45 protein-coding genes (1 of these 45 running past the window's edge) are annotated in these 57671 nt (G+C 70.8%); 26 read left to right on the forward strand and 19 right to left on the reverse strand.

Annotated elements, in window-relative coordinates; all coding sequences use genetic code 11:
* Window positions 1-162: 162 nt before the first annotated feature.
* Window positions 163-2952 (reverse strand): M14 family zinc carboxypeptidase, encoded by a 2790-nt coding sequence (locus KBX71_RS19580; protein WP_247683775.1) that lies wholly within the window; start codon window positions 2950-2952, stop codon window positions 163-165.
* 187 nt (window positions 2953-3139) lie between these two features.
* On the opposite strand from KBX71_RS19580, the gene KBX71_RS19585 reads away from it, so the two are divergent.
* From KBX71_RS19585 to KBX71_RS19595, 3 genes are all read left to right on the forward strand, one after another.
* The gene (locus KBX71_RS19585; protein WP_247683789.1) at window positions 3140-3517 is read left to right on the forward strand and encodes a hypothetical protein; all 378 of its coding nucleotides are present in this window, start codon (window positions 3140-3142) and stop codon (window positions 3515-3517) included.
* A 128-nt stretch (window positions 3518-3645) separates the two neighbouring features.
* Window positions 3646-5730, forward strand: a complete 2085-nt coding sequence (locus KBX71_RS19590) for a hypothetical protein (protein WP_247683776.1) — start codon at window positions 3646-3648, stop codon at window positions 5728-5730.
* Window positions 5731-5740: 10 nt separating this feature from the next.
* On the forward strand, window positions 5741-8002 hold the full coding sequence (locus KBX71_RS19595) for a hypothetical protein (protein WP_210819456.1): 2262 nt from the start codon (window positions 5741-5743) through the stop codon (window positions 8000-8002).
* Between the two features lie 116 nt (window positions 8003-8118).
* Here KBX71_RS19595 and KBX71_RS19600 read toward each other — a convergent pair whose 3' ends face one another.
* On the reverse strand, window positions 8119-9462 hold the full coding sequence (locus KBX71_RS19600; protein ID WP_210819457.1) for a glycoside hydrolase family 18 protein: 1344 nt from the start codon (window positions 9460-9462) through the stop codon (window positions 8119-8121).
* 146 nt (window positions 9463-9608) lie between these two features.
* Here KBX71_RS19600 and KBX71_RS19605 point away from each other — a divergent pair, with 146 nt between their 5' ends.
* The gene (locus tag KBX71_RS19605; protein WP_210819458.1) at window positions 9609-10493 is read left to right on the forward strand and encodes a bile acid:sodium symporter family protein; all 885 of its coding nucleotides are present in this window, start codon (window positions 9609-9611) and stop codon (window positions 10491-10493) included.
* Between the two features lie 55 nt (window positions 10494-10548).
* Here the strand turns inward: KBX71_RS19605 and KBX71_RS19610 are convergent, their stop codons facing one another.
* Window positions 10549-10968, reverse strand: coding sequence for a PPOX class F420-dependent oxidoreductase (locus KBX71_RS19610; RefSeq protein ID WP_196926210.1), 420 nt, complete (start codon window positions 10966-10968; stop codon window positions 10549-10551).
* A gap of 239 nt (window positions 10969-11207) precedes the next feature.
* On the opposite strand from KBX71_RS19610, the gene KBX71_RS19615 reads away from it, so the two are divergent.
* Both KBX71_RS19615 and KBX71_RS19620 read left to right on the forward strand, forming a co-directional pair.
* Entirely contained in the window at window positions 11208-12236 is a 1029-nt protein-coding gene (locus tag KBX71_RS19615; protein ID WP_210819459.1) for a Fic family protein, read from the forward strand.
* Between the two features lie 125 nt (window positions 12237-12361).
* Window positions 12362-13255 (forward strand): NAD(P)-dependent oxidoreductase, encoded by an 894-nt coding sequence (locus KBX71_RS19620; protein WP_210819460.1) that lies wholly within the window; start codon window positions 12362-12364, stop codon window positions 13253-13255.
* A gap of 1 nt (window position 13256) precedes the next feature.
* On the opposite strand, the gene KBX71_RS19625 is transcribed toward KBX71_RS19620, so the two are convergent.
* Window positions 13257-14360, reverse strand: coding sequence for a glycoside hydrolase family protein (locus KBX71_RS19625; protein WP_247683777.1), 1104 nt, complete (start codon window positions 14358-14360; stop codon window positions 13257-13259).
* Window positions 14361-14598: 238 nt separating this feature from the next.
* Between KBX71_RS19625 and KBX71_RS19630 the strand changes: the two genes are divergently transcribed.
* Both KBX71_RS19630 and KBX71_RS19635 read left to right on the forward strand, forming a co-directional pair.
* Entirely contained in the window at window positions 14599-15087 is a 489-nt protein-coding gene (locus KBX71_RS19630; RefSeq protein ID WP_210819462.1) for a hypothetical protein, read from the forward strand.
* The gene (locus KBX71_RS19635) at window positions 15071-17452 is read left to right on the forward strand and encodes a M48 family metalloprotease (protein ID WP_210819463.1); all 2382 of its coding nucleotides are present in this window, start codon (window positions 15071-15073) and stop codon (window positions 17450-17452) included. The genes KBX71_RS19630 and KBX71_RS19635 overlap by 17 nt, the downstream gene beginning before the upstream one ends.
* A gap of 51 nt (window positions 17453-17503) precedes the next feature.
* On the opposite strand, the gene KBX71_RS19640 is transcribed toward KBX71_RS19635, so the two are convergent.
* The 5 genes from KBX71_RS19640 to KBX71_RS19660 are packed head-to-tail and all read right to left on the reverse strand — an operon-like array spanning window position 17504 to window position 23285.
* Complete coding sequence (locus KBX71_RS19640; RefSeq protein WP_210819464.1) at window positions 17504-18346, reverse strand: carbohydrate ABC transporter permease; 843 nt, start codon at window positions 18344-18346, stop codon at window positions 17504-17506.
* Window positions 18336-19301, reverse strand: coding sequence for a carbohydrate ABC transporter permease (locus tag KBX71_RS19645; protein WP_210819465.1), 966 nt, complete (start codon window positions 19299-19301; stop codon window positions 18336-18338). The genes KBX71_RS19640 and KBX71_RS19645 overlap by 11 nt, the downstream gene beginning before the upstream one ends.
* Window positions 19302-19311: 10 nt before the next feature.
* On the reverse strand, window positions 19312-20586 hold the full coding sequence (locus KBX71_RS19650; protein WP_210819466.1) for an ABC transporter substrate-binding protein: 1275 nt from the start codon (window positions 20584-20586) through the stop codon (window positions 19312-19314).
* A gap of 12 nt (window positions 20587-20598) precedes the next feature.
* Window positions 20599-22224 carry an FAD-dependent oxidoreductase gene (locus KBX71_RS19655; RefSeq protein WP_210819563.1) on the reverse strand — a complete coding sequence of 542 codons (1626 nt, stop codon included), beginning with the start codon at window positions 22222-22224 and terminating at the stop codon, window positions 20599-20601.
* A gap of 20 nt (window positions 22225-22244) precedes the next feature.
* On the reverse strand, window positions 22245-23285 hold the full coding sequence (locus tag KBX71_RS19660; RefSeq protein WP_210819467.1) for a LacI family DNA-binding transcriptional regulator: 1041 nt from the start codon (window positions 23283-23285) through the stop codon (window positions 22245-22247).
* A gap of 319 nt (window positions 23286-23604) precedes the next feature.
* Between KBX71_RS19660 and KBX71_RS19665 the strand changes: the two genes are divergently transcribed.
* The 4 genes from KBX71_RS19665 to KBX71_RS19680 all read left to right on the forward strand — a co-directional run bounded on the left by KBX71_RS19665 (window position 23605) and on the right by KBX71_RS19680 (window position 28131).
* Window positions 23605-24633, forward strand: a complete 1029-nt coding sequence (locus KBX71_RS19665; RefSeq protein ID WP_210819468.1) for a hypothetical protein — start codon at window positions 23605-23607, stop codon at window positions 24631-24633.
* Window positions 24634-24811: 178 nt separating this feature from the next.
* Window positions 24812-26011: a low temperature requirement protein A gene (locus KBX71_RS19670; protein WP_210819469.1), complete on the forward strand. Its 1200-nt coding sequence runs from the start codon at window positions 24812-24814 to the stop codon at window positions 26009-26011.
* A gap of 158 nt (window positions 26012-26169) precedes the next feature.
* Complete coding sequence (locus tag KBX71_RS19675) at window positions 26170-27066, forward strand: acetyltransferase (RefSeq protein WP_210819470.1); 897 nt, start codon at window positions 26170-26172, stop codon at window positions 27064-27066.
* Between the two features lie 75 nt (window positions 27067-27141).
* On the forward strand, window positions 27142-28131 hold the full coding sequence (locus KBX71_RS19680; RefSeq protein WP_210819471.1) for an alpha/beta fold hydrolase: 990 nt from the start codon (window positions 27142-27144) through the stop codon (window positions 28129-28131).
* Window positions 28132-28185: 54 nt separating this feature from the next.
* Here the strand turns inward: KBX71_RS19680 and KBX71_RS19685 are convergent, their stop codons facing one another.
* The gene (locus KBX71_RS19685; protein ID WP_210819472.1) at window positions 28186-28725 is read right to left on the reverse strand and encodes a DUF308 domain-containing protein; all 540 of its coding nucleotides are present in this window, start codon (window positions 28723-28725) and stop codon (window positions 28186-28188) included.
* A 251-nt stretch (window positions 28726-28976) separates the two neighbouring features.
* Between KBX71_RS19685 and KBX71_RS19690 the strand changes: the two genes are divergently transcribed.
* On the forward strand, window positions 28977-31700 hold the full coding sequence (locus KBX71_RS19690; protein WP_210819473.1) for an AAA family ATPase: 2724 nt from the start codon (window positions 28977-28979) through the stop codon (window positions 31698-31700).
* 23 nt (window positions 31701-31723) lie between these two features.
* On the opposite strand, the gene KBX71_RS19695 is transcribed toward KBX71_RS19690, so the two are convergent.
* The 3 genes from KBX71_RS19695 to KBX71_RS19705 form a co-directional block, all read right to left on the reverse strand.
* The gene (locus KBX71_RS19695) at window positions 31724-32641 is read right to left on the reverse strand and encodes an NADP-dependent oxidoreductase (protein ID WP_210819474.1); all 918 of its coding nucleotides are present in this window, start codon (window positions 32639-32641) and stop codon (window positions 31724-31726) included.
* Between the two features lie 87 nt (window positions 32642-32728).
* On the reverse strand, window positions 32729-33106 hold the full coding sequence (locus KBX71_RS19700) for a nuclear transport factor 2 family protein (RefSeq protein ID WP_210819475.1): 378 nt from the start codon (window positions 33104-33106) through the stop codon (window positions 32729-32731).
* A gap of 11 nt (window positions 33107-33117) precedes the next feature.
* A complete protein-coding gene (locus tag KBX71_RS19705; protein ID WP_210819476.1) occupies window positions 33118-34221 on the reverse strand; it encodes an aldo/keto reductase in 1104 nt (367 codons plus the stop codon).
* 108 nt (window positions 34222-34329) lie between these two features.
* Here KBX71_RS19705 and KBX71_RS19710 point away from each other — a divergent pair, with 108 nt between their 5' ends.
* Window positions 34330-34935 (forward strand): TetR/AcrR family transcriptional regulator, encoded by a 606-nt coding sequence (locus tag KBX71_RS19710; protein ID WP_210819477.1) that lies wholly within the window; start codon window positions 34330-34332, stop codon window positions 34933-34935.
* Window positions 34936-34994: 59 nt separating this feature from the next.
* Here KBX71_RS19710 and KBX71_RS19715 read toward each other — a convergent pair whose 3' ends face one another.
* Window positions 34995-36587: a tannase/feruloyl esterase family alpha/beta hydrolase gene (locus KBX71_RS19715; RefSeq protein ID WP_210819478.1), complete on the reverse strand. Its 1593-nt coding sequence runs from the start codon at window positions 36585-36587 to the stop codon at window positions 34995-34997.
* Between the two features lie 351 nt (window positions 36588-36938).
* Here KBX71_RS19715 and KBX71_RS19720 point away from each other — a divergent pair, with 351 nt between their 5' ends.
* Window positions 36939-38573, forward strand: coding sequence for an ABC-F family ATP-binding cassette domain-containing protein (locus tag KBX71_RS19720; protein ID WP_210819479.1), 1635 nt, complete (start codon window positions 36939-36941; stop codon window positions 38571-38573).
* Between the two features lie 129 nt (window positions 38574-38702).
* On the opposite strand, the gene KBX71_RS19725 is transcribed toward KBX71_RS19720, so the two are convergent.
* The 5 genes from KBX71_RS19725 to KBX71_RS19745 all read right to left on the reverse strand — a co-directional run bounded on the left by KBX71_RS19725 (window position 38703) and on the right by KBX71_RS19745 (window position 44892).
* Complete coding sequence (locus KBX71_RS19725) at window positions 38703-39317, reverse strand: DUF305 domain-containing protein (protein ID WP_210819480.1); 615 nt, start codon at window positions 39315-39317, stop codon at window positions 38703-38705.
* Between the two features lie 71 nt (window positions 39318-39388).
* Entirely contained in the window at window positions 39389-40297 is a 909-nt protein-coding gene (locus KBX71_RS19730; RefSeq protein ID WP_210819481.1) for a DUF1996 domain-containing protein, read from the reverse strand.
* A gap of 245 nt (window positions 40298-40542) precedes the next feature.
* Complete coding sequence (locus KBX71_RS19735) at window positions 40543-41202, reverse strand: C39 family peptidase (RefSeq protein WP_210819482.1); 660 nt, start codon at window positions 41200-41202, stop codon at window positions 40543-40545.
* Window positions 41203-42345: 1143 nt separating this feature from the next.
* A complete protein-coding gene (locus KBX71_RS19740) occupies window positions 42346-44229 on the reverse strand; it encodes a Xaa-Pro dipeptidyl-peptidase (protein WP_210819483.1) in 1884 nt (627 codons plus the stop codon).
* A gap of 126 nt (window positions 44230-44355) precedes the next feature.
* The gene (locus KBX71_RS19745; protein ID WP_210819484.1) at window positions 44356-44892 is read right to left on the reverse strand and encodes a helix-turn-helix domain-containing protein; all 537 of its coding nucleotides are present in this window, start codon (window positions 44890-44892) and stop codon (window positions 44356-44358) included.
* A 172-nt stretch (window positions 44893-45064) separates the two neighbouring features.
* Between KBX71_RS19745 and KBX71_RS19750 the strand changes: the two genes are divergently transcribed.
* The 11 genes from KBX71_RS19750 to KBX71_RS19800 all read left to right on the forward strand — a co-directional run.
* Complete coding sequence (locus KBX71_RS19750) at window positions 45065-46669, forward strand: ABC transporter substrate-binding protein (RefSeq protein WP_210819485.1); 1605 nt, start codon at window positions 45065-45067, stop codon at window positions 46667-46669.
* 10 nt (window positions 46670-46679) lie between these two features.
* Window positions 46680-47765: an ABC transporter permease gene (locus tag KBX71_RS19755; protein WP_210819486.1), complete on the forward strand. Its 1086-nt coding sequence runs from the start codon at window positions 46680-46682 to the stop codon at window positions 47763-47765.
* Window positions 47762-48661 carry an ABC transporter permease gene (locus KBX71_RS19760; protein ID WP_210819487.1) on the forward strand — a complete coding sequence of 300 codons (900 nt, stop codon included), beginning with the start codon at window positions 47762-47764 and terminating at the stop codon, window positions 48659-48661. The genes KBX71_RS19755 and KBX71_RS19760 overlap by 4 nt, the downstream gene beginning before the upstream one ends.
* A gap of 1 nt (window position 48662) precedes the next feature.
* The gene (locus KBX71_RS19765; RefSeq protein ID WP_196926231.1) at window positions 48663-49640 is read left to right on the forward strand and encodes an ABC transporter ATP-binding protein; all 978 of its coding nucleotides are present in this window, start codon (window positions 48663-48665) and stop codon (window positions 49638-49640) included.
* Window positions 49637-50614 carry an ABC transporter ATP-binding protein gene (locus tag KBX71_RS19770; RefSeq protein ID WP_307847184.1) on the forward strand — a complete coding sequence of 326 codons (978 nt, stop codon included), beginning with the start codon at window positions 49637-49639 and terminating at the stop codon, window positions 50612-50614. Before KBX71_RS19765 ends, KBX71_RS19770 begins: the two co-directional genes overlap by 4 nt.
* Before the next feature lie 9 nt (window positions 50615-50623).
* Window positions 50624-51862, forward strand: a complete 1239-nt coding sequence (locus KBX71_RS19775; protein ID WP_210819488.1) for an amidohydrolase family protein — start codon at window positions 50624-50626, stop codon at window positions 51860-51862.
* Window positions 51859-53502, forward strand: coding sequence for a DUF885 domain-containing protein (locus tag KBX71_RS19780; protein WP_210819489.1), 1644 nt, complete (start codon window positions 51859-51861; stop codon window positions 53500-53502). Before KBX71_RS19775 ends, KBX71_RS19780 begins: the two co-directional genes overlap by 4 nt.
* Before the next feature lie 37 nt (window positions 53503-53539).
* The gene (locus tag KBX71_RS19785; RefSeq protein WP_210819490.1) at window positions 53540-53911 is read left to right on the forward strand and encodes a nuclear transport factor 2 family protein; all 372 of its coding nucleotides are present in this window, start codon (window positions 53540-53542) and stop codon (window positions 53909-53911) included.
* Window positions 53908-54234: a TIGR04076 family protein gene (locus KBX71_RS19790; RefSeq protein WP_210819491.1), complete on the forward strand. Its 327-nt coding sequence runs from the start codon at window positions 53908-53910 to the stop codon at window positions 54232-54234. The genes KBX71_RS19785 and KBX71_RS19790 overlap by 4 nt, the downstream gene beginning before the upstream one ends.
* A complete protein-coding gene (locus KBX71_RS19795) occupies window positions 54231-55223 on the forward strand; it encodes an LLM class flavin-dependent oxidoreductase (RefSeq protein ID WP_210819492.1) in 993 nt (330 codons plus the stop codon). Before KBX71_RS19790 ends, KBX71_RS19795 begins: the two co-directional genes overlap by 4 nt.
* A 101-nt stretch (window positions 55224-55324) precedes the next feature.
* On the forward strand, window positions 55325-57671 hold the 5' portion of the coding sequence (locus KBX71_RS19800) for a S8 family peptidase (RefSeq protein ID WP_247683778.1). It continues 995 nt past the right edge of the window; 2347 of the gene's 3342 nt are visible here — the first part of the coding sequence; it begins with the start codon at window positions 55325-55327; its stop codon lies off the right edge, out of view.

Below are 57671 nucleotides of genomic sequence, written 5' to 3' on the forward strand. Positions count from 1 at the left end.
CGCTGCCGAACTAAACGCCCGCCCCAGGAAGGCACTCGGCTGGGAGAGCCCAACCGAGTGCCTGTCTAAACTCCTGGCGTCAGCCCAGAACTAGCCCACCGTGTTGCGACGATCCCTGGAACTCAAGCCGAGGGGACGGGCGCTTCGCTGTGCGGGGCTGCGTCAGCCGACAACCGACCGCAGCGGCACCTTGGCGGCGTTCAGCGCGCGTACCAGATCTCTTGCGAACGGGTGTTCGTCGACCTGGAGTCCCTGGGGGTTCGGGATCACGACATACGCCGAGCCGTTCTTCTCGGACGTCTGCGCGTCGGTGGTGAAGCGTTCGACGATCGCCCGGGTGCGGGGTAGGTCGCCGGCCGCCACCTGGATGGTGATCGGCCGCCAGCCGCCGCCCAGGTCCGGCGTCACCGGCGCGGCGGCGGCGCTGGCGCGCGCCGCGTCGGTGCCCGGGGTGCGTCGGGCGCTCGGCGGGTTCGGAGGGTAGAGCAGCGCGTTGGCGACCAGGTGCAGACCATTCTCGTTGTACGCGCGGAAGAGCGGATTGAACGCGAACAGCACCGCCCGACCGGCGCCGGTCGGCTCGTCGACGACGGCCGCGGTGCCCTTCAGTGTCTCCGCCCCGACGGTGTAACCGTTGGCCCAGAACGTGTCATCCGTCGGGTAGGTGAGCACGTTCGTCCCGGTGGTGCTCGGGGTGAGGATCGGGTCGCTGTTGTTGAACTCGAAGTCCTCCGCCGGTCGACCCAGCGCCACCGGGCTGTCCTGGTCGACGTCGACGCGCAGGTGCGAGCCGATCACCAGGTAGTCCGCCGGCTTGGTCTTCTCCGTGGTGGAGGTGAGCCCGGCGGCGCGGGCCACCCGGGTGCCCTCGTTGCGTAGCCCGAGGTAGGTGTGGCCCCGGCCGATCCAGTCGCGCAGGTTGGCCTGCCCGGCGGCGGTCAGACCGCCGGTGGCGCTGCTGCCGTCGGGCACCAGCAGCACGGTACGCCCGGTGAACGCCTCGGTGTTGTCGTTGATGTCGGCAGTGGTGACCGGTTTCAGGTCGAGCCCCCACCGCTTGCCGAGCACGTAGCGGGCCTCCCCGTGCGAGCCGGAGGTGGTGGAGATGCCGGCGCCCTGGAACAACCCCACGTCCGGCAGGTCGAGTCGGGTGCCGGCGGGCCGACCGCCCGGGGTGAGGGTGACCCCGAGGGATTCGGCCAGCCCGTCCACGCTCCGGCTCACCTTTGCGGCCGGGATGGCGACACGGCTGGTCGTGAGGTCACGGACCAGGGGGACGCCACGGCCGAGCAGAGTGAAGGTGAACTCCGCGGCGGCGGCCGAGTCGAGCGGGTACGTGTACGAGCCCCAGGGCCACGCCGCGCCGGTGCGACCGCCGGAGACCTTGCGGACCAGTTCGGCCCTCGGCCGGACGGAGTCTCCGGTGTAGATGGTGTTGATGCCCATCAACAGCGGGTTGCTCCAGGACGACACGTCGTAGAAGTACGGGAACGGGACGTACGGGTCCTCGCCCATGATCGCCTGGATCCAGTGCTTCTGCGGCTGGTCCATCGGGATCCAGTACGCGCCCTTGGGCACCGTCACGTTGGTGGCGCTGCGCCCGCCGAAGACCCGCGCGGTGGGCACCCGGGTCGCCTTCTGCACCTCGTACACCTCCACGTCCATCCGGCGCAGCCGCTCGACGAGCTGGCGGACGTCGGCGAGTTGCCGGTCGGGCAACAGGAAGTACGAGCGGATGCTGAGGTTCGGCACCGGGAACTGGACCTCGTTGGTGGGCTGCACCACCTCGTTCGGCTCCAGGGTGCCCGCCCTGCCCTGGGCGAGCGCGTCGGTCCAGATGTCGAAGTAGCCGTCCAGCACCTCGCGCTTGTTCGCGGCTGCCCAGCCGAGCGTCGACCACTGGGTGTGGAACTGCTGCTGGACCCGGTCGGCCACCGCCGACGCGCTGCCCTTCTCGTACGTCATGCCGGCCGCGCCGAAGCCGGTGGTCGGCACCGTGTCGCCGTAGCCCATGAAGAACATGTCGTACGTGTCGTAGTTGAAGTAGCACTCGGTGGTGACGGTCTCGTCGCAGGCCCCGTTGAATCCGAAGCCGGCCTTGTTGGCCTCGCCGATGCGGTTGATCCAGTCCACCGCCTCACCGGCGATCTCGTGGTGGATCGGGTCGGCGTTGGGCGGGAAGAAGTACTGCCGGCCGCCCATCTCGTGCGCGTCGACGAAGACCTGCGGCGGGTAGCGGCGCAGCAGTTCGAGTTTGCCGTCGGTCTCCTGCTGGGTGCGGGCGAACCAGTCCCGGTTCAGGTCGAAGCCGAACTCGTTCTGCCGGCGGGTCGCGTCGCGGCCGTCCGGGTTCTGGGTGGGGACGATGATGGTGACCAGGTTGTCGTTGCGCTGGGCGACCGCGCAGGACAGGCCAGCCGCCAACTCGTACAACGTCTTGAGCGCCGCGTCGGCGCCGCTCTTCTCGCCGCCGTGCACGTTAGCGGTGACCCAGACGATGGCCGGGCTGTCCTTCGCCGTCCGGGCGGCCGTCCGCGCGCTGGTGCGGCGCGGGTCGCGCAGGTCGCGGACGTCATCGGCGATCTCGCGTAGCGCGGCGGGCCGCACATGGCGTTCGTTGGACACCACCGCGTACGGCAACGGCTGGCCGAGCACGCTTGTGGTCATCACGCCGGTGACGACCCGGTTGGAGGCACGATCGACGGCTCCGAGGTAGGTCCGGACCTCGTCGTTGGTGACGACCCGTTCCTGCCCCGCGCCGAGCGGGAAGCCGAGCACGTTCTCCGGAGTGGGCACCGTGCTCAACCGGGCGGTCGGGTCGTCGCTGCACCGGGAGGGCTGGGCGGCGCTCGCGGCCGGTGTGCCGCCGAGCAGGGGAGTCATGCCGAGCAGGAGCGTGATCGTGGCGGCACTCGCCAGCCGCCTGGCGGGGGCCATCCGGAACGGACGCATCGATGGGGCCATGAGTCGTGTTTCCCCTCTCGGGAACAACCTCGCAGTGGCCGGAGCCTATGAATCGCCGATACGGCGGTCAAGGGTTGATCGATATTGTTGACTACGCGGCGTGCCGGTCCCGACGCGGAGTGGCAGGATGGTGGCGTGGGTTTGTCGTCGTCTGGGAGGAGGAGACGTGCCGGAGATGATCACGCTCTCGGTCGATCCGGATCTTCCGTCCGCCGATGCTCGGCGGTCGCTGGCGTCCTGGCTGCGCGCCGAGGAGCGGCTGCGGGAGGGGGTGACCACGACGCCCCCCGAGGGAATGGCGGCGGACCGCACGGACGTGCTGCGGGTGGCGGCCAGCGATGCGGGCACCGCCATGGTGCTGGTGCAGTCGATCGCCGGCTGGCTGACCCACCGCCGCGATGATGTGACGGTGAAGCTCACCCGGCCCGACGGATGGTCGGCCGAGGTGGACGTGCACCGGGCTCGCGACATGGATCAGGTGACCGCGCTCATCGAGGCTGCGGTGCGTGCTCTGGCCGGTCACCAACCGTCTGTCGAGACGAACGACCGCTGACCGATATCGATCGCCGCACGGACACCCGGCCGGGCGCTCCGAAGTAGATCGATGTCGGGTTCTCGACCCAGCGCTACCGCCCGAATCCCCTTGCCCGGACAGTGCACTGCGCCGGAGGAGGTGGGAAGTTGGGGCAGCCGACGGGCGACGCCGTCATGATCCGGGAGTGGTTCAGTGTGCCGCGGGTGTCCGCCGAGAACCGGGCCGCGGTCTACGGCGTACGCACCCAGGATCCGCGGGTGGAGTTCGTCGCGCTGACCGTACGGTACTGGGTGGACGCACACGCCACCCGCTCGATGACCCGCGACCGGGTGTTGCAGGCGATGACCGGCCGGATCTCCGCCGACAACGTCTGGGACCTGGTCGCGATGCTGGCGAGGCTCGGGCTGGCCGAGGCGTTCTTCGACCTGGCGGCCTCCGACGTCGACGCCGACGGCGCGTTCCGACGATTCCTGCTCGGCCTCGACCCCGCGCTGCTCGACGCGATGCGCCACTACGCGGCCTGGAACGGCATCAATCCCAAGCTGTTCCTCGACGGCTTCCTGGTGGGCGTCGGGGAGTCGTTCGCGACTGTGGTGGTCGACCTCGGCAAACTCGTGCAGCTGGTCGGTCGCCTCCAGCAGGAGCAGCTGACCACCCTGATCGTGCTCGCCGTGGACCCCCGGGCCGGTCTGCAACGTCTTGCCGAGCAGGCCACCGTCGTCCGCGAGGCGCTGGCCGGCGTCGTGGCCGCGCTGGACCCGAGCACCGTGCCCGAGCGGCTGCTGACGCTCTGGCGCGGCTGGGCGGCGGAATTCGGGCGGCACCTGGAGGAACTCGACCCGTTCGCCGCCGGCCGACTGCTCGGCAGGATTGCCGGCGACCTGTTCCAGGTGCTGACCGGCCTGGTCCACCTGGTCCGGCTGCTCGGCGGCGTGGCGGTGCGCGCCGCCGTCCGGTACGTGCCGCTGCTGATCGTGGGCGCCCGGGAGGCCGCCGCCGAGGTCCGTCTCCTGACCACCCAGATCGCCGCGCTGCTCGTCGCGATCGGCCGGGCGGCACTGCTGGCCACGCCACAGGTAGGCCTGGCCGTGCTGCGTACCCTGTTTCCCCCGAAGGTGCTCGACGCGCTGTTCCGGCAGGGCCGGACGCTGCTGGTCGACGCCGAGCTGACCCTGACCGTGTTCAACCAGGCCGCGCACGCCGAGGCGTTCGCCGGGGCGGGTGCGGGAGCCCGGCTCAGCGCGCTGATCAGCGTCGACGGCAAGCCGGTCCTGATGGCGTGCATGTCGGAGACGGTGTCGTCGGCCGGTCGCTCGGCCAGCCGAGCGGAGCTGAACCAGGCGCTCGACGAGATCATCAAGCGGGTCGAGGATCTGCGCGAACTCAAGCCGCCCAAGACCCCCCGCGACATCCGGGCCGCCGCGGTGCGGGCCGCCATCGCCCGCCAGCTCGAACAGCGCCTGACCACCGTGTCCAACCGGGCGTTGCAGACCGCCGCGTACGAGGAGTTCCGCGCGCTGCGCAAGGCCGGGCAGGCGCAGCCCTGGCGGCTCGGCCAACAGGTACACCGGCGGATGGCGGCCGAGACCGCTCAGTTGGTCGCTCGCTCACCGGGGTTGCAGCCGTTCGCGGAGAAGTCGCTCGCCACTGTCGTCGAGGCGGTCCGCGCGGCCAACCCGGAGCTGGCTGCGGCCCTGCGCGGCTCCGACGCGGTGCTACGGCAGACGGTCGCCCAGCTCCTGCTCAGCCACCCGGACCGGGACCTGCTGCTGCGCCTCGTCGGGTTCAGCCGGAGCCCGTCCGCGGCCGGCGCGGAGAAGGCGTTGGCCGGCCACCTGGCCGAGCGGTTCGGGTGGAAGGCGTCCACGACCGTCGGTGAGCTCCGCAGCGACCTGCTGTTGGTCGACTCGGAGGCGGCCCGGGTCACCAACGTGGACTGGACCGCGTCGACGAAGCTGGAGCGCTTCGAGAAGACGTGGGGCACTGTCGCCGACGACCTCGGTGAGGCGTTCGACGGTCGCTGGGAGGCGATCGCGGACGCCTACCAGCGGGCGAAGAAGGGCGGAGTGCCGGCAGAGGTCGTCGCCGGTCTGGAGGAGCTGACGGCGCACGCCGTGCGGGAGACCGTCGTCCGGCAGGCCGCCCTCAGCCAGTTGTTCCCCGGGTTCTTCGTCACCTCGCACGAGATGACGTACCAGGGCCTGCAAACCCTGTTCAAGCTGCCACTTTAGAGGAGCACCGATGGGTGAAGTCGTCGTCGCCGACGCGGACCTGGCGACGCTGAGGTTCAGCACCGCGCACTCCGACCGCTACGTCTACTCCAACTACTTCGTGCCGGTCCAGCTCACCTTCGACGACGGGGAGACGCCCCTGCTGCCGTTCTACGTCAAGCAGGCGCTCATCGAGGCGATGCGGTACGGCGGGCTCTCCCATGACCGGCTGCCGCACCTGCTCAAGGAACTCGGCCTGTCGGGGCTGTGGAAGGCCAACGACATGGACACCGCCGAGGCGGCGCTGCCGGGGCAGGACTCGGGCATGATCAACCGCGAGCCGCCGGCCCGGCGCCAAAGCCTCCTCGGTGACCAGGAGGCGGAGTTCGTCGCCGGCCTGCTCCAGTCCGATGTGGGCATCGCGTTCCTCGACCGGACCCGGATCCGGCCGGTGGGCTTCGCGCTCGGCGAGCACGTCTACGCGTTGGCGCTCGCGCCCGGCGAGGAGGCGGTGCTGGAGCAGCGCACCTACACCAAGCGTGAGCTGACCCTGGAGGAGCAGGACGAGACGGAGAAGCAGACCGACGTCGAGCTGACCAGCGCGCTCACCACGGAACTGCAGGAGGGCTTCGAGCGGCAGAAGTCGCTCACCGACACCTGGGGGCTCAACGCCAGCCACACTGGCCAGTACACCAGCCCAACCGGCATCTGGGGCACCTTCAACGCCAGCCACACGATCGGCTACACGCGCAGCGTGACGGCGGCCAGCCAGGAGACCAGCCGTCGTGCGGTCAAGGACAGTCAGACCGCCACCTCCAAGGTCGCCGCCCGCTACCGCACCCAGCACAAGACCGACTTCAAGTTGGTCAGCGAGACCGGCATGGAGTCGACCTCGAAGCGGACCGTACGCAACCCCAACCGGGCAACTCCGATCACCCTGCACTACTTCAAGGTGCTGCAACGGCTGGAGCTGGCCCACGAACGATACGGCGCCCGGGTGTGCTGGGCGCCGACGGTGAAGGACCCGGCGCTGGCGTTCGCCAAGAAGATCACCGACGGGCGCCAGCGGATCAGAGACAACGCTCTCGCCGCACTGCCCACCATGCCGGTCAAGCCGGTGCCCCCGGCGCCCGGCGTGCCGGCCGCCGTGGAGACCCGCACCATCTTCTCCCCGGTGGTCACACTCGACAAGTGGGGATTCACGGGCGACATGAGCGCCGACTACGACATCGACGTCGCCTTCGACAGCGGGTGGGAGTGGGACGGCGACATCGAGACCATTCGGCAGAACCTGACCCTGATCACCCGCCGGCCGCCGTCGGGCATCGCGGCTCGGGTGGTCGGGGTTCCGGTGGTCACCGACGCCAACGGTCAGCCGGCACTGCGGGTGCGCATCCACGTCGGCGCGGCCAGTTGGCTCGCCGGTCCCGGGGCCGACGTGCAACTCGCCGCCACGTTCCGGCGTACCCCGACGCTGGTCGCCGAGAACGCCGACGACGCCGCCTACAACGCGCTGATCGCGGGCTATCTGACGGATCTGCAGGACTGGCAGGACAAGCGCGACGCGGCGCTGGCGGCGGCGGAGGAGGCCGCTGACGAGTTCGAGGCGCGGCTGCGCGGCGGCTTCTCGCCGGTCAACGAGATGGTCTCGCAGATCGTCGAGGCGCACTTTCCGGCCAGTGTGCGGGACGAGGCGTGGGAGATCGAGTTCTGGCACCGCGTCTTCGACTGGGAGCGCGCCTCGTTCGTGTCGTACCCCGGCTGGTGGTCAGCCGGGGACGCCCGCGCTCCCGAGCGCGACCCGAGTGACTTCCTCAACGCCAGCTGGGCGAAGCTCTACCTCCCGGTGCGGGCCGGTATGGAGCTGGCCGCGCTGCGGTGGATCTTCGGCAAGGCCGTCGCGACCCGGCTCGCGCCGGCCGTGGAGCAGCAACTGGCCGCGTTCGTCGACGAACTGGGCGCGTTCCGCACCAGCCACCTCGGCACCGGCGACGAGATGCCGGACCTGACCAGCGAGTGCCAGGAGGTGCCGGAGCGGGTCTACTGCCTGGCCAAGTGGGCCGAGCTGATGCCGACCGACGGCACTCACCTGGAGGTCGTGCAGGGTGCGACAACCGCCGCCGACGCGGTGACCAGCAAGGAGATCAGGGACGCGGAGGCGCTGCGGGCGGCGCTGCTCGACGGCGAGCTGCAGACCAACCGGCTCAAGACCAAGGCGTACGACCAGATGACCGGGGCGGCCGACGTCGACATCCACCTCGGCACGTCGGGTAACAGCGGCCCGACGGCGTGACCCGGCGGCGGTCCCCCTCAGCGGGCACACGCCTTCCGAAGGGTCGCGGCCCGGTCCCGCCGGCCCGCCGCCGGCCGACTCAGCGGCTGGCGGCGGGCCGGGTCTATCGGGTACGGCTACCAGGTCGTCAGGCCGAGACCGATCGTCTTGGTCAACGTGGCGTTGTCGTCGTCGCCGTCGAGCGACCAGATCATCGCGCCGGCCAGGCCGGCCCGTCGGATGTAGAGCGTCTTCTGCAACACGACCGCCGGATCGTCGTACGTCCAGAGCGTCGTACCGTCGAACAACCAGGCGTGCCCGGCGCGCAGGTCGCGGTGCACCGTGTAGCCGTTGCCGGCCAGGGTCTTGAGCACCTTGTAGTCCTCGTACCCGGCCTCGAAGGTGGCCGGCGCGGGCCCGGTGGCCGGCTGGAACAGGCCGTTGCCGCCGCCGGTGATGCCGGTCCAGCCGCGACCGTAGTAGGGGATGCCGAGGACGAGCTTGTCCCTCGGCGCCCCACGGGCGATCCACCCGTCGATGGCGACCTCGACGGAGAAGTCCGGGTTGTCCGGGGCGCCCGTCGGGACCCGAAGTGCCGACTGCTGGTTGGCCCGCGCGTCCCAGCCGCCGTGGAAGTCGTACCCCTGCACGGTGGCGAAGTCCAGGTACCTGAAGATCTTGCGACCCTCGTAGCCGGCGTCCATGGTGGCCGGGCTGGCCGGCAGGAACGCGGTCAGCGGGTGGTGCGCGCGGGTCGTGCGCCCGTACCCGTCGAGCTGCCGGCGGAACTCGGCGAGCAGCTTGGTGAAGTTCTGCCGGTCCTCCGGGCGGATGACGTTGCCGGGCTCACCCTCCCAGTTGGGCCACTCCCAGTCGAGGTCGATGCCGTCGAAGACGCCGGCTGCGGCGCCCGGGCCGCCGGCGGCGCCGTCACCGCCGGGCAGGTTCCCCTTGAGGTAGAGGTCGATGCAGGACGTGACGAACGCCTTGCGGGAGGCGTCGGTGCGGGCCGCGTTCGAGAAGTACGTCGACCAGCTCCAACCGCCCAGCGAGATCAGCACCTTCAGTTCAGGGTGCTTGGCCTTGAGCTTGGCGAGCTGGCCGAAGTTGCCGTTGAGCGCCTGACCCGGGGCGTCCGCGACACCGTCGACGCTCTCCTCGGCCGGGACGGGGCGCTGGTAGTCGGCCCAGGCGTCGCCCTCACCCGGCCCGCCGTCTACGTAGCACCGGCCGTCCTCGCTGACGTTGCCGAAGGCGTAGTTGAGGTGGGTGAGGCGGCTCGCCGCCCCGGAGGTTTCGAGTTTCTTGACCGGGAAGGCCCGGCCGTAGATGCCCCACTGGGTGAAGTAGCCGACCCGGTGGTAACCAGTGCGGTGCTGGTGGTTGTCACCGGCGCTGGCGGCGGTGGGTGGAGCGGCGGTGACCAGCACTGTCGCCAGGGCGGCGACGGCGGTGAGACGGCGGTGGCGGAATGGTCGCATCGGCACACTCCCACGAGACAGCAAGCAGAATTAGTAAAGAGACTTATCTGATTGATGAAGTTAAGCCGATCACCGTCCGGGGTCAAGAGCCGCCCAGCCAGATGGGGGATTGTGACGGCGTTACCGGGTGGTAACGATGTTGTGCCATGGACTCCGCCGTGACTCTGATCGGACTACCCGTCGCCCTCGGCATCATCATGCTCGGTCTCGGTCTCGGACTGACCATGGCGGACTTTCGCCGGGTGGCCCACCATCCACGAGCCGCCGTCATCGCACTGGTGTGCCAGGTGCTGGTGCTGCCGGCGCTCTGCTTCTGCCTCGTCCTCGCGTTCGACCTGGCGCCCGAGCTGGCCGTCGGCATGATGCTGCTGGCCGCATCACCCGGCGGCACCACTGCCAACCTCTACAGCCACCTGTTCGGCGGGCACGTGGCCCTGAACATCACCCTGACCGCCATCAACTCGGTGCTCGCCGTGTTCACCCTGCCGATCCTGGTCAACCTGTCGGCGGCGTACTTCCTGCCCGACGGGAGGAGCATCGGACTGCAGTTCGACAAGGTGCTCCAGGTCTTCGCCATCGTGCTCGTCCCCGTCGCGATCGGCATGCTCATCCGGGCGCGGATGCCGCACCTGGCCGAGCGGCTGAACCGCCCGGTCCGGATCCTCTCCGTCGTCGTGCTCGTCGCGGTGATCGCCGGCGCGGTGCTCGGCGAGCGGGAGAACATCGCCGACTACTTCGTCTCGGTCGGCCTGGCCGTGCTCGCCTTCAACCTGCTCAGCCTCGCCATCGGGTACGGGGTGCCGCGCCTCGCCGGTGTCGAACGGAACGCCGCGACGGCCGCCGGGTTCGAGATCGGCATCCACAACAGCACCCTGGCCATCACTATCGCGCTCAGCCCGGCGCTGCTCAACAGCACCCAGATGGCGATCCCGGGCGCCGTCTACGGCATCGTCATGTTCTTCACCGCGGCGGCCTTCGGCTACCTGGTGACCCGCGTCGGCGCCCGGTCCGCCACCGCCCTGACGCCCTGACGGCTGACGCCCTGGCGCCCCTGACGACTGTCGTCGAGGGCGCCAGGGCGGGCGCTCAGCCGACCTGGTTGTTGTCCTTCTGCGCGCCCCAACCGTGCCAGCGGTCGATCTCGATCAGGGCGCTGACCCGGGCACGCTCCCGCCGTGGGTACGCGTTGCCCGTGTAGTGCTTCGACAACCTGTCGATGTCCGCCAGGCCCTCGTCGGGGCGCAGCTCGGCGACGTGCCCGATGATGCTGACGTGGGTGTACCAGCCGGCCTCGTCGAGCACTGTGAGGGACACCCTGGGGTCGTTGCGGACGTGCTCCAGGCGGCGGCGGCTCTCGTCCATGTTCACCAGGATCCGGCCGTCCTCCCACAGGTACCAGGTGGCGGCGGACACCGGCTGGCCACCATTGCGAAGGGTGGTCATGACGGCGGGGTTGGGCTTCTGGAGCATGGCGACCGCGGCCTCGGGAAGCGGTGGCTTGGACATGAAGTCTCCTCGTCGCGACAACGTTTACCCCTGCACGTTACGCACCGGGTGTCTGCGTCGCCCGCTGTTCCGGATCGTGGCGGAAGTAGTAGCTCCGGCGGTCAGAGAATAACTACGCCTGGTGCGCGCCTCCGCCGGACGATGCGCGGAACTTGATAAGTTCAATTGACCAGCGGAATCCTGTGACAAGTTTCGTTCGTCGATATTCGAACGACCAACTGTGGGGAAAAGGTGGGTGTGTGGTGGGAAGAGGCCGTCCCAGCCGCGCCACCGTCTACCTGCGTCTCGATCAGGCGTTGAGTGAGCTAAACCAGCGCCTCGGTGGCCTTCCTAGCCCGAAGGAAGCCCAGACGATCTGGGAAGACATCTGGCACCAAGAGGCCCACCACTCCACCGCGCTGGAGGGCAACACGCTGGTGCTTCGTGAGGTGCAGGCGCTACTGGAACGGGGTCGGGCCGTCGGGTCAAAGCCGCTCAGGGAATACAACGAGGTCCGTGGCTACGCCGACGCCGCCCGGTGGGTCTACAGCCAGGCCCTTGAACCCGACGGATGGCACGATGGGCGCCTTGTCAGCGTCACCGAGGTCCGCCAGGTGCATCGCACCGCAATGACTCCCGTTTGGGACGTTGAACCTCCCCCCGAAGCCACCGGCACCGAAGGACCCGGCAACTTCCGGCGGCACGACATCCGCCCATTTTCCGCAGGTATGGCTCCGCCGGCATGGACTCTGGTGCCGGCCCAGGTGAACCAGTGGGTCGAGGAGGCCTGCGAGACCGGGGAGCGTCTTGCGGCCGGTGGCTCGCTGGATCGGCCGTTGCCCGAGGAACTCGCCCGGCTGCATGACGACTTCGAGCGGGTGCACCCCTTCATCGACGGGAACGGGCGTGCGGGCCGCCTACTGCTCAACCTGATTCTCGTACGCCTCGGCTACCCGCCCGTGATCATCTTCAAGCGTCAGCGTGACGCCTATCTTGCTGCCATGCAAAGGGCGGACCTCGGGGACTACGGAGCGCTGGGGGAGCTAATCGCACGTGCAATGTACGACAACCTGAATCGCTTCATCGTGCCGAACGTCGCCGGGCCTGCCCGCCTCGTACCGCTCGCGGCCCTGGTGACAACCGATTTCAGCCTTCCCGCCTTGCGACAGGCCGCCCAGCGTGGACGTCTGGACGCGGTGCAGGGGGCGGACGGCATCTGGCGAAGTTCCCGCAAGGCGGTCGAGGCGTACCGGACGACGAGGAACCAGAAGCGACATCGTTCCGAATGAAGCTTATCCAGTCGCTGCGCGAGCGGCTAGCGTCGGTTACTACTGGCAGTTGAGTGTGTGTGCCTGACGCGGAGTAGGCCCCACCCGTGCGCGAGGCACCTTGCTGCGCCGGAGAGGATGTGGTCATGAGCAATTCCGCACTGCCCAGGCGTGTTGTCGTCACCGGCGCCACCGGCAAGCTCGGCCGTGCCGTGGTCGCCCACCTGCGCGCCGTGGGCGTCGACGTGCTGGCGGTGGACCGCGCCGGCGGTCGTGACCCGCGCGACGTGAACGGCGAGTTCCTGCTTGTCGACCTGACCGACTACGGGCAGGTGGTGGAGGCGCTCACCGGGGGCGCCGACGAGCACGCGGGCGGCGTCGACGCGGTCGTGCACCTGGCGGCGGTCCCGGCCCCCGGGCTGAAGTCGAACGCGACCACCTTCGCGAACAACTCCGCCGCGACGTACAACGTGTTCGCCGCCGCCCGGGCCGCCGGAATCAAGCGGGTCGTGTGGGCGTCGAGCGAGACGGTGCTCGGGCTGCCGTTCGACACCCCGCCGCCGTACGCGCCGGTCGACGAGGAGTACGCGCCACGGCCCGAGTCGACGTACTCGCTGAACAAGGCCCTGGAGGAGGAGATGGCCCGGCACTTCTGCCGGTGGGACCCGGAGCTGGTCATGGTGGGTCTGCGCTTCTCCAACGTCATGGACGTCGAGGACTACGCGCCGTTCCCCTCGTTCGACGCCGACCCGCGGCTGCGCCGGTGGAACCTGTGGGGCTACATCGACGCCCGCGACGGGGCCCAGGCGGTCGAGCGCGCGCTCGCGCACGACCAGCCCGGTGCCGACGTCTTCGTCATCGCCAACGCCGACACCGTCATGAGCCGCTCCAGCGCCAGCCTGATGGCCGAGGTCTACCCGGGCGTCGAGATCCGTAAGGAGCTGGGTGAGCACGAGACGTTGCTCAGCATCGACAAGGCCCGCCGGGTGCTGGGGTACGAACCGCAGCACTCCTGGCGGGACCACGTCGACGTGCTGTAGGTCAGCGCGCCGCCTGGTAGGCGCGGCCCACGGCGGTCGCGGTGCTGCCGGTACGAAACAGACCGGTCTGGTCCTTGTCGGTGGCGGGCAGGCCGAACCACGCGTACCGCTGTAGCCAGGACAGGCCACCCAGCATCCGGGTCGCCGCGGTGAGGAACGCGGCCTGCTGTGCCTGGGTGGGGAAGCGGACGCCGTTGGAGAAGTCGATCAGGGCGAACTCGGTGAGCCAGATCGGCAGCTTGTACCGGTCGTGCACGCCCTGGAGGTACGACTTGAGCTGGTTGACCGCGTTGGCGGTGGTGAAGTCACCGCCGTACCAGTGCAGGGCGATGAAGTCGACGCGGTAGCCGCGCTGCTTCGCCCCGGCCATGAACCGGTCGAGCCATTCGCCCGGCCGGTCGCCGCCCCAGGCCACCGCCGGGCTGCCCAGCGGAAGCCCGGTGGCCTGCAACTGCGGCCACAGCTCCAACGCCTGCTCGACTGTCATCTCCGCCTGACCCTTCAGGTCCGGCTCGTTGAACCCGAGCAGGTGACGGCCGTTCTTCTTGGCCTGTTGCAGGTTGGTGGCGGTGACGCTCTTCGCCCCCCAGATCATCGGGACGAACTCGGCACCCGTCGGGCTGGTGACGCCCGAGTGGGCCACGTCCCAGGTGTAGTACCAACTGGCCCCGGAGTTGGCCAGCGCCTGGCTGACACCGTCGAAGGTCCACACCCCGACGCCCTTGCGCTTCGAGGTCACCGCCGGGGCCGCCGGAGCGACCGGACGCCCGGTTGTCGGCTTCGCCGTCGGCGTCGGCGTCGGGGTCGCCCCCGCCGGGCTCGTCGTGGCGGCGGGCGTGGTCGGGCTGGGTGCGCCGGGTTGCGGGCTCGCGGGCGGCGGCGTGTCGAGCGCCTGCGTCGCCGCCGGGGCCGGCGTCGGCCCGGTCGGTTGCACCACCACGATCACACCCGTCACCAGTACGGCGACCACTGCCGCCACGACGAGCGGCCACAGCAGCCGCCGTGCACCGATGGGAAGGCGGCCGAGCAACCCGCGTCGGGGGTCCGCGTGGGCGCCTCGGTTTCCCCTCGCGGCGTCCGCTTCCGCCTGGCCGGTTGCACGCATCGATCTCGCTCCTTCATGTGGTCGCACTGCTGACGAGGGGGAGGTGGTGGTTGATCGCCCAACTCCTCCCCTCAGGAGACTTGCCGACCGGACGGGGATAACGGTTTCGTCGGCGCGAGCAGCGAGCGGACGGTCCGCTCGGTGCTTCGATGGCGTTCCGGCCACCGTCAGTGATAGAGCGCGTCCACTATGCTCGACGCTGCCCGGATCGAGGATCGCCGAGGTCGGGAAGGATCTCATGAGCGCTGACCCGGATGAGGCCCTGCTACGTGATCTCGTGTGGCCGTTGGTGCGGGAGTTCTCGCCAGCCGAGCGAGACGAACTTTTCCCGTTGCTGAGCGCTGCCTATTTTGCCGACCCGAAAGCCTTCGGCCGTGACGGCGGCGGCGGCGGACCGCTCCGGTTCGGGCTGCCTGAGCTGGCGGTGATCATGACACCAGCTCTCCTGGCCGCGATGAGCGAGGTCGTCCGGTACGTGGTCACCGAAGCGGCGCTGAAGGGTGTGAAGGCGACGGCCGACGGCGTCCGACGCCTGTTCGGACTCCCTCGTCGTCCGGATCCCGCCCTCGACGAGACTGCGCCGCTGACGCTGACCGCCGAGCAGTGGATCCAGATTCGCCGGATCGTTGAGCGCGTGGCCCGTCAGGGTGGCGTCCCCGCCAACCAGGCGATGCTCATCGCTGACGCGGTCGTAGGCCAAGGTCAGGTCGATGGTGGGGAGGCGTGACGCACCGGCGGCGTCCACCCTCCGGTTCGCGCTTCTGGCTGCGGTCGTCCTGGCTACCAGCGGGTTCGTCTTCCTGAGTGTCTACACGTTTCTCCCGGACCGGCTGCACCGTCTGACGACCGCCATCGAGGTGTGTGAGGCGGAGCGATCGGCAGCACCCGGTTGGTTCGACACTCCGATAGTCACCGAGGAGGATGCCCAGAGGTCGGACGCCGCCCACCGCCGGCTGAGCGAGTGCCTCGCCCCAGTGCTCGTCGACCAGGTGGCCTTCGTCGCCGGCGGCGTCGCCCTGCTGACTGCCGTGGCGCTGGCGTCGTACCTGTCGCACCCCTGGTGGATCGTGCGTCGACGCAGGTTGAGGCGGTTGTCGGAGAGCACCGCACCACAGCTCTTCGGTCACCTGGAGCAGCTCAGCCACGAGATGGGCCTCGACACCTCGCCGGACTGGCGTCTCGCACCCCTCGCCCGCACCACCGGCGGTCAGGCATTCGGCCTGCCCTGGCACCGATACGTGCAACTCGACGCCGGGCTGCTGCTGCTCCACACCACTGACCGGCCCGCCTTTCGGGCGGTGGTGCGGCACGAACTGGCACACCTTCGTCATGAGGACGTGGATCGGACCTACCTGACCATTGCCATCTGGCGATCGTTCGTCGCCGTCGCGCTCCTGCCCTACCTTGTCCTGACCGTGCACCCTGAGCTGTTCCGTACGCCGCTCGGCTGGCACTGGCGCGACGTCCAACTCGTGGACGATCCGGGCTCGACTGCCTACCGCCTCGGCTCGCTGCTGGTGCTGACCGCCCTGGTCTACCTGACCCGCAACGCGATCCTGCGCGTGCGGGAGACCCACGCCGACGTCGCCGCCGCAGGACAGGGCAGCGGGGACGCGTTGCGAGCCGTCCTGGAGCGCCTGCCAACGCCTCGGTACTGGTGGAGCAGGTGGGGCACCCACCCGGATCCGCGTCGGCGGCTCGCCACCGTGGCGGACCACCGGTTGCTGTCCACAGTCGGTCTGTGGGAGCTGGCCGGCATCGGTATCGCGACCGGCCTGGTCTGCGCCAACGCCGGCTTCCTGCTGGGCATCAATGTGTTGAGCGATCCTCGGCTGGCGCTCGCGACGGTTGGGTTTCTCGTCGGTGCGGTCGCCGTCGCGTTGCTCGCGGTGGTGATCTGGCGGGCCGTCGCGATCGATCCCACCCGGGTGCCGTCGGCGTTGACCTGGCTGGTCGGTCCCGTCGTGCTCGCCGCCGGGTGTGTCGCCGGCTCGTTCCTGTCCCTGCAGGTGGCCGGGACCGTGCAGGTGCCGGGTGGCCTGATCGGCCCGTCGGCCTGGGTCGTCTCGACGCTGTTGTTGACGACGGCCGGCGTGCTGATCGCTTGCTGGATCACGTCGACGGCCCGCCGCGTGCTCATTGCGCCGCGAGGTGCGCCGTGGGTCATGCCAGCCGTGGTGGTGATCGTGGCCCTCCTCGGCGGCCTCCTCTTCGCCGTCTGGCTGCCCGCCAGCGCGGTCCCCAGCGGCTTCGCCATTCGCTGGGGTGAGCCTCCGGCGATCGGGGCGGACATCGGCTGGTACAGCGGCATCGCGAGATGGGCGGATATCCGGTTCGACAGTGCGCCCCGGTTGGTGTTCAACCCGTTCACGCTGCTCCTACTGACGGTGCTCTGGCTCGTTCCGGCGATCATTCGTAGGGGCCGGAACCGTGGAGCACCGGATCACCAGCCGCTGAGGCTGGGGGCCGCGTTTACCGTCGGCGCCGTCGGCGCGGCCGGCGTGCTGGTGATCGGAGCCGTGCTGCCCTTTGCGGCCCAGGCCGCACTACCGGCCTGGGCTCGCCAGCAGGAGGTGGTGGACGGTGTTCCGTTCTTCGCGATCTACGATGCCGCGGGCGTCACCATCGCCGCGGTCGCCGTCGCGGTCGTGCTGGGGGTGATCGTGGGCCGACCCGGCCCGGACCGGCCGGCCCTGGCGGCCCTGGCCGGCTCGACGACGGCGGTGCTGTCCACTCTGGTGATCTTCTTCGTGACGGACCCGATCGCCTGCCACGTCAACGTCTGGGACTTCTCGCCCGCGCCGACCCGGTGCTTTGGCGCCTTGTATGCCCAGTCGTTCTCCCGGGTCACCCACGAGATCATCGTGCAGGGCATCATCCTCGCGATACCCGTCATGATCCTGTCCGCGGCACTCGGCGCTGCCTACCGGCGTCGAGTGCCGCGGATCGTCCCCGCCATCCGGCCGACCGGGCCACTCGCGAGAGTCGTCATCGCGGCGCTGCTGGTCCTGCTCGTGGCGTTCACCGCCTATCTGAGCCTGCTCATCCTTCCCCTGGCCTACGACGAGTGGCTCCGGCGTACGTTCGGGTAGCGCGCCATGGGCTTCGGACGCACGGGTTGGCAACGGACACACGCCTGATGATCAGCCCTTCAGGCCGGTGTGGGCGAGGCCCTCGATGAACTGCCGTTGCGCGATGACGAACACCACAAGGACGGGCAGCGCCGTCATCGAGGCCGCCGAGAGTTGTACGTCCCACATCGGGCCGCCGTACGCGTCGACGAACTGGGTAAGCGCCTGCGGCAGTGTGAACTTCTCCGGGGTGGACAGGAAGACGATCGGCTCCAGGTACAGGTTCCAGCTGTGCAGGAAGGTGAAGATCGCCACCGCGCCGAGGGCCGGGCGGGCCAGCGGCAACGCGATCCGCCAGAAGGTCGCCAGCCGGCCCAGCCCGTCCACCCGGGCGGCCTCCTCCAACTCGCTGGGCAGTGTGATGAAGAACTGCCGCATGATGAAGGTGGCCAGCACACTGGGCGCGCCGAGCGTCGGCACCAGGATCAGCGGCCAGTGGGTGTCGATCAGGCCGACCGAGTTGAACATCTGAAACAGCGGCACGATGGTCACCTCGCTCGGGATCAGCAGGCCCACCAGCACCACCATGAAGAGCGCGTGCTGGCCGCGGAACCGGATGCGGGCGAACGCGTAGCCGGCCAGCGACGACACCGCGAGGGTGCCGACGGTGACCACCGCGGCGATGTACGCGCTGTTGAGGTACTGCTGGGCGAACGGTTGCAGCTCGAACACCCGCCGGTACGCCGAGAAGCTCAGCTCGGTGGGGATCAGCGACGGTGGGAACGCGAAGATGTCGCTGACCGGCTTGAACGAGGAGGTGACCATCCACCAGGTCGGGAAGACGAACGGGATCGCCAGCAGGCAGATCAGCCCATAGATCGCCACCCGGGCCCGCAACGACAGCCTATTGTTCATGGAAGACCCACTTCCTGCGCATCCGCCACTGCACGACGGTAAGCGTCAGCACGATCAGGAACAGCAGCACCGACAGCGTCGACCCGTATCCGAACTGGTGGAACTGGAAGGCCTGCTGGTAGAGGTAGTAGACGAGCACTGTGGTCGAGGTGCCCGGTCCGCCCTGGGTGAGCACGGCGATCTGGGCGAAGACCTGTAGTGCGCCGACCACTGTGATGATCGAGGTCAGCAGGATGGTCGGGCTGATCAGCGGCACGGTGATCCGACGGAACTGGGTCCACCGGCTCGCGCCCTCGACCCGGGCCGCCTCGTAGAGTTCGGCGGGGACGCCCTGCAACGCGGCGAGGAACAGCACCATGTTGAGGCCGACGTTCTTGACCACCTGGACGACGATCACCGACAGCAGCGCGGTCCACTCGCCGCGCAGCCAGTTGGGGCCGTCCAGGCCGACCGCGCCGGCCACCCCGTTGACGCCGCCGTTGTCCTGGAGCAGGAAACCCCAGACGATCGTCCAGGCGACGAGCGACACCACCACGGGTGAGAAGAACAGCGTCCGGAACACCACGGTGCCGCGCAGCCGCTGGTTGAGCAGGACGGCGAGCAGCAGGGCCAGGGCGAGGTTGAACACGACAAGGCCCACGGAGAAGAACAGCGTGCTCCGGAGCACGCCCGGCAGCTTCGGGTCGTCAATCAGCTCGCGGTAATTGTCAGTGCCCACGAAGTCGAAGGTGTCCGCGAGCACGTTCCACTCGTGCAGGCTGTACCAGACCACCAGGCCCAGCGGCAGCAACACGAAGAGGGCCGTACCCACCAGCTGTGGGGTCACGAAGAGCAGGCCAGCCAACTGGTCGCGCCGACGACTGGTCCACCACCCGCGTCGCGGCGACGCTGCCGTGCCGCCCGGGACGGGCCGGGGCTCAGCCCGACCCGCCACGTCGTCCGTCAGGACCGGCATCGCTGATCCCCTACTTCGCCAACAGCGGGTTGATCGCCGAGCAGACCCCGTCGAGCACGGCCCGCACGTCCGCGTCGGCCTTCCACATCGGGTCCAGCGCCGACCGCACGGCCTGGCTCAGCTCGGCCTGCCCGGTGTGGTTGGGCTTCACCACACCGTTGGCGATCCCGTCGATCACCACGCTCTGCAACTGTGCCGGCTTGAGCAGGGGATTGGTCTTGGCCAGCGTCGCGGCGGTGAGCAGCGGGGTACGCGGCGGCGGGAAGAACTGCGCCAGCTTGGCGGAGTTGGCGGGATTGGTGAGGAAGGCCAGGAAGTCGGCGGCCGCGTCGGCGTGCTTGCCCTTCTTCAACACACCCATGCCACCCTGACCGATCACCGAGTAGGCACCCTTCGGGCCGGCCGGCAGCGGCACCAGGTCCCAACCGAACTTCTGCTTCTCCAGCAGCGAGGCCCGCGAGATCTGGGTGATCGTCATGCCGGCCTCGCCGGCGAAGAAGTCGGCCGCGGTACCCGGGCCGGGCAGCGCCTTCGCGGTGAAGATCGCCCGGTGCAGGAAGGTCATCGCGTCGACCATCTCGGTGGCGTTGAAGCCGCAGGTCTTCCCGTCCGCGCTCCACGCCTGGGCGCCCCAGCCGGTCCAGATCGTGGAGAGGTTGTCCCAGCCCTTGTAGTCGAAGTCCCGTACCACCAGGCCCGCCTTGCCCGTCCCGGCGGCCACCGCCGAGGCGGTGGTCACCGCGTTCTCCCAGGTCCAGGCGTTGGCGGCGATCAGCTCGGCGGGGCTCTTCGCGCCGGCGGCCTTGACCAGGTCGGTGTTGACGAAGATGCCGAACGGTGAGGTGGAGAAGGGGTAGCCGTAGAGCTTGCCGTCGGCCTGCCACAGCTTGGTCGCGGCCGGCGCCAGCTCGTCGAAGGCGTACCCGTCGGTCTTGCGCAGGGTCTCGTCCAACGGCAGCAGCGCGCCGGAGGAGACGAAGTCGGGAGCTGCGTTCTCCAGGACCCAGGCCAGGTCGGGCGGGTTTCCGCCGGCGATCTGGGTGGTCAACGTGGTGGTGTAGCTCTCGAACGGGATCGGGTCGAACGTGATCTTCGCGATGTTGGGGTGGCTGCTCTGGTACTCCGCCGCGATCTCGTTGAACAGCTTCAGGTGTGCCTCGTTCGCCGACCAGGTGGTCATCCGCAGCGAGACCGGGCCGTCGGAGCCGGCGCTGTCGCCGCCGCCGCACGCGCTCAGGCCGAGCATCGCGGCGAGCGCGACGACGGCCGTCAACCGTTTCCTCATCAGGGTTCTCCCTCAGTAGCCGGCGATGTCGGGCCAGCGCAGCTCGACGCCCTCGTCGGCGAGGCGGTTCTGGAATTCGGCCAGTAGGCCGGGGGTGTAACGCACCGCGCGGGGAGTGACCCGGCGGGCCAGGCAGAAGTCCGCGAGCAGGCCGGCGACCTCGCCGATGTTCCACTCCACGGGGTGCAGGCGGTACGAACCGTTGGTGATGTGGGTGGTGCCGATGTTCTTCCCGGCGGGCAGCAGGTTCTCCACCCGTCGGGGGATCAGGGCGCCGAGTGGGATCTCGAAGGGGCACGAGGCCACGTCGACGTAGTTGTCCCCGCCGGTGGACGGGTGCAGGTCGATCCGGTACATGCCGACGCCGACCGCGTCCGGGTAGCTGACCGCGCCCTTGTCTCCGCGTACCGCCAGGGAGAGGTCCTGCTCGACGACCGTGTACTCGGCGCGGATGCGCCGCGCCTCACGGATGTACGGGGCCTGGGCCAGACCGCTGTGCGCGACGTCGCCGCCGGTGCTGATGCCGCCGGTGCCGGTGACGTCACCACGCAGTCGCAGCCCGGGGAAGCCGGTCCCACCGTCGGCGCGGGGCGCCTCGGTCTGCAGCCAGTAGAGCACCGACAGGGAGAGTTCCCGGGCCGCGGCGATCTGGTGGGCGGGGTCCGGCACGTCGATCAGCGGCTGTTCGAAGTAGTCGATCATCGGCCAGTTGACCAGGCAGATGTCGCTGTCGTAGCTGCCCGGGACGAAGCTGCGCCGAGCGGCGATCCGGCGGAACGTCCACAGGTTGCCGTCGCCCGGACTCAGCCGCTGGTCGGCCATCACCAACCACGGGTCGTCGTCCGGGTTGGGGGTGAAGCTGCGCTCGGAGATCTCCAACGTGCGTGGGTTGGGTGAGCGGAAGGAGAGCATCCGGTCGCCCCAGAACGGCGGCTCGTACGCCCGCCAGAAGTCGTACCGGGCCGGCCGGTCGATGGTGTGGTCACCGTCGACGTGGTCGACCGCGAAGCAGACCGAGAACGCCTGCATGTTCTCCGGCTGCGCCTCGTCCGGCGCGCTCGGCTCGCCGGTCTCGCCCCGCGACTCGAAGCCGGTGACGTACTCGGTGCCGGTCAACGGCAGCAGTTCGCCCGTCTCGGTGGCGTCCAGCACGTACGGTGCGACGACATGCACCTGTTCGCCGCTGTCCCGGTGCGCCAGGGTCACCCCGGTCACCCGGTCGCCGTCGGTGTCGGCCCCGACCGGCAGGTACGGCTGGAGCAGCCGCAGCCGACCGGCTCCCCGGTACGGCGCGAGCATCGCCTCCAGCACCGCCACCGCGACCCGTGGCTCGTGGCAGAGCCGGCTCACGTGCCCGGCCCCCGGGTTGAGCGCGGTGGCCTGGCGGGCCCGGTCGGTGAGCGGGTAGTAGGCGCGGTAGTAGTCCCGGATGCCGTCGCGCAGCCTGCGGTAGCTGGCGGTGACGCCGAACTGCTCGACCCAGGAGTGCTCGTCGGGCGGTACGGCCTGGCTGGTGAGCTGACCGCCGAGCCAGTCGTACTCCTCGCTGAGCACCACCGAACGGCCGGCGCGTAGCGCGGCGAGGGCCGCGGCGACGCCACCTAGTCCGCCGCCGACGATCAGAACTTCGGCCTGCATCTCTGGCAAGAGCTGTCCTTTCACGGGATCGCCTTCGGCGGCGCGAGGGTGGCGCCGTCGACGGGCTGGCAGGGCACCAGCCGCTGCGGCACGGTTTCCGGGTCCGCCTCCAGCAGCCCGGTCAACACCTCGACGGACTGCCACCCCATTTCCCGGCGGGGGATGCGGAAGCCGGTGAAGTCGATGTCGGTGCTGGCCGGTCGGGTCGGGTCGCCGAGCGCCAGGATGGACAGATCACCGGGGATGTCCAGCCCTCGTTCGCGGGCGAGCTGGGCGATGGCCACACCGTCGGCGTACTCCTCGACCACCGCCGCCGTGACGCCCGCCGCGAGCAGGGCGTCGAGCAGTTCGGCGGGGGAGCGGTCGGTGGTCGGTAGGTGCCGCGGCGTGTGTCCGGCCTCGTCGAGCGCGGCCCGGAAGCCGCGCATCCGGTCGGCGTGCGACTCGGGGCCGGCGCCCTGACCCAGGTAGGCCAGCGCGGTATGACCCGCGGCCAACGCGCGACGTACCACGGTGGCGGTGGCGGTCGGGTAGTCGGCGCCGACGTACGGCACCGGCCCGCCCGCGTCGTCGCGGCGGCCGACCGAGACGAACGGCTGGCCCTCGGTGACCAGCCGCGTCAGCTCGTCGTGGTCCAGCGATCGACCGAGCAGAACGCAACCGTCGGCCAGGCGGAGCCGGTTGTCGTCGTGGAAGATCCGTCGTCGGCCGCCCGCCACCGGGGCGCTGGTGAGCAGCAGCAGGTCACAGCCGAGCCGTTCGGCGCACTCCTCGATGCCGACCAGGAACGGGTGGTAGAAGTCGCCGGTGCCGGTCGGAAAGACCGGCTCGTAGGTGAACACACCGAGGATGCGGTTGTGCCGTGCGGCGAGCCGGCGGGCGACCGGGTCGGCGACGTAACCGGTGGTGCGGATGGCGTGCAGGACCCGCTCCCGGGTTTCCGGGGCGATCCTGACGTTGCCGTCGTCGCGGCCGTTGAGCACCAGCGAGACTGTCGCCTGGCTGACGCCGGTCATCCGGGCGATGTCGTGCTGGGTGACTCGCCTGCGCGAACCAGTCACGTTCCGTGTCCAATCATTACCGGGGTAATACGCATTAGCGTCGGTGAGGTGAAATGGTGCGGCGCACCCGGCGTCGCCGTCAAGACCTTCGGGCAGAGAAGTTCTGTCGACGAAAGCCGCTCGATAATTCGTATTAGCACCTTGACGGTCGACTGCGGACCCGGCCAGACTCGTCGATGACGACCCCGGGTCACCGGCCAGGCAGCCAGATCACCCACAGTGACGCTGGCTGCGTCCTCGTCCGTGCCTCCCGGCCGCCGTCGCGCCACCACCCACGTTCCGCGATCGACGAGCGTCCCCTCACGATCGGAGACACCAGATGGCACACGCGTACCCGAATCCGCCCGCCGGCCGACCCGGCGAGCTGAGCCGACGAGGGCTGTTCCGCGGCGCGGCGCTGCTCGGCGCCGCCTCCGCCGCCGGCGGCGTCGGCACCCTGCTTCAGGGCACACCGGCACTGGCCGGACCGGCCGGTTTCCCCAGCTACCGGTACGTCCGCGACGCGTTCGACAGCCCGCTTGCCTACAACCCCACCGGCGAAACGATCTTTCCCTGCGTACGCGGGGTCTACGACAAGATCACCGGCGCCAAGGGGCGGTACTACCTCTACTACGCCCCGCACGACGCCCCCGGCGGGATCTGCCTCGCCTACGCCGACCGGCTGGAAGGCCCCTACACCGAGCACCCCGGCAACCCCATCGTCGACCGGGTGCTCCCGAGCGCGACGGTCAGCCACGTCTCGTCGCCGCACGTCGTCTGGAACGCCTCCAGCAGGGAGTTCTTCCTCTACTTCCACGGGGAGAACACCACCACCCGGGTGGCCCGGTCCCGGGACGGCATCACCTTCAGCGACGAGACGCCGATCCTGAGCACCAGGCTCGTACCGAACACCACCGAGACGTCGTACGCCCGGGTCTTCGAGCACCGGGTGACCGGGCTGGCCAACAAGTACGTGATGCTCTACATGGGAGCGCACACCGTGCGGCCCGGCACCCGGAAGATCTTCTGGGGTTGGTCGCCGAACGGCTGGGACCAGTGGCAGTTCGCGCCGCAGCCGCTGATCTCGCCTGCCGGCGACGGCCTGAGCGACATCTCCGCACCGCACCTGCTCACCCGCAACGGCACCGCGTACGTCGTCTACCACGGCGGTGACGGGCGGATGCACCTCACCGAGGTCGGCAACGGCTTCGACCGGGAGGTGCATCTCGGGGTGTTCCACAGCCCGATCGCCTCCGACAACGGTCGGGTCGCTTCGCCGAGCTTCGGCACCGACGGCGGCGTGGGCTACATGATCTACGAGGCTGGTCCACGCCTGGACGCCAGGATCTGCGTGGCACGGGCGGTCTGACCGACCCGGTATCCGCCATCAGCGACGAGGGCCCGATAAAGATGGATAAAGTACGCAGATAGGGGTTGGGGCGGGGCCGGTCGGTGAAGGAGGCTCGGGGGCGATGGCAGCGGAGCAGCGTCACCACAGTGGTGTGCCCGTGCCGGCGGCCCTGGCCGGCTGAGCTGTCTCGCCGTCCGTGCTGAGGCGCACCGAGTTCTTTCGTGGGCTCGGGGACAGCAGGAGCCCACGTTCAGCGACCGTCCTGGAACTGCTGTTCGACATCGTCTACGTCTTCGCGCTCGCCCGCCTCGCCGGGCGGGTCGCGGACGACCTGACCATCGTCCGGCACACGCTGCTGTCCGAGGCGGGCCAGACCGTCCTCTTCTTCACGGCGATGTGGATGATCTGGTCGCTCAACGCCCTGCTGGCGAGCACCTACGACCCCAGGCGCCCCGATCTGCAGGCCGTCCTGCTGGCCACGATGTTCGGCACGCTGGTGCTGGCGGTCACCTTGCCGCAGGCCTTCGGCCAACGTGGCGTCGTCTTCGCCTGCACCTACGTGATCATCCAGGTCGGCCGACCGCTCTTCCTGGTTTTCGCCCTGCGGGGCCACCCGGGTCACGCGTTCGCCCTTCGGGTGCTGACCTGGCACCTGGCGTCCAGCGTGCTCTGGATCAGTGGCGGCATCAGTGGTGGTCTCGGTCGGGGCGTCTTCTGGACCCTCGCCCTCGCCATCGAGCTGATCGGCGCCGCCACCACCTACCCCCTTCCGCGGATGGGCGGGAGACAGCTCAACAGCCTGGGGGTCACCGTCTCGCAGGAGCATCTCGCCGAGCGGTACAACCAGTTCTTCATGATCGCTCTCGCCGAGGTGGTGCTCGAAGCCGGCGCCGCGGTCAGCTTCCCGGGCTTCTCGACAGGGGGAACCATCACCCTCGTCGCCTCGTTCGTGGCGGTCGTCTCGTTCTGGCGGATCTACTTCTACCACGTCAGGTCCGGCCGTGCCTCGACCCCGAGCGGGGAGGGGGTCCAGTTGTCGCGGTGGGCGAGCTACAGCCTGCTGTTGATCGTCGGTGGCATCATCTGCACCGCCGTCGGCTTCGGGCAGATCATCGAGGATCCACACCCGCCGATCGACTGGGCCCTGGTCGCCATCGTCTTCGGCGGCCCGGTGCTGTTCCTGATCGGGCGCAGCACCCTGGAGCGGGCGAGCAACACCACGCCGCGGTGTCGGGTGCTGTACTTCGGCGTCCTGGCGCTGATCGTGGTGGCCCCGGCGATGGTGCTGCTCCCGCCGGTCGCCGTGGCGGCCCTCGCGGCGGTGATCCTGGCCGCCATCACCGTGTTCGACCAGCGGGCACACAAGCGTGGGTCGGAGACCAACCCGACGCTGTGACGATCCGTTGCGGGCCGGCGACCCCCGCGCGTATGGTCGTCGGGCACGCCGTCGAGCGGGAAGGAGGTCAGAACAATGTCCGATGTTCTGCGCCCCCTCCGCGCTCCGGCGTCTGCGCGGATCTGATCCGGGGCGCTCGCTTCCCGGAGGACCAACCCATGACTGATCTGGTCATTCGTCCGCTCGTCGCGGGCGAGGAAAACCTGTTCGACTCCATGCCTGATCCGCTGCCCCAACTGCGCCAGGTCGCGTACGCCGATGGGATTGCCGGCGGTGGCTACCGGCCCGAGACCACCTGGGTCGCCCTCCGTGCCGGCCGGGTGGTCGGTCGGGCCGCCTGGGTCCTCCCGCCGGGTGCCATCGGTGCCCCGTGGTTGGAACGGTTCGACCTGGACGCCGAGCCGGAGGTGGGCGCCGAGTTGCTGCGCGCCGCCCACGAGGCGCTTGGCGGTCCCGGTCTGTACTACGCCGCCCTGCCGGCGCACTGGCGGCGTCGGCCCGAGGTGCTGGCCGTGGTGCGGGCGCCGATGGCGGCCGCCCGGCTCGCCGGACTCGTCGAGCGGAGCGAGCGGCTCCGCTGCTCCTGGACGGGCACACCCCTGCCGGCGTCCCCCGGACGGTACGACTTCCGTCCGCCCGTCGACGCGGCGGAGATCAACACCCTGGTCGCCAGGATCGCCGAGCCGGACGTACTGACCGGCGTCGAGAACGCACTAGCGGTCGGGGGCGTCGACCTGGCCACCGACCCGCTGGCCTGGCTGGGCGACAACTTCGAGGAATGGCGCGTCGCGGTGGACGCGGGTAAGCCGGTGGGCCTGGCCGGAACGGCCGGCGATGCCTGCTTCCCACAGCTCGCCTATCTCGGCCTGCTCGACGAAGCGGCGCGGCCCGAGCTGCTGGCCGAAGCGGTCCGGGTGCTGGCCGCCGGCGGTGCCCGCGAGGTCATCGCCGACGTCGATTCCCACCGCGTGGCGGTGCTGGCGGAGTTGGAGCGGACCGGCTTCCGGCAGTTGCGCTCCCGGGTCGTCTTCGCGCCGCCGAACAGCCAGGAATAGCTGCCCGGGTGCGCCCGGTCACCCGGGCGCACCCCCTCGGCCAGCGTCGAGCGTGGCCCCTGTCAGCATCTGACCATGCCGGAGATCATCGCGCTTCTGGTCGGCGGGTTGGCGCTCGTCGGAGCGGCGGTCGCCGGGCTCTATCTCTGGCCGCTGGGCCGCCGAGGGCTACGGGTCGCGCCTGCCCGGCCGCTCGACTTCGACACGGCCATCCGTGCCGCCGAGGCCATCATCGCCGCCGAGGCCGCCGATCCGGAGATCCGGCCGGAGTCGCGCGGCCGCCTGCTGAGCCACGGTTCCCGTACCGGCAGGGCCGTGCTGCTCCTGCACGGGTACACCCTCGCGCCCGAGCAGTACGCGGGGCTGGCCGAGGAGTTCTTCGACAGGGGGTACAACGTCTGGATTCCCCGCGCTCCCCAGCACGGGACCGTCGACCGGAGGGCCCACCACCGGGTCGAGGCCGGTGAGCTGACGACGTACGCCGCGCAGGGGTGGGCCGTGGCGGCGGCTCTGGGAGACGAGGTGGGCGTCGTGGGGATCTCCGGCGGCGCCGTGCTGGCCGCCTGGCTGGCCCAGGTGCCCGGCAACGTCGTACGGCATCTGTTGTTGCTGTCGCCGTTCTTCGGCCCGAACCCGCGGCAGGCGCCGGCCTACGCGGTCAAGCCGCTCATCGTGTTGTACGGGCGCCGCGTCCTCCCCGACCGCGTCACGTCGCGTGGATACTCCCTGGCCGCCGTCACCCAGTACCTGACGATCGCGCGTACGCTGCCGAATCCGCCCCGGCGGACCGGTCTGCGGACCGCGGCGGTCGCGATCAGCCCCCTCGACGCTGTGGTGGACCTCAGGGCGGCGGTCCAGGTGCCGCGCCGGATCGCCGACGCGAACGGGGTGCCGCTGCGGGTGTGCGCCCTGCCGGAGGCGTTGGGCGTCGAACACAACACCCTCAACCTCGGCGTCGACGGCGACGGCGACGGCGACGAGTGGCGTCGGCGGTACGTCGCGCTCTACGAGGGTGAGGCCGCGTCGGCCTCCGGGCTCGCCGGGACGACCAGTATCGGCGAGTGACAGTCGACGACGCCGTGGTGGCAGGTGAGCCCCTGCCACCACGGCGTCGATCGGTCAGACCCGGACGGTCTGTCGGCGCTGCCGCCACGCGAGGCTCGTGGCTTGCAGGACGAAGAAGACACCGCCGGCCGCGGTGTAGACGATCAGCATGCTGAGGTTCGGCTCCGCGCCGAGGGCGGCGGGCAGGTAGGTCACGCCGGCGATGACCGAGAGCGCGCCCGCGACCAGCATCGGCCACTGGCGGCCGAGTTCCGGGCTGTTGCGGCGGATGGCGACGGTGAACTGGGCCACGCCGGAGACGATCGCCCACACGCCGAAGGTGAAGAGCACGGTGCCGATCCCGCTACTTGCCGCCAGCCCCAGGGCGAGTGCCGCCAGGGCGCTGAGCGTGGTGTTGAAGATCTGCAGCTTGCGGGCCGGGGTGCCACGGTCCTCGCGGGCGTCGAGCAGCGAGGCCACCACGTCGATGAGTGGATACGCGATCAGGAGGACCACTGCGGTGGCGGTGAGCGAATCGCTGACGGTCGAGAATCCGGCGGCCCAGGCGATCGCCACGAGACCACGGACGAGGTAGATGCGAAAGAGGGGAGACATCCGAGTGTCAGCTTTCTGCCGGTCCGGTCGATTACCTGGATAACCCTCCCGGCCGTGCCACTCGATCGCCCCAGGGAGACACCCTGGCCGAGGCACTGGCCTCCGACCGACCCGACCTTCAGCGCGCTGGGCCAGCGACAGTCGCTCCGCGGGGTCCCTCGCGCAGGCGACGGGCGGGGGACCCCCCTCCGAGCTGGCCGGACTCGGAATCGGTGATCTCCCTCGGTGTACCCTCCGCCGGGGAGGATGACGTGCCGAGTTACACCGAGGGTTCCGCGCTGCGGGGACGCCGACGCGAGCGGGACACACTCGACCGACTCCTGCGTGACGTTCGCGCCGGACACAGTCGGGTGCTGGTACTCCGCGGTGAGGCAGGTGCCGGTAAGAGCGCACTCCTGGACTACCTCAGCGAGCATGCGTCGGCCGGTCGGGTGACCCGGGCCGCCGGTGTGGAGCCGGAGTCCGAGATCGCCTACTCGGCGCTCCAGCAACTCTGCGCGCCGCTGCTCGGTCACCTCGACGGGCTGCCTGAGCCGCAACGGCTCGCCCTCGCCACCGCCTTCGGGCTGAGCCCCGGCGACCCGCCGGAAGGGCTGCTCATCGGTCTAGCCGTCCTCGGGCTGCTCGCCGAGGCCGCGGCGGAACAGCCACTGGTCTGCATCGTGGACGACGTGCAGTGGATGGACCGCATGTCGGAGGTCATCCTCACCTTCGTCGCCCGCCGACTGGACGAGGAGTCGATCGCGCTGGTCTTCGCCTCCCGCAGCCCAGGGGACGAACAGATCCTCCGCAGCCTGCCGGAACTGAGGGTCGACGGGTTGCCGGCCGCGGAGGCGCGGGCGCTGTTGGATTCGGTGCTACCCGGGCCGGTCGACGACCGGGTCCGGGACCGGATCGTCGCCGAGACGCGCGGCAACCCGCTCGCACTGCTCGAGCTGCCACGCGGCCTGACACCGGCGGAGCTGGCGTTCGGGTTCGGTGGGCAGGCCGCAGCACCCCTGGCGAGCCGGATGGAGGAGGGCTTCCGACGGCGCATCACGGCGCTCCCGGCGAACACCCGTCAACTCCTGCTCGCCGCGGCGGTCGAGCCGGTCGGCGACGTGACGCTGCTGTGGCGCGCCCTGCAGCGGTTGGGGGTCGGACCTGACGCCGCCGCGCCGGCCGAGGCCGCCGGGCTGGTCGAGTTCGGGGCGAGGGTGCGGTTCCGGCACCCGCTGGTGCGTTCGGCAGCCTGGCGGTTGGCCGAGGCCGACGAGCTGCGTGAGGTGCACCGTGTGCTCGCCGAGGCGACCGATCCGGATCAGAACCCCGACCGCCGTGCCTGGCACCGGGCGCACGCCGCCGTCGGCCCGGACGAGGAGGTCGCCGCCGAACTGGAGTGTTCGGCCGGTCGGGCGCTCGCCCGGGGCGGTCGGTCCGCCGCCGCGTCCTTCCTCGAGCGCGCCGTCGCGCTCACCCCGGATCCGAAGTCGCGTGCCGCACGCGCCCTGGGCGCCGCGCGGGCCCGACTCGACGCGGGAGAGCTGAACCAGGTTCCGGACCTGCTGGCGGCCGCCGAGTTGGGTCCACTCGAACCGTTGCAGCGGGCCGGGGTGGAGCGCCTGCGGGCCCAGGTCGCGTTCGCGCTCAACCCCGGCCGAGCCGCCGGCCCGCCGCTGCTCGCTGCCGCTGGCCGTCTCCGGGAGCTGGATCGCGCCTCGGCGCGCACCACGTACCTTTCGGCGGTGGGTGCCGCCGTTCACGCGGGCCGGCTTGCTGACGGCGACCTGCGCCGGGCGGTCGAGGCGGCCCGCGGCCTGCCGGCCGGCGACGATCCGGCCGGCCTGTTCCTGACCGGCCTGACGGCATGGACCCTCGACGGGTACGCACACGCCGTTCCGTATCTCCGCCGGGCTCTCGAAACGATGACGGCGGACGAGAACCTGCACCTGCTCTGGCTGGCCGGGCCGGTCGCGCACGAGGTGTGGGACGCCGCCGCCTGGTTCCGGCTCACCGAGCAGGCGGTCGGCTTCGCCCGCGCCACCGGTGCGCTGTCGCTGCTGCCCACAGCGTTGGCGTTCCGCTCCGGCGCACTGGTGTTCGCGGGTCGGCTCGTCGATGCGGCCGGCCTGCTCGACGAGGCCGATGCCCTCGGCCAGGCCACCGGAATGGCCATGCACCCGTCCGCCTCGCTCACTCTGGCCGCCCACCGTGGCCGGGAGTTGCCCGCAATGGAGCTGATCGACGCCACCGTCAAGGACGCCGACGCGCGTGGCGAGGGCCGCCTGCTCGGCCTGGCCGGCTACGCCAGAGCGGTGCTGGCCAACGGGCTCGGCTTGTATCCGGCCGCGCTGGATGCCGCGCGTCAGGCGACCGAGTACGTGGACCTCGCCGTGTTCAACTGGACGCTCGGTGAGCTGATCGAGGCCGCCGTACGCGCCGGAGAGACCGAGGTGGCCGCCGAGGCCCGCGAGCGCCTCGCGGAGCGTACCGGTGCCGCCGGCACGGACTGGGCGCTTGCCGTACAGGCCCTCGCCGACGCCCTGACGGGAACGTCGGAGAGGGCCGAGGACCGGTACCGGGAGGCGGTTGAGCGGTTCACCGGCGGCCAGTTCGGTCTGCAACTGGCCCGGGCCCGACTGCTCTACGGCGAGTGGCTGCGCCGGGAGAACCGCCGAGCCGATGCCCGGGTCCAGCTGCGTGCCGCGCACGAGGCGTTCGCCACCATTGGCGCGGAGGGCTTCGCCGAGCGGGCGAGCAGGGAACTGCTCGCCACCGGCGAGACCGTCCGCAAGCGGACCCTCGGACAGCCGGTCGAGTTCACCCCGCAGGAGGCGCAGATCGCCCGGCTCGCGGTGGCGGGGCAGACCAACCCGGAGATCGGTGCCGCGCTGTTCCTCAGCCCGCGTACCGTCGAGTGGCACCTGCGCAAGGTCTTCACCAAGCTCGGCATCGGGTCGCGCAGAGAGCTGGCGGCGGCCCTGCGCGACCGCTGACCGCAGGTGGCGGACCCCCTCGTTCAGTGACTGAGCACGACCTTGCCCGACAGGCGGCCGGCGGCGTGGCGACGGTGCACCTCGACGATCTCGGTCATCGGGAGGCGCTCGCTGACGCCTGGCGAAACCCCGTTGGCGTCCACCCGGCGGGCTATCTCGTTGAGGTGGGCGGGATCCCAGCGGACGGTCATGACCATCGCGCGCACCGCGCTGCGGCGGTCCGTCGTCGCGGACGAGGTGATGGAGACCAGACGACCGCCCGGCTCAATGAGGGCGACGAGCCGATTCAGGCCGGACCCGTCGATGGGTGCCGTGTTGAACACAGCGTCGACTGGCTCGGTCAGCCGGTCGACCGTGTAATCCAGGATCTGGTCGGGGCCGGCCGACTGGGCTGCCGTGATGCTGGACGGGCCCGCCACTGCCAGAACGGTGGCGCCAGCCAGCTTGGCGAACTGCACGGCCAACCGACCGACGCCACCGCCCGCGCCGTTGACCAGGATGCGCTGGCCGGGCCGGACCCGCAGGTGGTCGTGAATGCCCTGCCAGGCGGTGAGCCCGGCGATCGGAAGGGCGGCGGCGTCGGCGAGCGGGATGTTCGTTGGCGCGGGGACCACCATCGTCGCCGGAGCGAGGCTGAACTCCCCGGTGGCGCCGTCCGCCGGTCGTGGCAGGGCCGCGATGACCCGGTCGCCGACCGCATGGCCGGTGACACCCGGGCCGAGTTCGACGATCGTGCCAGCGACGTCGGTGCCAGGGATGTGCGGCATCCGGACGGGATGGGAATGGTGCAGGACACCGGCTCGGATGACGGCGTCCGCCGGGTTGAACGACGTGCCCGCGACCCTGATCAGAACCTCACCGGAACCGGGGACGGGCACGGGTGCCTCCTCGTAGCGGAGCACCTCGGGTCCGCCGTACTCGTGTATTCGGATGGCGCGCATGTCTTCCTCCAGGGGGATTTGTGGCAGAAGGGGTGCCCGCGGCCGTGACCGGGGCTGCGGGTTCGTGGCCGCGGGCACGCGGGCGGGTCAGCCGGTGACGAGCCTCTGGGCGTACTCCGGGTTGGTGTAGTCACGCCAGGCGGCGATCTTGCCGTCGCGGATCTCGTAGATCGCCATGTTCATGACCGGCGCCACCGGTCGGCCCGGCAGGCCGAGGCCGTGGACCTGCTCGGCGATCACGACGTCGCCGTCGACTGCCTGGTGCACGGTCGCGAACTGGACCTCCGCGAACGTCCCGAAGACGCCGCGCCAGACCTCCACGACGGCGTCCCGGCCGCGCACCTGCTGGTCGCCGTACGCGTGGAACACGACCTGGGGGTGCAGGTAGGGAACGAGGCGGTCCGCGTCCTTGGTGTTGAACGCCTCGACGAACTCACGAACGAGGGTGTCGTTGCTCTGTGCCATGTCCGGTCCCTTCACTTGGTGGGCTGGGTGGCGCCGTTGAACACCGGAGGGGTGTAGCCGGCCGGCTTGTCGCCAATGCCGAGACCGGGGCTCACCACCCAGGACTGGTACTGCGGAGTGAACATCACGTAGGGGACCCCGAGCTGCGGCGCACTGGCCTCCTCGAGCCGGCGGCGGGCGTCGGCCGGGATCTCGAAGTCGAGCGCCTCGAAGTTGCTGCCGACCTGCTCGGCACTGCTCGCCCCGATGATCACCGAGGCGACGGCGGGCTGGGTGGCGACCCAGTTGATCGCGACCTGGGCCATGCTGCGACCCAGGTCGGCGGCCACGCTCTCCAGTGCCTCGATGACCTGCCATTCGCTGGGGCTGACCTCGCGACCTCCGGCGTCGGGGTTGGTCAGCCGACCGCTGCCGCTCAGACCGTCGGCGGTGCGCCGGTACTTGCCGCTGAGCAGGCCGCTGGCGATGGGGCTCCACGCGGTGAGCCCCATGCCCATGGTCTGGGCCATCGCCACGTACTCCGCCTCGATGCCCCGGTTGACCAGAGAATACGGAAGCTGCAGATTGATCATCGGGGCCAGCCCGTGCGCTTCGGCGTAGCTCTGCGCCCGGGCCGCGTACCAGGCCGGTACGTCGGAGAGGCCGGCGTACCGGATCTTGCCGGCGCGCACCAGGTCGTCGAGGGTGTGCACGACCTCCTCGACCGGGGTGATCCGGTCCCAGGTGTGCAGCAGGTACAGGTCGATGTAGTCGGTGCCGAGCCGGCGCAGCGACGCCTCCACGGCCCGCATGATGTGCTTGCGGCCGTTGCCGCTGGCGTTCGGGTCGGTCGGGTCGACGGTGTTGGTGAACTTGCTGGTCAACACGAGCCGTTCACGGACACCGGCCCGGTCGATCAGGCGGCCGAGGATCTTCTCGCTCTCCCCGGCGGTGTAGAAGTCCGCCGTGTCGATGAAGTTCCCGCCCGCCTCCAGATACTGCCGGAAGATCGGCTCCGCCTCCTCCTCCGTCTTGCCGTACGCGGCGTGGAACCCGTCGACGCCGAAGTTCATGGTGCCCAGCGCCAGGCGGCTCACCCGCAGACCGGACCGCCCGAGCAGGTAGTAGTGGTTCATGTGGTGCTGCCCTCCCAATCGTGGTGTCGGCCCGTGGCGGACCGCGCTCCAGACCTTTGCTCGCCAAAAATGGACCTGCAAGTCCAAAAGCTGCGCTAGGCTTGGGCCATGACACGCACGTTGACCCGCAAGGGCGAGGCGACCCGGGCGCGGATCGTCGCCGGCGCGGCCGCCGAGATCCGTGAACGCGGCGTCGACGACGTGCGCCTTGAGGATGTGATGGCCCACACCGGCACCAGCAAGGGACAACTCTTCCACTACTTCCCGGACGGCAAGGAGGAGTTGCTGCTCGCGGTCGCCCAGCACGAGGCCGACCAGGTGCTCATCGACCAGGAGCCGATGCTCAGCAACCTGACGTCCTGGCCGGCCTGGCTGGCGTGGCGCGACCGGCTCATCGAGCGCTACCTCGCGCAGGGGGTCAAGTGCCCCCTCAACGGTCTGCTCGGCCAGACGGGCAGGCGGGCGCCCGGCGCGCAGGCGATCGTGACCGGGCTCATGTGGCGCTGGCAGGCGGCGATCACCGAGGGGATCCGACAGATGCAGTCGACCGGGGACATCGCCCCGGACGTGGACGCCGAGCGGGCCTCGGCGGCGCTGCTGGCCGGCATCCAGGGAGGCGTACTGCTGCTGCTTTCCACCGGCAGGATCGATCACCTGGAGGCGGCCCTCGACCTCACCATCGAACGCCTGCGGGCGGGCGCCCCCACCGCCTGACGGCCCGGTCGGCGGCGGCCCGGAGCGGGACCGCTCCGGGCCGCCGACCTCAGATGTACTCAGGCGGTGACGCAGCGGTAGTTCGCCGCCGCCTTCGGGTCGCCGTGACCGGTGAAGCGGGCCACCTGCGGGTACCGGCAGGCGTTGCGGGTGACGCTGCCGTCGGCGCTCGACGTGGCGAGGGTGGCCGGGGCCTGACCCTTCTCCACCCAGTTGACCAGTGCGTCCAGCTCACCGGTCGGCTGCGGGCCGGGGCCGCCGCCGCAGTGGGCCACGCCGGGCAGCAGGAACAGCCGGTAGAAGTCGTCGACGCGGCGGTTGCCGCCGGACGCCCGGTTGACCCGCTCGCGGTAGTCGACGGTGCCCTGGGTGGGCACCAGTTGATCGGCCTGGCCGTGCCAGCTGAGCAGCTTGCCGCCGGCCCGGGCGAACGCGGACAGGTCGGGATCGTCGGTGCCGATGACGTCGTTGTACCGCTGCTGGGACTCGCGGAAGATCTGCGCGAACCGCTGGTAGGTCAGCTTCGTGGTGTCGAACGAGGGATCCCGCTGCACGAAGTACTTGACCCAGGTGTCGGCGACGGTGAACGGCTCGCCCGCCTTGGCCAGCCAGTCGAAGGTCGCGCCCTTGTTCGGGCCGTACCAGAGCTTCTTGCCGGTGGGGGAGACCGGTCCGGCCCAGATCTTGCGCACCGCGTCGGCGGTGGCGGCGGAGATCGTGATCTCCTTGCCCTCGCAGACGACAGTGGTGCCGATCAGTCGCCGGGCGTCCCAATGGCAGTCCTGCGGGTTGTCGATGATGCCGTCGGCGACCCCGTCGAGAGTGTCGCAGGCATTGGTCGCCGCGGTGTTGAACGCCTCCAGCTCACACTGGGTGGGCCGGACCTTCTCCTCGTTGAAGACGACCTGCGGCCACAGCGTCGCGACCGCGAACCTGTCCCAGTTGACCGCCGGCGCGTCGGCCAGGATGCCCTGAAAGTCGTTGGGGTGGTCCTGTGCCTCCAGGTAGCCCTGGCGGCCGCCGGTCGAGCAACCGTTCCAGTACGCGTAGCGCACCGGGGTGCCGTAGAACTTCTTGGCGACGTCCTTGCCGACGACGGCCATGTCGTGCAGCGAGCGGGAGGCGAAGTTCTTCAACAGAGGCGTGTTGACCGTGCCGGCAGGGGTCAGCGCCCAACCGCTGACGTCGGCCGGATTCTGGCCGATACCGGCGTCGGTGGCGGCGGCGACGTAGCCGTTCTTCACCGCGCTGACCAGCGGGGCGCCGAAGTCACCGGCGAGGTAGGCGCTGCCGCCGGTGGCCTGGAACCGGCCGGTCCACCGTCGCGGGTCCTGTGGCAGCGAGATCTTGACCTGGACGTGGTCGTCGGCACCGGGGTGGGCCAGGGTGACCGTGACGTCACACCGGGCCGGCACGTCGGTGATCGGCGGCGGTGCGTCGAGCGGGGGTACGGCGGGGAACGTGACCGTTCCGCCCGCGTGCGCGACCGCCGTCACCGACTCGACCTTCGCGCCAGCGGGCGGGGCGACCGGCACGGCCGCACACGTCGTCGCGGAAACGGTGCCGCTGTCGCGCGCGTCGGCGGCCATCGGCAGCAGTACGGCCGACAGCGGCACGGCGGCCGCCATCAACATGATCAGTCGTCTTCTCATGCCCGTCACCCTCGCCCGGAGTCCACGAACCTCACCCCAGGGAGTTGCCCTGGGGTGAACCCTGGCCGTTATGGAGCCGGTCGTGGTGGGGCACTCCGTGGGCGCGGTGTGAGCACGTAGCCGGGAACGACGGCAGCGGGGGCTGGTCAGCGACCGCCGCGTTATTCTTGCGCCCGAGTTGCCGGAGATCGGAGCAGACGTGGCAGGTGACGACGACATCTCCGGGTGAGCACCCGGACCGGCCGCCGACGGGCGCGTGATCGCGCCTCCGTCGCCGCGGCCCCGTCGTCATGCCCTGCTCCCACCGTGGTGCCCGTGTGCGCCCCGGCTCGTCGTTCTCCGAGGTTCCCCATGTCTGTTCGACCTGCTCTCATCGCCCATGACCTCGTGCGGGTCCGCGGCGACCGCCGGGTGCTCGACGGCGTCTCCCTGACCGCCGCGCCCGGCCACCGGATCGGCCTGATCGGTGAGAACGGCACCGGCAAGACGACCCTGCTGCGGGTCCTGGCCGGCGTCGACGTACCCGAATCCGGTGCCGTCACGCGCCCACCGGACGTCGGCTTCCTGCACCAGGAGCTGCCGTTGGCGGCATCCACCACCATCGCCGCCGTCCTCGACGACGCGCTGCGCGAGGCTCGCGCCGACCTCGCCGAGCTGGACCGGATCGGTGTCGCGCTCGCCGACCCGCCGGAGGGCGCCGAGCAGCACGACCGGCTGCTGGCCGCGTACGGCGAGGTGCTGGAGCGGGCGCAGGACCGCGACGCCTGGGACGCCGATCGGCGGGCCCGGACGGTCCTCGACGGCCTCGGCCTCGGAGGGCTGCCGCACGACCGGGCGTTGGGTGAGCTTTCCGGCGGACAACGTGGCCGACTCGCCCTCGCGGCGATGCTGATCCGCCGGCCGAGCGTGCTGCTGCTCGACGAGCCCACCAACCACCTCGACGACGCGGCGGCCGCGTTCTGCGAGGAGCAGCTCCGTGCCATGCCCGGGGTGGTCGTGGTGGCCAGTCACGACCGGGCCTTCCTGGACGCGGTCTGCACCGATCTCATCGACCTGGACCCGGCGGTCGACGGGCCGGTCCGTTTCGGCGGCGGCTACACCGCGTACCTGACGGCGAAGCGCGCCGAGGCGCAACGGTGGCGGCGGCGCTACGACGACGAGCAGGCGCTCCTCGCCGACCTGCGCGAGGCCGCCGCCGTGACCGGGCACCAGGTCGCCCACGGCCGGGGCCCGCGCGACAGCGAAAAGATGGGGTACGGGCACACCGCCGGCCGCGTCCAGAACCAGATCTCCCGTCGCGTCCGCGACGCCGCCCGTCGGCTGGAGACGATCGAGCGCGACCCCGTTCCGGTGCCGTCGGAGCCGTTGCGCTTTCACGTGCCGGTGCTCGCCGTCGGCGACAGCGACGGGGTCATCGTCACGGCGGACAGGCTGGAGGTTCGCGGCCGACTGCGGGTGGCACACCTGAGCATCAAGGCCCGCGACCGGCTCCTCGTCACCGGTCCCAACGGCGCTGGCAAGTCGACTCTGCTCGCCGTGCTCGCCGGCCAGCTGGCCGGTGCCGGAGTGCTCTGGCGACGACCGGGCATGCGGGTCGGTCTGCTCACCCAGGACAGCGTGTTCGCGGATGTGCGGCGGACAGCCCGGCAGGTCTTCGACGCGGCCGTCGGGCTGGAGCGGGCCGAGGGCGTACCCCTGTCGTCCCTCGGACTGCTCGCCCCGGTGGACCTCGACCGCCCGGTGGCCGACCTGTCGGTCGGACAGCGCCGCCGGCTCGCCCTCGCGGTGCTCGTCGCCGACCCGCCGGAGCTGCTTCTGCTCGACGAGCCCACCAACCACCTTTCGCCGACGCTCTGCGACGAACTGGAGGACGCCGTGGGCACCGGCCCGGGTGCCATCGTCGTCGCCAGCCACGACCGCAGACTCCGTTCCCGCTGGCCAGGCCGGGAGCTCCCCCTCTCCGCTGGTCCGTCCTTCGAGCGGTGAGCAAGAGGTGGTGTCGCGCCACGTTAGGTGCCGATGACGCAAACCTGTCAATCAACGGGGGGACCGGGGTGCGGGCCGGGAGGGTTCGTGGCTGTTCACCGACCCGAGCGCCGGCCGACACCGGTGCGGCTACGCGGGGTCGAGGTGATCGAGACGTTCGAGGTCGGCGGTGCCGTTCCGAGCCACGGCCGTGGCCAACGCGACGGCCGCCGGCTGGACTCCGCTCTGCTGCTCGGCGGCGGCGACCCGAACCGACTGCGCCAGGTGCGCCCGCAGGTGCCCGGCGAGCAGGCGGTGAAACGGCGTCCCGGTGGCCGACCGCAACGCGGTCATCTCCGCCGGGGTGACCATGCCCGGCATGTCGTGCCCCTCGTGCGGATTCGTCGTCGGTGCCGCGGCCTCGACCAGCAGTCGGTGGGCGCGGTCCAGCTGGGCGCGTTGGGTGGCCGCGAGCTGGGAGGCCGTCCGCCGCCAGGCCGGGTCGGTGGTCCGCGTCGGCACCAGATCGAGTACGGGCAGCAGGCGCTCGGTCATCGCCACCGTCAGTTGCAGCCAGGCGATGTCGGTGGGGTTGAACGATCCCGCCGTACCCGTGGGTGTTGGTGCGGTCGTCGCCGGCGGCGCGGCAGCGGGTGATGTTGCGGTGCTGGCCGCGTCCCGTGGCCCGGCATCGCAGCCGGCGACGAGCAGCACGGCGATGAGTGGTGCGGCGATGAGCACTGTGGACGCCGTGGGCTGGCGCATCCGATCTCCCTTCCCAACCAGGGCGGCGGGCCCGGGTGACCGGACCCGCCGCCGTGGTGTGGAGCTGTCGCTCAGATCGGTCGGCCGTCGTGACCGCACTTGATGACGGGACGGATGCAGTCCTGGACCCGGCGGGCCAGCTCGGCCACCGGCCAGGCGTTGAAGAAGTCACCGTGCATCGTGTAGCCCGGCCCGGAGGCCAGCCGGAACCGCGACGGGTCGCCGGTGACCGGGTACCGCAGCACCTGCCGCAACTTCGGCACGTGCACCGGGTGGGTGCTCGGGCAGGCCTGGTTCACCGGGTACGCCAGGTGGCTCTTGTGATCCGGCGAGTCGAGGTCCCGGCCGTTCCAGCACTGCGGGAAGTCCAGGTACGACTCCAGCATCGTGCCCGACGGGCAGTTGACGAAGTCCTTCGACGGCGGCACGTGCCCGGCGTGCAGGCAGGACCAGCGGGCGATGCTGTCGTTCGGCCCGGCGGCCTTCGCGTTGCCGGCGACGAGCCGCAACCCCTGCGGGAACGGCTGGGTGTTCGCGACGACGTCGGCGCGTACGCCCTCGCCCAGGTAGTAGAACGTGGCGATCGCCGGTTCCACCGCGACGTTGTCCCGGTAGAGGGTCGGCACCCAGTACGACGAGACGTCCACCCGCGGGTTGCAGGTGGTGGGCGAGTTGACCAGGTCGGGGAGGGTGGTCTTGGCGTTCGTCACCGTGCTGCCGAAGAAGCTGTGCATGTGCGACGCCCCCGGCAGCCCGGGGAAGACGATCGGGTCGTCCGGCAGCCGGTGGCTGTAGGTGCAGTCGGCGGGGAACTCGGCGACCCGGATGACGTTGACGCCGAAGTCGGCGCCGGCTTGGGCGGCGTCGGCCCGGTTGGTGGTCGAGACCAGGTACGTGCCGAGTAGCACCAGCAGCGCGCCGATCGCCGTGGCGAGGCGCAGTCGGCGGGGGGTGCCGGAGAGGGGTGCGGCCCTGTCCATCGTGACTCCTGTCGGGGGACGGGTCAGGGACAGCTCCGGGGCCGCCGCCGAAGGCATCGGAGTTGTGCCTGGCCAGACTGGGTGGTGGCCGTTTGGGGCCAATGCGAGAGAGCGCTCTCACTACCCCCAGCCTCACGTTGAAGTCGACAATTGTCAATACGTGCCACAGATGGTGGAAAGACGACGAAGGGCCGGGCCCCTGTGGTGGGGTCCGGCCCTTCGCTTCGTGTGTGGTGGTGCGGGTGTCAGCTGGTGGCGTAGCCGCGGGTGGCGATCCAGTCGGCGAGGTGCTCGACGGTGATCTGGTAGGCGGCTTGGTTGGGGTCGGCGGAGTCGGCGATGGTGACGGTGTTGCCGTTGTCGTGGTAGCCGACGACGCTGATGTAGTGCCCGCCCTGGTAGGAGTGGGTGGTGCCGACGGTGTCGGTGCTGGTGCCGGCGATGTTCGCGACCACGGCCCTACCGTCGTCGACGGTGCGGACGATGTCGGCGCGCAGGGTGTCGGTCTGCTTCGCGTCGGCGTCGGGGGTGCTGATTTCTACGGACCGGTAGGCGTCAGTCTTGCCGGTTTCCTTGTTCAGGACGGGGGTGATGTCGTTGATGGAGTTGGTGCCGGCTTCGGTGGTGCCCATTTCCTTGGCCATGTCGTCGACGTTGATGTTCTTGCCCTGCACGGATAGGGCGTTTCGGGTGGCGGCGGGGCCGCAGTAGTAGAAGTTCGGTTGGGCTTCGTAGCGCACGCCGAGTTCCCGGTCGCTGTGGCCCTTGCGGTCGGTCTGGGTCTGGGTGGCCGGCTTGCTGCTGGGGGCGGCGAAGGCGGTGGTGACGGGGCCGGCGATGGCGCCGCCGGTGAAGGCGAGACCAGCGGCGGTGAGGGCGGTCTTACGGATCAGATCGGTACGCATGGTGGCGTGCTCCTCTGCATCGGGGGTGCCCGCACGGCACTCAACGGGGGGGCAGTACGACCGTGCGGGGGAAGTTCGGGGGGTTCTGCCCGGTGACCCGCAACGAGGGGGTCGGCGTCGGGACAGGGTGTAACGGGTGCCGGCGGCGGATCATTCCGCCTACCCGCAGGGGGTCGGCCGTGGTGGGGCTCCGCCGTGCGGGGGATGTAACCGAGGCGGCCTGGCGGGTGTTCCCGGCGGCTGCCCCCGCCTGGAGGGCCTGGCGGCTATTTTCCGGCGGGGCCGGCGCACCGTGACCCGGGCTGTTGCGGTGGTCTGCCAGGTATAACGACCCGGCCCGGTCGCCGATTCCGCCGTCGGGGTGGCCCCGACCACCTGACACCCGATACCAAACCCGACAAACAACCCACCCTGCCCGGTCTAGCGATCCGGACGCGGCGGACGAGGCGGGGTGATCGACTCGGGTTCACGGAAGTCGCGGTGTCCGGGCGTCGGGGATACCCCGACATCATGAAAGCCGAGTGGATCATGCCGGTCTGCGCCGTTCGCGCGCCCCGGACCGGCCCGACCCCAAGCAAGCGAGTCGTGTGGCTCGGTCTGATCCGGGTTAGCGGGTCTCGTGGTCCGGCCTGGCCCGGGTTAGCGAGTCGTGTGGCCCGGTCTGATCCGGGTTGGCGAGTCGGGTGGCCGGCCTGGTCGGGGTCGGCGTGTCGTGTGGGCCGGTCTGGCCGGGTCAGCGCGCCGTGCGTACCGGCGCAAGATCGTGCTCGATCCAGGAAAGAGGCCCTTCCCCATGCCACGAGCCCACTACAACCAAGATCGAGCACGATCATGCGCACCTGGGCGGGGGCGGGGTAGGTCCGACGCGGGGTCAGGGCGCCGGGCGGTCCGACGCGGGGTCAGTGTGCCCGCGAACCCGGCACGGCGGACGGATCACGTGATCGACTCGGGTTTGGTGACATCGCGGTGTCCCGGCGCCGGGGACACACCTCGACATCAAGGAAGCCGAGTGGATCACGCCGCTGAGTGGCGGCGGCGCCTGCGCGGCAGCACGCGCGGGCTATCGCGGCGGGGTGCTCCCGACGTGCGGGTGGGGCAGCCCGATCACGTCGGACTGCCCCACCCGGGAGAACAGGGACCAAATCAGAACCCGAGGACGCCCCGCCCTCCGACCACCGGCAGTCGCAGTTCGCTGTCGTTCGGCGCGACCCGCAGTGCGGTGCCGCCCAGCGGCAGCAGGGTGTACTCCTGGTCGCTGGAGAAGACGACCACGCCGATCCGGTGGCCCGCCGGGAAGATGTAGTCCTTCGGCTCCATGGTCCACCGGTAGTCGTACAGCTTGCCCTGCTTGACCGGCTCGGTGCGCGCGGCGTTCTTGCGGTTCTGCGGGTCCATCCAACCTCGCGTCACCACGGTCGGGGCGGCGGTCGACCCGGCCGGGCCGTAGTCGACCAGGTACGCGGTGAGGTTCGCGTCCGGCTTGTTGTCGATCGCCATCCGCAGTCGCATCTCGGGGCGGCCGGAGATGCGTACGCTCTGCGTCAGCTCGGTGGAGCGGTAGGCGAGTCGGTTGGCGCTCGCGGTGTCCGGGTTGGACACCAGAGTGTCCGGGTGGATGGTCCGGCCCTCGTCGACGAAGCTCTGCTCGACCTTGGCCTTCGGCGGCTTGCCCGTGGTGAGCGTGCCGGGTGCTGTGGCGTCGCTGGCGGCGAACCGCAGGCCGACCTCTCGCGCGGCCGGGTCGGGCCAGTTGGCGTACGTGGTGTAGGCCCGGTCTTCGCGCTGGAGCACCGCCGTCGGCTCGTCCATGATGCCGTTGCGGACGTTCCACAGCCAGAAGTCGAACCAGCGGTTCTCGGTCTGCTTGTACGTCCACGTCTGCCCGCTGGGCAGGGTCACCGACGCGCTGCTGCCCGGGCCGCCGTGCCCGCCCTGGTGCAGCCAGATCTTGCGCGGCACGTGCCGCTTGGCGAGCTGGTCCCACCAGCCGGCGAAGTGCTCGGTCTTCACGTTCCAGTCGTTGAGGCCGTGTACGACGAAGACGCTGGCCTTGACGTCGCGGGCGTCGAGGTAGTCGCGGTCCTGCCAGAACTTCGAGTAGTCGCCGGTGACCCGGTCCTGCTTCGCGGTGATCTCCGCGAGCTCGTCGGCGCAGGGCCCTTCGGCGCGTGCCTGCCCGGCGGTGTACTGGGCCAGGATGTCGAGGTCCTCGCCCTGGAACGTCCCGGGCGCGACCACCAGACCGTTGGCCCGGTAGTAGTCGTACCAGCTGCTGATCGCGGAGACCGGCACGATGGTCTTGAGTCCCTTGACGCCCGTGGTGGCCACCTGGTTGGGCAGCGTCCCGTTGTAGGAGACACCGGTCATGCCGACCGCGCCGGTGGTCCAGCCGGCGGTGATCGGGGCGCCGTTGGCGTCGTACGCCTTCGCCCGGCCGTTGAGCCAGTCGATGACCGCCTTGGTGCCGAGCGTCTCGGCCTGGTCCCCGCTGGTCGGGCAGCCGTCCGAGTCGCCGGTGCCGACGCTCTGACCGAGCACCACCGCGTACCCGCGGGGCACGTAGTAGTCGTCCAGCGAGCCGGGCAGGTTGGCCTTCGCCTGTGCGCGCTGTGCACCGGCGTCGAGCGCGCGACGCCCGGAGCGGTCGGTCAGGCCGTTCTGCGGCAGGTCGTCGACCAGCACGCTCGGGTACGGCACGTCACCCCAGGTGCCCTTGCGGTACGGGCTGTGCTCGAAGATGACAGGCACCTTGAAGCCCTGCGTGGCGGTCTCCCGGGGACGGGAGATGTCGATCGCCACCCGGTCGAGTCGACCGTCGTGGTCGGTGTCCACCGGGGTCTGGACGAACACCCGCTCCTCGATCGCGTCGGCGAGCGAGAACACCGGTTGGGTCATGCCGTCGCTGACCACGATGCCGGTGGGCGTGGTGGGCGTGGGCGGAGCCGCAGCCGCTGGTGGGGCTGCGCTGAGGACCAGAGCGCCGGACACGCCGACGCTCAGGAGTGCCAGATGACGGGGTCGACGCATGCGCGTCTCCCTTCGGTTGGGCTGGTCGCCGGGGGTCGGCAGGGGCCAATCTCGAAGATCCATTCGTCGCCATGCTAGGTCCGCGGCGGCGTCCCGTCGATCCCCTCGGATGTCCACAGGGGTCGGTCAGGGAGTCGGTGGTGTCACCGCGATGATCAGGTGGGCGGGCTGTTCGCTGGCGTTGCGGTAGAGGTGCGCCAGGCGCGAGTCGAAGGTGACCGACTCGCCGGCGGTGAGGGTGTACGACTCACCGCCGATCTCGGCGACGACCTCACCGGTGACGACGATCGCGCACTCGGTCGACGGGTGCGCCCACGGCTCGGCCGAGCTGGCGTCGCCGGGCGCGAGGTGGGCCTGGAGCACCTCCAGGTCGCCCCGACCCGGGGTGAGGCGTTCGTAGGTGATCTGGCCGGGTGGCGCGGCCAGCCGGGTACGGGCGCCGACGCGGCTGACGTGCACCGGCGGCGCCTCGGGCTCGGAGAAGAGTTCCGCGATCGACGTGTCGAAGACCTGGGCGAGCTTCCGCAGGGTGGACAGGCTGGGGTCGGTCGCGCCGTTCTCGATCTGGCTGAGCAGGGCGGGCGACACGTCGGCGGCTGTGGCGAGCTGGCGCAGCGTGAGGGAGTGCTGCTGACGCAGGTCGCGGAGTCGGTCACCGAGCATGTGTCCTCGTTCCAAAACAGTGTGACTGAATCTTGATTGACCAGACTATACGGCCCTGTTTAGGATCCCTGAACATCAGGCGCTGATGTTCAACCTTACTGAACAGACCATGTCGCGTCGAAGCCCCGCGGATCCCGCACGGCGGGCCGCGCGATACGAAGGTAGGAACAGCATGTCGGTGTCTCCCCGCCGGCTCCTCGCCGGAGCGTCCGCTCTGGCGACGCTGGCCGTCCTCTCCGTCAGCGCCTGTAGCGCCGGCGGCAGTGGTGGAAACGCGAACGGTACGGCCAAGACCCTCACCGTGAACACCTCGTTCGTGCTCAAGACCCTCGACCCCGGCCGGGTGTACGAGGCGACCGGTCTGACCGCCGTGCACGCCCTCTACGACACCCTGCTCACCTTCAAGGGTTCGGACGTGAGCAAGCCGGTCCCCGCGCTGGCCGAGTCGTACCAGGCGTCGCCGGACGCCACGACGTTCACCTTCAAGCTGCGGCAGGGCGTGACGTTCGCCGACGGTAGCCCGCTCACCGCCGACGACGTCGTCTTCTCGCTCAACCGGCTGAAGAACATCAAGGGCAGCCCCGCGGTCACCGTCAGCGGCCTGACAGTGACCAAGACCGACGACAGCACCGTCGTGGTCGCCTCGGCCACCCCCGACCCGAACATTCCGGTGGTGCTGTCGATGCCGTCGACAGCGGTCCTCAACTCCAAGGTCGCCAAGGAGCACGGCGCCCGCGACGGCGCCGACGCCGCCCAGGGCGACACCGCGCAGCAGTACCTGGACACCAACTCCGTCGGCAGCGGCCCGTACGTGCTGAAGTCCTACGACCCGTCGTCGCAGGTGGTGTTGGAGGCCAACCCGAAGTACTGGGGCACCAAGCCGCAGTTCTCCCGGGTGGTGCTGCGCAACATGGATGTGCAGACCCAGAAGCTGACCATGCAGCGCGCCGAGGCGGCCGAGATCTCCCTGGACATCTCCGGCAAGCTCCTCGACGGACTGCCGGGCAGCCTGCAGACCTCCGGCGTGCAGGACACCGTCTACTTCCTCTTCCTCAACGCCGACCCGGGCGTCTCGGCGGTCACCGCGAACCCGAAGTTCAACCAGGCCCTGCGCGCCGCCATCGACTACCAGGGCATCGCCGCCCTGTACGGCAAGGGCGCCGCCCCCGGCGCCGGGCTGGTCGCGCCCGCCTTCCCGGGTGCGTTGCCGGCTGGCGAGGAGTCCAAGCGGGACGTGGCAAAGGCCAAGGCGCTGCTCGCCGAGGCCGGCCTGACCAACCCGACGGTGAAGTTCACCTACCCGGCCATCACCTACAAGGGTGTGGACCTCGGCACGGTGGCCACCAAGGTGCAGGGCGACGCCGCCGAGGCCGGCATCAAGCTGGAACTCAACCCGCAGCCGCTGACCACGTTCCTCGACGAGATGCGCGGCGGGAAGTCACCTCTCGGATTCACCCCGCAGAGCCTGAACTACCCGGTCGCCGACTCACTGATCAACAACATGGCACCGGGGCAGGCGACCGCGCTGCGTTCCGGCTGGACGGTCGAGCGGGCCGACCCGGCCGTGGTGGCCGCCGGCAAGAAGGTCACCGCGACCCTCGACCTGGCCGGCCGGGCCACCGCCATGCAGGAGTGGCAGCGGTTGATGAACGCGTCCTCGCCGTACCTCGTGCTGGCCAGCAACTCCTCCATCGTCGTGGCGACCACTGACCTGACCGGGGCGGACTACACCGCCGCCGGTTGGCAGGTGGACGTCGCCGCGGTCGGGCGCAAGTAGTCCCGACGACATGACGACAGTCCACGACGGTGAGCCGGGCGCGGTCGCCACGACCGCGTCCCGGCCCCGGGGTGCCCACCCGTTGCTGACCTTCCTGGCCAAGCGGGTGGCGGTCACCGCCGGCCTGCTGCTGGGCGTCACTGTGGTGACGTTCGGTCTGGTCAATGTGGTTCCCGGTGACCCGGTGACCGCCAACCTCTCCGACCAGGCGCTCAACGACCCCGCCGCGGTGGCCGCCTTCCGCGAGAAGTGGGGCCTGGACCAGCCGCTCTGGGCCCAGTACCTGCACTATCTGGGCAACCTGCTGCACGGCGACCTGGGCCATTCCCAGCAGACCGGGCGGGCCGTCCTGGACGACCTGTTGCACTACGTGCCGGCGACCCTGGAGCTGGCCCTGCCGAGCATGGTGCTGGCGCTGCTCATCGGCACCGGGATCGGCATGCTCGCGGCGGTCCGCAACGGCCGGCTCACCGACCAACTCGTCCGGGTCGGCGCCCTGCTCGGGCTCTCCACCCCGCCGTTCTGGCTGTCCCTGGTCGTGCTCTACGTCTTCTTCTACCAGCTCGGCCTGGCGCCCAGCGGCGGTCGACTCTCCACCGACTTCAGCCCGCCGCCCACCGTCACCGGCATGTACACGGTCGACGGGGCGCTCGCCGGGCAGTGGGACGTCGCCTGGGACGCCGCCCAGCACCTGTCCCTGCCGGTGCTCGTGCTGACCTCGCTGACCGTGGCGATGCTGGTCCGCTTCGTCCGCTCGGCGATGCTCGAGGTGCTCCAGCAGGACTACATCCGGGCCGCGTACGCGAAGGGTCTGCCGACCCGGGTGGTGCTGCGCCGGCACCTGCTGCGCGCCGGCCTCGTCCCGGTGGTCACCGTCTCCGGCCTGGCGTTCGCCTCGCTGCTCTCCGGCACGGTGCTGGTGGAGAGCATCTTCGGCTGGCCCGGCGTCGGCCAGTACGCCTACCGCTGCGCCACGGCGCTGGACCTGCCCGCGATCCTCGGCGTCAGCCTGTTCGTGGCACTCGTCTACACCCTGGTCAACCTGACCGTCGACCTGCTGTACGGGCTCATCGATCCGAGGATCCGGTTGTCATGACGACACTTGCAGACCCGAAGGCGGAGCGGGCCCTGGGCCGACGCCGCTGGCTCGGCCGACTGCGCGGCGGCTCGGCCAGTCGACCGGTCTGGCGCCAGCCGATCACGGTGGTGGCGTTGACCATCCTCGGTGGATGGTTGCTGCTGGCGTTGCTCGCGGACGTTCTCGCGCCGTACGACCCGCTGTCGCAGAGCGCCGACACGTACGCGTCGCCGTCCGGGGCGCACTGGTTCGGCACCGACTCGCTCGGCCGCGACATTCTCAGCCGGGTCATCCACGGCGCCCGGCTGTCCATCCCGCTGGCCCTGGCCATCGTCTCGCTGGCCCTGCTGGTCGGCGGGCTGCTCGGGCTGGTCGCCGGATACGTCGGCCGGTTCGTCGACGAGGCCCTGATGCGCCTGACCGACCTGGTGTTCGCGTTCCCGCAGATCATCCTGGCCATGGCGGTGACGGCGGCGTTCGGCCCGAACACCCGCAACGCCGTGCTGGCCCTGGTCATCGTCTCCTGGCCGGTCTACGCCCGGGTGATCCGCAGCGCCGTGTTGAGCATGCGCGGCGACGACTACCTCAACGCCGCCCGCCTGCTCGGCGTCGGGCCGATCCGGGCGTTGCGCCGCGACGTGCTGCCCAACAGCATCGGCCCGGCGATCGTGCTGGCCACCCTGGAGCTTGGCAACGCGGTGCTGCTGCTCGCCGCGCTGTCGTTCCTCGGCCTGGGCCCGCGCCCACCGGCCGCCGAGTGGGGCTCGATGGTGGCCCTCGGCGCGCAGGACCTGTCGATGTGGTGGGTCAGCGTGTTCCCCGGCCTCGCCATCCTCACCGTGGTGATGGCCTTCAACGTGCTCGGCGACGCGCTGCGCGACCGGCTCGACCCCCGCTACACGAAGGGACGCTGAGGTGGCACCGCTGCTTGACGTCGACTCCCTGGCCGTCACCCTGCCCTCACCGCGTGGCCCGCTGCCGATCCTGCACGACGTGTCGTTGACAGTCGACGAGGGGGAACTGGTCGGCATCGCGGGGGAGAGCGGCTGCGGCAAGAGCCTCACCGCGCAGACCCTGCTGGGGTTGCTGCCCCCGGGAGCAGCGGTCACCGGCTCGGCCCGGTACGCCGGCACCGAACTGTTGGGCCTGGACGCCCGGGGCTGGCAGCGGGTCCGTGGCGCCGGCATCGCCATGGTCTTCCAGGACCCGAGCGCGGCCCTGCACCCGATGCTCACGGTCGGGCGGCAGCTCACCGAGCACATGCGGGTGCACCTGCGGATGGACCGTCGAGCTGCCGGCCGCCGCGCTGTGGAACTGCTCGACCAGGTTCGCATCCCGGACCCGGAGCGGGCGCTGCGCGCGTACCCGCACCAGTTCTCCGGCGGAATGCGGCAGCGGGTGGCCATCGCCATCGCGCTGGCCGCCCGGCCCCGACTGCTGATCGCCGACGAACCGACGACCGCCCTCGACGTCACGGTGCAGGCCGGCATCCTCGCCCTGCTGGAACGGCTGCGCGCCGAGACCGGGCTGGCCGTCGCGTTCATCACCCACGACCTCGGGGTGCTCAGCGCCCTCACCACCCGTGGCTACATCTTCTACGCCGGGCGGGTCGTCGAGACCGGCCCGACGGGCAGCCTGCTCACCGCCCCCACCCACCCGTACACGGCCGCGTTGCTCGGCGCCCGACCGCACGGCACCCAGACCGGCGGGACGTTGCGGCCCATCCCGGGCGCCCCGCCGGCACCCGGCGAGGCACCGCCGGGCTGCCCGTTCCAACCCCGCTGCGGGTACGCCGAACCGTCCTGCGGCGAGGCCCCGCCCCCGCTCACCCCCGCCGGAGCCGACCGGTCGGTGGCCTGCGTGGTCCGTCCGCACCTGGAGGTGGCCGCGTGAACACCACAACGCCCGCGCGACTGTCCTTCACCGACGTCGAGGTCGAGTACCGATCCCGAGGGCGTGGCCGGGTGCGGGCCGTCGCCGGGGTCAGCCTGGAGGTGTCGCCCGGCCAGATCGTCGGCCTGGTCGGCGAGTCCGGGTGCGGCAAGTCCACCCTCGCCCGCGTCGCGGTCGGGCTCAGCGCGCCGAGCGCCGGCACCGTCGAGTACGCCGGCCGACCGGTCACCCCGCTGGGCTGGCGGCCCCGCTCCGGAGCCGAGGTCGGCCTCCAGATGGTCTTCCAGAACCCGTACGCCTCGCTGAACCCCCGGCGCACCATCGGCTCCCAACTCCTCGACGGCGTGCCGGCCGCGGTCACCGGGTCGGCCCGCCGAGCCCGGGTGCACGAGCTGCTCGAACGGGTGGCCATGCCGGCCAGCGCCGCCCAGCGGTACCCGCACCAGTTCTCCGGCGGTCAGCGGCAGCGCCTGGCGATCGCCCGCGCGCTCGCCCCGGAACCCCGGATGATCATCGCGGACGAGCCGGTGACCGCGCTGGACGCCTCGTCCCAGGCCCAGGTGGTCAACCTGCTCGTCGGGCTGGTCCGCGACCTCGACATGGGCATGCTCTTCATCTCCCACGACCTGGCGCTGGTGCACGAGATCGCCGACGTGACCGCCGTGATGTACCTGGGCCGGATCGTCGAGGCCGCACCCACCCGCGAGCTGTGGCGCGAGCCCCGACACCCGTACACCCGGGCGTTGATCGACGCGGTGCCGCAGATCGGGCCCACCCCGCGCCTGCCCGCCATCCTCGCCGGGGAGGTGCCCGACCCGGCCAACGCGCCCACCGGGTGCCGTTTCCGGCCACGCTGCCCGCACGCGTTCGCGCCCTGCGGGGAGCAGCCGCCCACAGTCGACCTGGGCGGCCGCAGCGTCGCCTGTTGGCTCACCGACTCCGCGACGGCCCCGACCGTCGCGCGATCACTCTGAGGACGTCCCATGCGCAAGCCCACCGAACAGGTCCTGGTCAACCTCGCCCTCTACGACGGTGTCCAGGACGCCCTCCAACCGGATCGCGGCATCTGGATCGACGCCGACGGGATGATCCGTGCCGTCGGTCAGGTCGACGACGTCCTCGCCGAAGCCGGCGCGGCCCGCGTGGTCGACCTGGGCGGTGAGCACGTCATGCCGGGTCTGACCAACATGCACGTCCACCTCTCGCTGGGGCTGCCCGGCCACCTCGCCGACACGGTGCACGGCGCGAACCTGGCCGAACTGGTGCTGCTGATGGCCGACTCGGCTCGGCGCACCCTGCACTCCGGTGTCACCACCGCCCGCCTCGTCGGGGAGAACCGGTACGCGGACTTCGCCCTGCGCAGGGGGATCGAGGCCGGCGCTGTCGACGGCCCGCGCATCTTCACCGCGGGGCACGCGCTCTGCTGCACCGGCGGGCACGGCTGGGAGGCGGACGCCCTGGAGGCCGACGGCGCGGACGGGTTCCGTCGGGCCACCCGCGAACAGCTCCGCGCCGGCGCCGACCTGATCAAGGTCTGCATCTCCGGTGGGATCGCCGGCCAGCACGAGGCGATCGACACCCCGCAACTGCTCGACGACGAGATGGCAGCGGTCATCCGCGTCGCGCACGACTGGGGACGCAAGGTCACCGCGCACGCCGGCCCGGCCGACTCGGTCCGCCGAGCCGTCGAACTGGGCCTCGACTGCGTCGAGCACGGGTACGAACTGACCGACGACGTCACCCGACTGATGGCCGAGCGGGGTGTCTGGTACGTGCCGACGATCGTGGTGAGCCGCTGCGAGCAGTTCTTCCGCGACTCCGGGGTGCCCGGCTGGCTGATGGACCGGGCCCTCGCGGCCGGCCCCCGGCACTGGGAGAGCCTCCAGCACGCCATCCGCAACGGCGTGCCGATCGCCCTGGGCAGCGACATGCCCCCGCACGCCGGCTACGACGAGACCACAGCGACTGTCCGCGAACTGGAGTTCATGGTGGACGCGGGGATGCCCGTCGCGGACGCGCTCAAGGCCGCCACCACCCGCCCCGCGCAGTGGCTGGGCCGTGCCGACACCCTCGGCACCGTCGACGCCGGTAAGCACGCTGACCTGCTGGTGCTGCGCGACGACCCGACCCGCTCGGTCTCCGCGTTGCGCACCCTGCACGCGGTGCTGAAGGGCGGGGTGGCGTACCGCGACGACCACGGCCGGCTCGGCGTACCGCGATGACCAGCATGACCGAGGTCGCCGACGGGTACCTCGACGCGCTCGCCGAGCTTGACCCGCAGGCGGCCCAGGCGGCGGGGCGTACACCGGGATCGCACGTCCCGGATCTCTCGCCGGAGGGGTTCGACGCCCGCGCCGAGCTGGCCCGACGCGCCGCGACGGCCGCCGCCGCGGCGACCACCCACGGCCCCGGGGAGCGATCCCTGGCCGACGCCCTGCTCGACCGGCTGGCCAGTGAGGTCGACCTGTACGACGCGGGGTTCACCACCCGGCTGCTCGCCCCGCTGGCCACGCCGGTGCACCTGCTCCGGCAGCTCTTCGACAACCTGCCCCGACACACCGAGGACGACTGGGCGGTGGTCGCCGACCACCTGCACCAGGTGCCCGACGCCCTCGCCCGGTACGCCGCGACGCTGCGCCGGTCGGCGCAGCAGGGCCAGCTGGTCGCCCGCCGCCAGGTGCTGGTGGTCGCCGACCAGTGCACCTCCTGGACCACGGCCGACTTCTACGGGCGGTTGGTCGACGGCTGTCCCGACGGCCCGCTCGCCGCTCGGCTGCGCCGGGGCGCGCGGCTGGCGACCGCCGCCACCACCGGTTTCGCCGCGTTCCTCCGCGCCGAGCTGGCACCCGCCGCGTCCGAGGCGGACGGTGTCGGCGGCGACCTGTACCGGGTCACCGCCCGCAGTTTCCTCGGCGCGACAGTCGACCTCGACGAGGTGTACGCGTACGGCTGGGCGGAGTTGATCCGCACCGCCGCCGAGCTGCGGGCCGTCGCGGGCGAGCTGGGCCACTCGCGGGTGGCCGCCGCGCGGGCGGCCCTGGACGCCGACCCGGCCGGTCGGGTGGCGGCCGGGCCTGCCCTGGAGGAGTGGCTGCGCCGACGCACCGAGCAGCTGACCGATGCCCTCGACGGCACCCACTTCGACATTCCGTCCGCCACCCGCCGGGTGGTGTGCCGGATCAGCCCCGCCACGTCCGGGGTCATGTACTACACGCCTCCCGACCCGGCGTTGACGCGTCCCGGCGCGATCTGGTGGTCGGTGCCCACCGGCGAGTCGACGGTGCCGGTGTGGCGGCACGTCGGCACGCTCTGCCACGAAGGGCTGCCCGGCCACCACCTCCAGCACGCCGTCACCCTCACCACCGCCGCTCTGCACCCGTGGCAGCGCACCCTGTGCCAGGTACACGGGTACGCCGAGGGGTGGGCGCACTACTCCGAGCGCCTCGCCGACGAGATCGGCCTGTACGCCGGCCCGGCCGAGCGCCTCGGCATGCTCGACGGCCAGATGTGGCGGGCCGCCCGGGTGGTCATCGACCTGGGCCTGCACCTCGGGCTGCCGATCCCGGCCGGCAACGGTTTCACCGAGGAGCGGCACTGGACGCCCGCGCTCGCGGTGGACGTCCTCACCCGCGTCGCCGGCCTGGACGCCGAGACCGCGCGTTTCGAGGTCGACAGGTATCTCGGCTGGCCGGCACAGGCCCTGGCCTTCAAGGTCGGCGCGCGGCTGTGGCAGCAGGCCCGCCGGGACGCCGAGCGCCGCGAGGGTCCGGCCTTCGACCGGAAACGCTTCCACCACACCGCGTTGGCGCTCGGACCCATGGGACTGGATCCGCTCCGCGCCCGCCTGGCCGACCTGCCCTGACCCCCGAAGCGCCGTACCCGATCGGAAGTGACAGCCGATGAGCGATGAGCTCCCCACCACCATCACCGACCTGTACCGGTCCCTCGGCGACCGGCAGGCCTTCGACGCGCACCTGCACCCCGACCTGACGTTCTGGGAGTCCGACGCCGATGGCCTGCTGTCCGGCCTGCCTGCGCTCGACGACCTGCGGGACCGGCGGGCGACCCGGGCGACCGGGTCGGCGCCGATCTCGGTGGCGCCGGAACACCTGCGTGCCGATGCCTGGGGCGACACCGGTCTGGTCCGCTACGTGCTGCGGGCCCGCTTCGCCGACACCCGGCCGGACGAGTGTTTCCGGGTGACCGATGTCCTGCGCCGCGAGGACGGCTCCTGGCGCATCGTGCACCACCACGCGGAGGCAGTGCGATGAGCGTAGAGGAACCCACCACCGACCTGTACGACCTGCGGATCGTGGTGGAGCGGATCGAGGGCCGCTCGGTGTGCGGCCTGAAACCGGGCGACCACATCGACCTGACCGGCTCCAACCGGCTCACCATCCCCGCCGGGGGGCACTTCTGCCTCTACGCCCTGGCGGCGTGCCTGCCGTTGCTGCCGGCGAAGCAGCGAGCGCTGGCCGAGGGCGACTGGATGGCCCGGGACAGCCACGTCGCCTGCCCGGACCCGGACGAGCGGCTCATCATGCGCATCGAGCGGACCGGCCTTCAGCGCATCCCCACCGAGGAGCTGACGTGAGCGCAGGGCTGGTCGGCATCGGCCTACAGTCCGACAAGTCCGCCGACGAGTACGCGGAGCTGGCCGAACTGACCGAGCGGCACGGCTTCGACGTGCTGTCGGTCTTCGGTGACCTGATGTACCAACCGCCGATCTTTCCGCTGCTGGTGGCGGCCCGGCACACCCGGCGGATCCGCCTGGGCGCGGCGTGCCTCAACCCGTTCACCATGCACCCGGTGGAGGTGGCCGGTCAGGTGGCCGCACTGGACCTGGCCTCGCGGGGGCGGGCCTACCTGGGCCTGGCCCGGGGCACCTGGCTCAACGAGATCGGCGTGCCGCAGGTCCGTCCGATCCGGCGCATCGTCGAGACGGTCGCCGTCGTACGGCTGCTGCTCGCCGGCGACGACGGCGGTTTCCAGGGTGGGGAGTTCACTGTCGCCCCGGGCACATCACTGCGGTACACGCCGGCCCGTGCCGATGTGCCGGTCCTCGTCGGCACCTGGGGGCGGCAGACCGCCCGGGCAGCGGCGGGCTTCGCCGGCGAGGTCAAGGTCGGCGGGTCGGCAAACCCGGCGATGGCCCGGATGATGCGCGCCTGGCTGGACGACACGGCGGTCGCGGACCGGGACGGCACGGGTGTCGTGCTCGGCGCGGTCACCGTCGTCGACGAGGACGGTGCGCTGGCGCGCCGGGTGGCCCGCCGGGAGGTGGCCATGTACCTGGCGGTGGTCGCCGTCCTCGACCCGACGATCGAGGTGGACCCGGAGCTGCTGGCCCGCATCAAGCAGCACGTCGGCCGTCGGGAGGACGACCTCGCCGGCGCGCTGATCGGCGACGACCTGCTCGATCTGTTCGCCTTCTCCGGCACGCCCGAGCACGTCGCGGGGCAGGCGGCGGCGGTGTTCGACGCCGGTGCGAGCCGGGTGGAGTTCGGCACCCCGCACGGGTTGACGCCGCACGGCGGCATCGACCTGCTCGGCCGGCGGGTGCTCCCACTGTTACGGGCGTGAAAACCTCCTCGTCGAAGGCTCCCCGTAGATCGTCTCCCTGCATATGATCTTGCCGGAGTCGCCCGAAGAGGCGGATTCGTCCACATTAGACGAGGAGCAACATGCTCAGGAAAACGCGGTGGCTGTTGGCCGTCGCCGTCACGGCCACGACACTGACCGCCCTACCGGGCGGCGCTGCCACGGCCGGCCCCAACGGCATGGGTAAGACCGGCTCACCCGCAGCCGCGGCCGACGGGAAGACACACACCGTCACCCTGCTGACCGGGGACGTGGTGACCGTACGGGACACCGGATCGGGCTGCCCACAGGCCACGGTGCGACCGGCCGACGAGAACGCGGTGATCAGCCAGAGCTGTGGCCCCGACGGTCACCTGCACGTCGTCCCCGCCCGCGTCGCGTCCCAGATCGGCCCGGTCCTGGACCCCGACCTGTTCGACGTCACCACGCTGATCGCCGACGGCTACGACGACGACAACGCAGCCGAGCTGCCGCTCATCGTGCAGCCCGCCACCGCGTCCGCCCGGGTGGCCGCGCTCGGTGACGTGCTGTCGCTGCCCAGCATCGGTGCGGTCGCCGGCCGCGTACCCAAGAAGAGCCCGGCCACCGCGAAGCTCGCCACCAACTCGCTGCTCGCCGGTGCGAAGAAGGTCTGGCTCGACCGCAAGGTCCGGGCCACCGCCCTGACCGGCGGTGGGCGACAGGCCAGCCTGGACCGCAACCTCGGCCAGATCGCCGCGCCGGACGCCTGGAAGGCCGGCTACACCGGCAAGGGCGTGCGGGTCGCGGTGCTCGACACCGGCGCCGACTTCACGCACCCGGACCTGGTCGGCCGGGTCGCCGAGCGGGCCGACTTCACCGTCGAGGGCGGCGACGCCGTCGACCACAACGGCCACGGTACGCACGTCGCCTCGACCATCGCCGGCACCGGCGCGGCCGCCCACAGTCAGCGTCGCGGCGTGGCGCCGGACGCCACGCTGGTGATCGGCAAGGTCCTCGACGACAACGGCTACGGCGACGACTCCGGCATCATCGCCGCCATGGAGTGGGCCGCCACCCGGGCCGACGTCATCAACATGAGCCTCGGTGGCAGCGACCCGGACGACGGCACCGACCCGCTGTCGCTCGCCGTCGACGGGCTGAGCAAGTCCACCGGCACGCTGTTCGTCATCGCCGCCGGCAACAGCGGCGCCGCCATCTCCTCGCCGGGCTCGGCCGCCAGCGCGCTGACCGTCGGCGCTGTCGACCGGAACGACAAGCTCGCCGACTTTTCCAGCCGTGGGCCGCTGGTCACCAGTAACGCGGCCAAGCCGGAGGTGGTCGCCCCCGGTGTCGACATCGTCGCCGCTCGGGCCGCCGGCACCAACCTCCAGGACCCGATCGACAGGTACTACGAGGCGATCAGCGGCACCTCGATGGCCAGCCCGCACGTGGCGGGCGCCGCCGCGCTGCTCGCCCAGCGCCACCCGGACTGGACCGGTGAGCGGCTCAAGGCCGCGCTCGTCGGCGCCGCCGACCCGCTCGCCGACATCGACCCGTACGCCGTCGGCGCCGGCCGGCTCAACGCGGCCCGGGCCCTCGGCGGCCCGACCAGCGACCAGCCGGTGGTCAACCTCGGCACCTTCGCCTACCCGCAGTCCGGGACCAGCGAGACGAAGCTGAGCTGGACCGGTGAGTCGACGGCAGTTCTCGACCTCGACGTGTCGATCGTCAACCACGACGGCCAGTCGGTGCCGCGCGGCGCGGCGTCGCTCTCGACGAGCCGACTGACGCTCAAGCACGGCACCACCGCCGCGGCGACCCTCCGGATCAACCGTGCCGCGCTGGCCGCCCGGCCGGGCTTCTACCTGGCCACCGTCACCGCCCGCACCGGCCGCACGCTGGTCTCGACGACGCCGGTGAGCTTCTACGTCGAGCAGCCCAGCCACGATCTGACGATCCACACGAAGCCACTGCCGGGCCTGAAGGACGGCGCGGAGAGCTGGATCAACCTGATGGTCACCAACCTCACCGACCCGCTGATCTACTACGGCGGTGCGAGCGGTACACCCGGTGACACCTTCACGCTGCGGGTACCGGCCGGTCGGTACGCGATCCTCGGCTCCTCCGTCGCCTACTACGTCGACAGTGACGTACTGGAGACGACGCTCGCCGCCGAGGCCGACCTGGACGTGCGCGGCGCCCGGAGCGTGACGCTCGACCCGGCGCGGGCCAAGCCGGTGACGGCGACTGTCGACGCGGTGCCCACCACGCCCACCCGGACCGACTTCACAAACGTCCAGACCGCGGCGAACGGCCTGTCCTGGTGGCACCAGATCAGCGGGTACGGGACCAAGACGACGGTCCGCACCACCGCGCTGACGAAGCCCACCGTCGGCTCCCGGCGCACCTGGGCGGCCGTCAACCTGGACTCGACGGCCGGCACCGCCAAGCCGTACCGCTACAACCTGG

It is taken from the genome of Micromonospora sp. D93, assembly GCF_018070365.1.
Lineage (GTDB): Bacteria > Actinomycetota > Actinomycetes > Mycobacteriales > Micromonosporaceae > Micromonospora > Micromonospora ureilytica.

Excerpts from the sequence above, each read along its gene's own strand:
- KBX71_RS19580 (WP_247683775.1), bottom strand. The coding sequence starts at position 2,952 with ATGCGTCCGTTCCGGATGGCCCCCGCCAGGCGGCTGGCGAGTGCCGCC.
- KBX71_RS19585 (WP_247683789.1), top strand. The coding sequence starts at position 3,140 with ATGATCACGCTCTCGGTCGATCCGGATCTTCCGTCCGCCGATGCTCGG.
- KBX71_RS19595 (WP_210819456.1), top strand. The coding sequence starts at position 5,741 with ATGGGTGAAGTCGTCGTCGCCGACGCGGACCTGGCGACGCTGAGGTTC.
- KBX71_RS19600 (WP_210819457.1), bottom strand. The coding sequence starts at position 9,462 with ATGCGACCATTCCGCCACCGCCGTCTCACCGCCGTCGCCGCCCTGGCG.
- KBX71_RS19605 (WP_210819458.1), top strand. The coding sequence starts at position 9,609 with ATGGACTCCGCCGTGACTCTGATCGGACTACCCGTCGCCCTCGGCATC.
- KBX71_RS19610 (WP_196926210.1), bottom strand. The coding sequence starts at position 10,968 with ATGTCCAAGCCACCGCTTCCCGAGGCCGCGGTCGCCATGCTCCAGAAG.
- KBX71_RS19620 (WP_210819460.1), top strand. The coding sequence starts at position 12,362 with ATGAGCAATTCCGCACTGCCCAGGCGTGTTGTCGTCACCGGCGCCACC.
- KBX71_RS19625 (WP_247683777.1), bottom strand. The coding sequence starts at position 14,360 with ATGCGTGCAACCGGCCAGGCGGAAGCGGACGCCGCGAGGGGAAACCGA.
- KBX71_RS19630 (WP_210819462.1), top strand. The coding sequence starts at position 14,599 with ATGAGCGCTGACCCGGATGAGGCCCTGCTACGTGATCTCGTGTGGCCG.
- KBX71_RS19635 (WP_210819463.1), top strand. The coding sequence starts at position 15,071 with ATGGTGGGGAGGCGTGACGCACCGGCGGCGTCCACCCTCCGGTTCGCG.
- KBX71_RS19640 (WP_210819464.1), bottom strand. The coding sequence starts at position 18,346 with ATGAACAATAGGCTGTCGTTGCGGGCCCGGGTGGCGATCTATGGGCTG.
- KBX71_RS19645 (WP_210819465.1), bottom strand. The coding sequence starts at position 19,301 with ATGCCGGTCCTGACGGACGACGTGGCGGGTCGGGCTGAGCCCCGGCCC.
- KBX71_RS19650 (WP_210819466.1), bottom strand. The coding sequence starts at position 20,586 with ATGAGGAAACGGTTGACGGCCGTCGTCGCGCTCGCCGCGATGCTCGGC.
- KBX71_RS19655 (WP_210819563.1), bottom strand. The coding sequence starts at position 22,224 with ATGCAGGCCGAAGTTCTGATCGTCGGCGGCGGACTAGGTGGCGTCGCC.
- KBX71_RS19665 (WP_210819468.1), top strand. The coding sequence starts at position 23,605 with ATGGCACACGCGTACCCGAATCCGCCCGCCGGCCGACCCGGCGAGCTG.
- KBX71_RS19675 (WP_210819470.1), top strand. The coding sequence starts at position 26,170 with ATGACTGATCTGGTCATTCGTCCGCTCGTCGCGGGCGAGGAAAACCTG.
- KBX71_RS19680 (WP_210819471.1), top strand. The coding sequence starts at position 27,142 with ATGCCGGAGATCATCGCGCTTCTGGTCGGCGGGTTGGCGCTCGTCGGA.
- KBX71_RS19685 (WP_210819472.1), bottom strand. The coding sequence starts at position 28,725 with ATGTCTCCCCTCTTTCGCATCTACCTCGTCCGTGGTCTCGTGGCGATC.
- KBX71_RS19695 (WP_210819474.1), bottom strand. The coding sequence starts at position 32,641 with ATGCGCGCCATCCGAATACACGAGTACGGCGGACCCGAGGTGCTCCGC.
- KBX71_RS19700 (WP_210819475.1), bottom strand. The coding sequence starts at position 33,106 with ATGGCACAGAGCAACGACACCCTCGTTCGTGAGTTCGTCGAGGCGTTC.
- KBX71_RS19705 (WP_210819476.1), bottom strand. The coding sequence starts at position 34,221 with ATGAACCACTACTACCTGCTCGGGCGGTCCGGTCTGCGGGTGAGCCGC.
- KBX71_RS19710 (WP_210819477.1), top strand. The coding sequence starts at position 34,330 with ATGACACGCACGTTGACCCGCAAGGGCGAGGCGACCCGGGCGCGGATC.
- KBX71_RS19715 (WP_210819478.1), bottom strand. The coding sequence starts at position 36,587 with ATGAGAAGACGACTGATCATGTTGATGGCGGCCGCCGTGCCGCTGTCG.
- KBX71_RS19720 (WP_210819479.1), top strand. The coding sequence starts at position 36,939 with ATGTCTGTTCGACCTGCTCTCATCGCCCATGACCTCGTGCGGGTCCGC.
- KBX71_RS19725 (WP_210819480.1), bottom strand. The coding sequence starts at position 39,317 with ATGCGCCAGCCCACGGCGTCCACAGTGCTCATCGCCGCACCACTCATC.
- KBX71_RS19730 (WP_210819481.1), bottom strand. The coding sequence starts at position 40,297 with ATGGACAGGGCCGCACCCCTCTCCGGCACCCCCCGCCGACTGCGCCTC.
- KBX71_RS19735 (WP_210819482.1), bottom strand. The coding sequence starts at position 41,202 with ATGCGTACCGATCTGATCCGTAAGACCGCCCTCACCGCCGCTGGTCTC.
- KBX71_RS19740 (WP_210819483.1), bottom strand. The coding sequence starts at position 44,229 with ATGCGTCGACCCCGTCATCTGGCACTCCTGAGCGTCGGCGTGTCCGGC.
- KBX71_RS19745 (WP_210819484.1), bottom strand. The coding sequence starts at position 44,892 with ATGCTCGGTGACCGACTCCGCGACCTGCGTCAGCAGCACTCCCTCACG.
- KBX71_RS19750 (WP_210819485.1), top strand. The coding sequence starts at position 45,065 with ATGTCGGTGTCTCCCCGCCGGCTCCTCGCCGGAGCGTCCGCTCTGGCG.
- KBX71_RS19755 (WP_210819486.1), top strand. The coding sequence starts at position 46,680 with ATGACGACAGTCCACGACGGTGAGCCGGGCGCGGTCGCCACGACCGCG.
- KBX71_RS19760 (WP_210819487.1), top strand. The coding sequence starts at position 47,762 with ATGACGACACTTGCAGACCCGAAGGCGGAGCGGGCCCTGGGCCGACGC.
- KBX71_RS19775 (WP_210819488.1), top strand. The coding sequence starts at position 50,624 with ATGCGCAAGCCCACCGAACAGGTCCTGGTCAACCTCGCCCTCTACGAC.
- KBX71_RS19780 (WP_210819489.1), top strand. The coding sequence starts at position 51,859 with ATGACCAGCATGACCGAGGTCGCCGACGGGTACCTCGACGCGCTCGCC.
- KBX71_RS19785 (WP_210819490.1), top strand. The coding sequence starts at position 53,540 with ATGAGCGATGAGCTCCCCACCACCATCACCGACCTGTACCGGTCCCTC.
- KBX71_RS19790 (WP_210819491.1), top strand. The coding sequence starts at position 53,908 with ATGAGCGTAGAGGAACCCACCACCGACCTGTACGACCTGCGGATCGTG.